This window comes from Phycisphaeraceae bacterium, from assembly GCA_020639155.1.
In the GTDB taxonomy this organism is placed as follows: domain Bacteria; phylum Planctomycetota; class Phycisphaerae; order Phycisphaerales; family UBA1924; genus JACKHF01.
Genome location: JACKHF010000001.1, coordinates 2,422,204 through 2,479,874, shown reverse-complemented (window position 1 = coordinate 2,479,874; position 57,671 = coordinate 2,422,204). Strand labels below are relative to the sequence as shown.

The following is a 57,671-nucleotide window of genomic DNA, read 5'->3' as shown; positions in this document are numbered from 1 at the left end:
GCTGTATTGGTGCGGAGCGGCTTGCTCAACCGTCACCCGCACACTATCCTAACAAAATGCAGTCAGTGGAAAGAACCAGCACCCTCAGAGCACTCGCCGATCGGCTCGACGCTCTCCAGTCGGACCATCGGTCAGGAACCCCGCGTCTGGAACCGGTGTCAACCGACTGGGCACCGATTGCTCGGCAGACATCCCACGAGTGGTTCGCTGCTGTGCCCCCGTTGGTGCTGCTCGCTGACATTGTATCACGCAGCGATGACACGAGCGCGGGCGCGGTCTACTGGATCGGACGCGCCTGCTGGGCGTATCCCTCAGCACTCCAGACCGTCAGCGAGCACTCGGCATCGCTGCTCAATCGCAGCGTGTTCGTTGACGTGCCCAAGCGCGATCGTGAAGCGAGGGTGTGGACGATCGATGTTGCGCTCCGCAATCCCGCGACGGTTGCTGTCATCGCCGACGCTCGGGGCATCGACACGTCGCAGTCGAGGCGCTTGCAACTGGCTGCCGAGGCAAGTCAGGGTGTGTCGTTGCTCTGGCGCAGTGACGACGAACTCGGCTCGCTCTCGGTGTCGCATTATCGCTGGCAGGTGCAGCCCGAGCGAACCAAAGCCCCGCATCCGCGCTGGCGCATCGACTGTCTTCGCTGCAAGGATGCGGCTGTGCTCAATCAGGGATGGCACACACGCACGTTCATAGTGGAGCAGCGCGATGGACAGGGCGCTCTCGCTGTCGCTGCCGATGTGGTCGATCGATCGCGTCAGACGCGGCAGGCGCACACGGCATGACACGCGGAGCGATACCGCGCTTGCGCTGGTCCGCACCGTTGCATCACGCGACGAGGTGGTGCGGTGCTGTCCGCGTTGCCTTCGGCTCGGTGTCAGATCGGGGATGACACTGGCGCACGCACGAGCACTGGTTGGGTCGCATCCCTTCGAACACGCCCAGCACGATCCCAAAGCAGACAGGGACGGGCTGCACAGGTTCGCCGAATGGATGAACCGATTGCTGCCATCGGTCGAGCCCGATCCAGACGAGGATGCAACAATTCCCAAGCCCGGACTGATTGCGGACATCACGGGGTGCCAGCTTCTCTACAAGGGAGAAGACAATCTGCTCCGTGCTGTGCTCGATGCTGCTCGTGGATTCGGATTGCGTGCCCGTGTCGCTGCTGCACCAACGTATGCGAGCGCTTGGGCACTTTCGAGGTTCGGCGGACAGGACATCATCCGCATCGAGGATGACATCAAGACGCACATCACATCGCTCCCATTGCGGGCGCTGCGAATCGAGGACAAGGCGATCGCGGTCCTGCGTGAGATTGGCATCACAACGATTGGTGAGCTTCTGGATGTGCCCCGATCGACGCTCCCATCGAGGTTCGGGGGATCGCTCACGCACCGCATCGACCAACTGCTCGGGCAGGCGATCGACACGATCGCACCCGTCAGGCCCGAGCAGCCGATTGTGACCAGCCGGATGTTCGATGGTCCTGTCAAGCAACTCCGCGCCATCGAGCACACAACCAGTCTGTTGCTCGACGAGCTTTGTGCGCTGCTGCTCAAACGCGAGCGCGGGATGCGCCTGCTTGCCATCACGCTCGACCGGAGCGACTGCGAGCCGTACCGGATCGAGCTTGCGCTGAGCCATCCCAACCGTACGTCATCGCACATCTGGAAGCTGCTACGCCCCAAGATCGAAAAGGCACACATGGGCTACGGCGTGGAAGCAATCACGCTCGCAGCGCACCAGACCGCACTGCTCCCGCACGCACAGATCGGGCATTCGTCACTGGGAGAGAACGCAGCACCACACATCCAGCGTGAGGCCGCACAGTGCGCCGACACACTCCGCAACCGGCTCGGCGATCGTGCTGTGCGTATTCCCGTACTTGTGCCATCGCACCTGCCCGAGCGGACTGCACGCTTTGCCGTCCTCGCATCCGAGAAGCGGTCCAAACCGATCGAACCAGACACGCGCGATCGGCCCACACTGCTATTGCAAAGCCCGCGACCTGTTGACGTGGTTGCTGTCACGCCAGATGGTCCCATCGTGATGATGACATGGAACCGCACGCAGCACATCGTGCGTGCATCCATCGGACCCGAACGACTCTCACCCGAGTGGTGGCGGACGGACCAGCTCACACGCGCCACCCGCGATTATTTCAAGGTGCAGGACAGCGACGGCTGCTGGTGGTGGCTCTACCGCGAACTTGACACACCCAACTGGTTCGTGCATGGAAGGTGGGCGTAGCCATGCCCGATGAACCGATCGGCAAGCACGTCACGCATCCGGGCAAGTCGATGATTGAGCACGTCGCGCCGGTGCAGTTTGCGCTGCACGAGTACGCCGAACTGCACGTCACAACCAACTTTACGTTCCTGACCGGCGCAAGCCACCCCGAGGAACTGGTCAATCGCGCAGCCGATCTTGGATATCGTGGTATCGCAATTACAGACCGAAACAGTCTCGCAGGCGCAGTGCGGGCGCACGTTGCAGCGAAGGACCGCGCCATGCCCATCGCTATCGGCTGCGAGCTGGTGCTCGATGCCGACGGGCAGGAACTCACAGTGCTGGTCTATCCGACCGACCGCGAGTCATACGGCAGATTGTGCCAGATGCTCACCGATGGCAAGCGACGCGCTCCAAAGGGCGAGTGCTGGCTCACGCTGTCCGATCTGGTGAAGTACCAGTCCGGACTGCTCGCTGTCATGGTGCTGCCCAAAGCCATCCCCGACGAGCACTACGTCAATGTGTGCGAGGGGCTGGCGCGGGTGTTCGATGACGACCGGCTCTCGATCGCTGCATCGTTCGGATTCGGCGTGCGCGATCGTGAGTATGCAGACCGATGCGTGCAGCTTGCACGACACATCGGCGTGCCGGTTGTTGCAACGAACACGGTGCTGTATCACGAGCAATCCCGCAAAGTGCTCTGCGATGTGCTGACGTGCATTCGTTACGGCTGCTCGCTCGATCAGGCTGGCAGGCGCATCACGCCGAACGCCGAGCAGTATCTCAAACCGCCCGACGAGATGCACCGGCTCTTTGCGCTCTATCCCGGTGCGGTTGCTCGCACCGTCGAGTTGCTGCATCGAGCATGTGGGTTCTCCCTCGACCAACTCGCGTATGAGTATCCACACGAGACATGCCCCGAGGGTGTGTCGCCGATGGACCATCTGCGACAACTGGCGCACAACGGCGCACGAGAACGCTACCCGAACGGAGTCTCCGACAAGGTGCTCGGCATGATCGAGTACGAGCTTGCGCTCATCGAGGAACTGAACTATCCGCACTACTTTCTGACCGTGCATGACATCGTGGCGTTCGCACGCTCGCGGGGCATTCTGTGCCAGGGTCGGGGTGCTGCTGCCAACTCTGCTGTGTGTTTCTGCATCGGCGTGACATCCGTCGATCCGACGCGGGTGGACATGCTCTTTGAGCGGTTCATCAGCCGCGAACGCAACGAACCGCCCGACATCGACATCGACTTCGAGCACGAGCGACGCGAGGAAGTCATCCAGTATCTCTACGAGAAGTACGGCAGGCACCGGGCTGCACTAACAGGCGTGGTCATCACCTACCGCGTGCGCAGCGCTATCCGCGACGTTGGCAAGGCACTCGGGCTCTCGCTCGATCTGGTTGACCGGCTCGCAAAGGACCACGGATGGTTCGATGTGACCATCGGCAAGCCAGATCGATGCAAGGAACTAGGCATCGACCCCAACGACCGAACCATTCGCATGCTGCTTGCGCTGGTGTCTCAGATACTCGGATTCCCGCGCCATCTGTCACAGCACGTCGGCGGGTTCGTGCTGACAGAACGTCCGCTGTCAGAGACCGTGCCCATCGAAAACGCTGCGATGGACGGCAGGACTGTCATCGAATGGGACAAGGACGACATTGACGCGCTCAACATGCTCAAAGTCGATGTGCTCGCGCTCGGGATGCTCACCTGCATTCGCAAGTGCTTTGCGTTGATCGATCAGCATCACGGGAAGCGGTACGAGATGCACACGATCCCCGCAGAAGACCCTGCTGTCTACGACATGATCTGCGATGCAGACACCATCGGCGTGTTCCAGATCGAGTCACGCGCGCAGATGACCATGCTCCCGCGCCTGCGACCCCAGTGCTACTACGACCTTGTGATCGAAGTCGCGATCGTCAGACCGGGACCAATTCAGGGCAAGATGGTCCATCCCTATCTGCGCAGGCGCAACGGCGAGGAACCCGTCGAGTACCCAAGCGAGGCAATACGCGGTGTGCTGGAGCGCACGCTCGGTGTGCCGCTATTTCAAGAGCAGGCGATGCAGCTTGTCATCACAGCGGCAGGGTTCACGCCGGGGCAGGCCGATCAGTTGCGGCGAGCGATGGCTGCATGGAAGCGCAAGGGCTCGATCGTCGAGAAGTTTGGCGAGAAGATCATCGAAGGCATGCTCGCGCGCGGATACGAACTCGACTTTGCCCAGCGATGCGTCGAGCAGATCAAGGGGTTCTCAGACTACGGCTTTCCCGAGTCGCACGCGGCGAGCTTTGCGCTGCTTGTGTATGTGTCCGCATGGCAGAAGTGCCATTATCCTGCAGCGTTCGCAACGGCTCTCATCAACAGCCTGCCGATGGGGTTCTATCAGCCAGCGCAGATTATCCAAGATGCGCAGAAGCACGGGGTCGAGGTCAGACCCATCGACGCGCAGCACAGCCAATGGGACTGCACACTCGAACCAACCGGGAACCTACACGCGCCAGCGATCAGGCTCGGCATGCGCCTTGTCAAAGGACTCCGGCAGGACCATGCGGAAAGCATTGCACGCACTGTGCATACGCACGGACGATTCGATGCTATCGACCAACTTTGGCGAAGGTGTGACGCTCCAGCGATCGCGTTCCGCAGGCTCGCGTCTGCCGATGCGTTCGGCTCGATGGGACTATCGCGCCAGCAAGCCAAGTGGATGACGTTGCAACTCAAAGACGAGTCGTTGCCGCTATTCGATGCACTCGATGCGCACACGAACGACAACGACCACGCGCTGAGGTTACCCGCGATCCATCCCCAGCGTGACGTGGCAGGCGACTATGCAGTGACCGGCCTGTCACTCAAAGCGCACCCGGTGTCGTTCATCCGTGACGCGCTGACAGAACTGAATGTGACCCCGTGCGGACATCTCGCTGACGAGACTTTGTATCCGCACGGATTTCCTGTGTCCGTTGCGGGGCTTGTGCTGGTCCGTCAGCGACCCGGCACCGCGTCGGGCATCACGTTCTTTACGATCGAGGACGAGACGGGCATCGCCAATCTGATCGTGTACCCGAGCACCTACGAACGATACCGGCGCATCGCCCATCACGAGCGAACGCTCGTTGCTCGCGGCACCGTCGAGCGAGCAGGACAGGTTGTGCATGTGAAGGTGCGGTCATTCAGCCACGCGCCAACAAGCCACGAGACGGTGCAGGTCAGGGCGAGGAACTTTCACTGAACAGTTTGCAGTAGAATCGGTGATCAATCAGCGACACACACAATGGTTCAAGCATGACCTGAACACACCGCATTCTTATCGCATCACTACCGATTTGCAATGCGTGTGGCGCTAATTACGGCGCGAATAGGTCAACATGATACCATGAACACGCCCCTGCTTACTCTGGCCAGAAGTAGTTTACCGGGGCGAACCAGTGGGACTTTGGGTTGGATTCACTTGGATCTCGAACGAGCGATAGATCGTTTTTCCACCGGCCACAAAATCCCTCTCGTGCAGCGACAGCAGAGATAACCGCGTCACGCTCGTGTTCTGAAACATCTCCACACTCAATCCCATATTGATTACAGAATGCGCTCCATGTCACGTTCGTAGCCGACAAGAGGGCCTTTGGATGTGTTTCTGTGACATTGACGGTTGAAAACGTTTTCCGAACACGGTCGACAAGCAATACGCCCTGCACGAGCACAGCTCCTCGTAACGAGTTTGGTGCCTGCACATTTCCACCGCTCAAGCCATAACGCTTTCGAAGCACCGCATCGACTCTGCGCGCACCAGACTGCGCCGTTGACCACCAGAGAGGAGCATCAACACCGATGCCGTCAATGTGACGAATACCATACGATGCGAGCGATTCAACAGCTTCGTCTACCGAACTGACACACCAAGTGCGGGGAGACTGGTTCCCAACGATGAGTGCCAGTCCGAAGGCGTTCTTTCCGCCTGGGTCCGCGCCAACCCAAACCTGTGGCGTGGCATCATTCATTCTACCCGAAACACCTTCATGACCTCATCTCCGAGATGATTGATAACCTTCACCCCGATCCGCCCGCCCTTGGGTTTCTTGAACGGCCGTGACGTATCGCTGTTGAGCGTCGCCCATGCTTCCTCGTTGATCTCAGCCTTGAGTGTTGTCTTGAGTGCTTTGTATGGATCGCTTTGCCCGAGGAAGTACGCATGTCGGACAAAGAAGCTCTCCTCGTTGTAGTCGGTATCGATGAACCAGCACGCGATACCGTCGGCACTATCGCTCAGGACTTCACCGCTTGATGGGTGAAAGACATCTACACCGTAGAGTTCTACAAACAACTGCCCCTTCGGTACAGCTGGGGCATAATCAATGAGAACATTTGCACGATCCTTTTCCCGCTCAAGGTTATAAAGCTGAGTCTTGACAGCGGTTAGGCGTTCCACTTGGTCTTCTGTTTTATCTTTTATTCTTTTGATCGACTTCACATCTGTTTCCAACATCTTAATTGTTTGCTTTATCTCTGGGAGTCTGTCTTGACGTCGTTGTACTTCTATTTCGAGTGCTTTGCTACCCCCTTCATACACACCAATATCGGGCTCCCCGAAGATGACAAACAGGTTCCCCTTGCCCGTGTTCTTAAGTTCTCCGCCCATGTGCAGTTCGGCGTTCATTCTCGCTTTGAGAACCGGAATGCGTCCGAGCTTGCTGAACTCCGTCGCGTGCGCCTCGTAGCTGAACGCGCACGCGATGAGCACATCGAACCCGGCATCTCCCGCTTCGCGCGCTGCAGCCACCAGATCCTGTCTTGATACAGTGCCAAACTCGGGACCGATCAAAATCCCAGCACGCTTCTCGGTGTCGCTGTCAGCTTCAACGTACCTTCCCTCGGCACAGATGAAATGCCCCGGCCAGGGAGTGAGCGACGAGAACAAGATTCGATCTTCCTTGTGCGCCTGCTGGACGCCGGTGCTCCGAAGGTTTTCGAGCACCATCTCAACAAAGTCCACAGCATCCTCGCTGTCACCGGGTGTGCCCGTTGGCTTCAACGGATCGATCAACTCATCATCCTCGTCCACGCCGAGTGTGCGATGCGGGCTGATGCTCTCGACCGTGAACGGCCCAGCCACGCGCACCTTCTTCTTGTCCTCGTAGGGCTTGTCGTACAGATACTCGAAGTCAGCCTTCGCTGCGATGCTCGCGTCGATCTCCTTCTGGCGCGCAATGCGCAGCTTCCAGAACTCGTCAAGGAGTGTCTTGCACGCGCCTGGCCAATCCTCCGGTTGCTCGCGCGGGATCTCCCATTCCTGCAACTCCGCCGGAACATCGGCCGTGTACTTCTGTCTCTTGCGATACTCAGCAAGCCACTTCGCGGGGATCGCCCCCGTCAGCTTCTCGCGAACAGGCTGGAGCTTCGCCTCAAACTTCTCCCAGATGACGTCGATCTCTGCGTTGTTCGCGATCGCCTTTAGCCCAATATGCGGTACACGCTCATACACAAATCCGTGCCGGACATTTCCAGCATAATGTCGTTTCGCATAGCCCTCAGGCAGATCGCTCCGGGTGACCGCGGCTTCCTTTTCGACGCCGTCCTTCGAATCAGCCAGCAGAAAGAACGGATACCGAGCGCCCATGATCCGTGCGCGAGCGAGCGCAAGCGACACGCGCGACGTGTCAATGGTGATCCACCGCCGGCCCCATTGCTCCGCCACATAGGCCGTCGTCCCGGAACCACAAGTGGGATCGAGGACGAGGTCACCAGGGTCGCTCGCCATGAGCAAGCAACGTTCGATAGCCTTGGGCGAGGTCTGAACAACATAAACTTTCTGATCAGCAAATCCACTGATTGCGAGGTCGTCCCACAGCTCGTTTATCTCATAAACCGGGAAATCCGCAAGTTTACGGAGGTATCGCGGAGTGTTGCCTACAACCAAGAACCGCCCTGCACGTGATACGCGCGGGAGGTTGTCTGGCGACGGCTTGAATGGCTTTGTGAATCGTCTTCCGGCAAACTCGAAGTTGTATGCTGGCTTCTGAGATGTAAAATTGTCGTGGTACACTACTTCTTCTGCTGGAAGCTGTGAGGCAACTGAAAAGTCGACCTCGTGAAGATTGCCTAGCTCATCAAGCTTGTATCGAAACTGTGTCGCACCCGCCTCGCCTGGAAGCTTCTTCTTAAAGAGTGGTCGGAACTTCGTCCGCGATGCGTCTTTTCCGTACCAGAGGATATAGTCTCCGACCGAAGCAAGATGCTTCGCTGAAAGCCCGCCTGTCTTCTTGAACAGGATTAACCCAAGTCGGTTGCCTGGACCAAACACCTCATCGAGCACTGCAAGCACACGATGCACATTCTCGTCGCCAATCTGGACAAAAATAGATCCAGACTCATTCAGTAAATCATGACTCACGGTCAGCCGATCGCGCAGATATGTCAGGTACGTGTGGATCCCGTCGCGCCAGGTGTCACGGAACGCCTTGACCTGCTCGGGCTCGCGCGTGATGTGGTCCTTTTTGCCATCCTTCACGTCGCGAGAAGTTGTAGACCACTGGAAGTTCGAGTTGAACTTGATGCCGTACGGCGGATCGAGGTAGATGCACTGGACCTTGCCGCGCAGTCCCTCGCGCTCTGCGAGCGATGCCATGACCTGGAGTGAGTCACCAAGAATCATGCGGTTTGTCCAGTTGGCATCGTGCTGATAGAACTCGGTCTTGGCGTTGCCCTCGGGAACGCCGTTGAAGTCGGCGAACAGGTCCATCTGCGGCTCGGCATCGCGCTCGTCTGCTTCGGTGCGACGGCGCAAATCATCGACCAGCACCTTCGGATGGACCTTCTCCTGGATGAAGAGCGGCGGCGCTTGAACGACAAGATCGGACCAGTCCTGCTCGTCCTTGCCGCGCCAGACCAGCTGCGGGTCAAGATCGCGATTGCGCCGCTCGTACGCAACGCGGATGGGCGACTGGTGCTCGGTCGTCATCACGGACTGGTACTCGGCGGTCGGAATGTTCTTCCGCGACGCGTCATCGTGGGTGATCGCCTCGACCTTCTTTGGCGCGGTCTTCTTGCGGGTCTTTGCTGTGGTCTTTTTCTTGGCCATCGTCACACGTGTTCCTCAGTCTGTGCGGCATCCCGCAGTGTCAAAACCGCAGTATCGATCATCCGGTTGAAGTGTTCCTGAACCTTCGCCTCAAAGTCTGCCTGCATCTCGTAGACATCGACGAACTCTGCAAACGCCCACCGGCCGAAGGAACGCAGGTTGTTCACGCCGGGAACCCAGTAGTCGCGCATTGTGCCTGCCTTTTCTTTCGCGTCCTCGCGCCGATATCCCTTGATCTCGACCACAAGGTGCAGGAGGTTCGGTGTGCCGTCAGCGTTCGGTTCGTGCCCGTCGTCCACCAGCACGATAAAGTCGGGACGATACTTGCGTGACTCAGAGCCATAGCGATATGGCACTTCGAGGCCAAGGTTGTGGTTCTTAACGTATGCGACGACCTTCGGGTGCGCTTCTGCGACACGGCAGAACTCAGCCTCCCAGTCACTATCAAGAATCACCCAGTTGACGTGGCATCGCTGGGCACTGGTCTCCCATCGGTCCGTCTTTGAGGTGTTGAAGTTGACCAATGCAGATGACCCTGTCGGGTTGTATGGGTCGAGAACTGCCTTGATCGGAGTATCCCCGATGTGCTGCCTGACAATACCCCTGGTGATTCGCTCGCATGCCATGTCGGCAAGTGAGAGATACATGAGCTGAGCAGGGTACGTCTGACCCTTGCACACAAGATGATTGTCGAGCCACTGCTTGGTGACTCGCTTGAGTTGCCCGAAGAGGTGGAGCTTTGGATCTTCGCCTGGGTCACGCCACTTCGTGAAGAGCAATCGCTGGGTGAGATGGAACAGCAACGTCGATCGGCGAAGATCGCCTGTGTGGACGAGCGTGAGGTCTACACCTTCGCCGATGATCCCTTCGTTTGTTGTCACGGTGGGACCAACGAGCTCTGGTGTTAGTTCAAGTGTTGAATCGCTGTCAAACTTGGCAGTGAGTCGCTCTTCGGGAAGTTCTACACGATACCCCTCAACTCGCGGGAACGTGATCTCCAGTTGGTCGCGGTCGGGTCGAATGGCTTTCACATGCACTGTCGGTCGCGGTGGCTGCGGTGGTGCGACAACCGGCTTGGCATTAAAGTCGAATGGGATGCCGAGCACATCGGCATACTCAACATTGAACCGACCTTCTTCGTTGAGTTCATACGACTGACGACGGAGCGCCCGACCAATCACCTGCTCACAAAGCAACTGCGTTTTGAACGCACGAACACCGATTACATGGGTAACCGTGTTCGCATCCCAGCCTTCTGTAAGCATCGAAACAGAAACAACACACCGAATGGACTCACCCAGTCGCCCTTGCTTGCCCACGGTGTTCATGACTTCACGGAGTAAATCTTGGTCCGTAATTTTGTCGGCTGCCTTTCGGTCTCCGGTGCGCTCCACGATCTCGCGCCGGAAACGATCAATCTCATCGCTGGCTTTATCCCTGAAGTCTTTGTCGAGTGCTTCTCCTGACTCAAGCTGTTCGCTATCGATCAGGAGCGTCCGTGGCCGAGCAAGAGGATTACCATGCTCATCGGTGTTTCGGAACAAAGGTAGTCGACCCTCGATAAGCTGTTCCGTTCCATCTTCGTTGGGTTTGACAAAGCCAGAAATGAAATCGAAAACCAGCTTGGAAATCGCTGTGTTCTGGCAAACAACAATGAAACATGGCGGCACATTGATGCCTTCCTTCTCCCACAGTTCGTAGGTCTTGGCATAGTGCCCATACAAGGCTTCGAGTGCTGTTTGTAGTTTCTCCGGGATAGCAAGTGGATCGATAAAACCACTCGACCCACGGCCTTTCTTGGGCATCTGCTTGGCGATATGTTTCCACAGTTCGCGAAATACCGGCGTGTCTTCACCCGGAATGTTGTCTGCAACCGGGACGCGAGGGAGCTTAACGATGCCGCATTCGATCGCATCCATCAGTGAGAAGTCGTTTGTCGTCCACGGAAAGAGTGTGCCTTCCGCGTATCCGGACCCTCTCAAGAAGAACGGAGTGGCCGATAGATCAACCACGCGCAGCAGGCCGAGTTTGCGGCCTACAGCTTCGAGGCCAGAAATCCATAGGCGCGCGGCTTCTCGATTCTTGTCTGCCTCCCTCTTGTCGTCGCCCTTGAGCTCGTCCTCGTCTGTATCCCCAGGTTTCTCGCGATAACAATGGTGCGCCTCGTCGTTGAGGACCACGACACCCTTCATGCCCATCAAATCAGGCATGACCCGTTGCAGCATTTGCCCTTCAGTTTCAGTTGTTAGCAGCTCTTCGCCTCGCCCCTGGAGCAGCGCTCTGCCACCGCTTGATAACTGCATCGTTTCTCGCAGCTTGAAAGCGTGGTAGTTCGTAATCACAATCTTCGCTCGATCCAGATCGGGAAGCATGTCGTTGGGCACAAGCTCGCGACTCCTGTAATAGCTATCTGGGTCGTGCGGCTGAAGGACTCTAAGTCGATCTCGAATCGTCAACCCGGGCGCCACCACGAGGAATCCTCTAGTGAACCGGTTGCTGTTCGGCCGCCTGACGGCATTGATCGTCTGCCATGCGATTATCATGGCCATGACAGTTGTCTTGCCCGCGCCGGTGGCGAGCTTCAGTGCAAGTCGCTGCAAACCAGGGTTTGCTTGTTCGCTCGCGCATTCAAAGTGATCGAGGAAGAAACGGGCTTCTTTCCCAAGATGAGGAGCAACTTCACTAAGCCAAATCAACGTCTCGACGGCTTCTACCTGACAAAAGAATGGTCGAAGTGTGCTGAACACATGATGACGCCAGTGTTGCAATAGTCTTGTGGTCTCTGGTGTCACACGCCAGTCGTTTGGATTCTTCAACTGTCGCCACGCATCGACGCGAGAACGAACGTCGTTGACGATCGACATCGTCTCGTAGCGCTGCTCATCAGAGGACACTTCAGTGGCCTCATTGAATACCAACTCCTCTTGAGCAGCATTGCCACGTCGCTTCTTCGGCTTGGGAATTGGCGTGACGAACTCGGCTCGGCGTCGCGATTCGACAATGCGATTTGTCGGTTGGCCGTTCTCATCAAGTTCCCAATGGCGCAACGGATACTCGTAAGGGGAGTTGAGAATTGGTTGGTGAAAGAACTCGGGGGGCAAGTTCGCCTTCTTCCTCTGAACACGATGAGTGTTTCGGTTATGACGAGTTTAGCTATTCAACCCGCCGTGCAGTTCTGTTCGACATCATTCGAAGGAGATAACTCGGCCACCTCCCCGTTCTCCTCAAGTTGTCCCACTCCTGCGATGACGAATACACAAGATCAGAGCAGACGCGGCATGTAAGTGGCCCGTTCCAGTGAACCGCATAGAGATCGTTCCTGCGTTTCACGCAGACGGGGCACCGAAAGAACCAGCGAATCCCGTAGATGGGCCAAGGCACGGGTTCTACTTCAATCCGCCACCGGTAGTTGGCTGGTAGGCGATCAAGTAACCATGAGGCTGCCTCATCTGTCGGTTGTAAAGAAACCGAAACATCGGACCAAAGCGCACGGAGTACATGGGGTTCGCTCTCACCGAGTTCAGCGAGCCAAGCACGCATCTCGCATATTTCAAAAACGTAAGCGCATTCGTCCACGCGCCGCATCCGCTGATACGGCCGATTGGCTCTGTTGTAGTAATCTTCGCGACTCATTCGACACCCAAATTCATCGAAATCCATGGGAAAGAAACGGTTCAACGTGCGAACAATCTGATATTGAACACTCCGGAGGACTCAATGGATCGCACACTCGCAGACGAACTGGAGAAACTGCTCCCGCTCAAAGCTATTCCACTTGATCATGCGGTCCACCTCGTCGGCTGGAGTGTACTGGAGCAACTCGACTACATGCGCTGTGTAGAAGTGCGCATCATAGCGAAGAACGATGAAAGCGTTCAACTCGATTGGTTCTCTCCAGTGTTGCAGCCATCGAAAAAAGTGACGTGGGCAACATTGGACCACGCATCTGCCTTCGAAGCCGAAAAACTCAGATTGGAGATTCGTGTCAGTGACTGGGGGCGGTCAGCACTTTCAACACACTACGCGAAGGTGAATAGCGAAGCACAGCCCGGATATGAGAGATGGGATAGCGAATCTCCTGCTCCAGTTCGTAATCTCCACGAAGCGCTAGGGCGGCTAACAAACGGGTATCGGCGCGTGATCGAACGGTGCCAAGCCGTTGAAAAACGCTTTGAGCGAGTTCGGTCAAACGCATTTGTGCCCAGCATCCCTGCTCTTTTCTTGCCCGAGCAAATCACTGAGCGACGTTCACTTGAGCTCTTCATTAACGACATGCTTGCAATCACGACTTCTAGTTCAAAGTTGGCATGTCGGGATCTGCTTCGATGCCAGTTTGAAGTTCGGCGCACAAGGCAACTAAACGATCATGCACTTGTATGTCTTCGAGCCTTCAATATCCTAATGAACGGCGAGAATCACTCTGTGTTTAACTCCGATTGGGCCTTTTCAGTATCGAGGACTTTGAACCAGTTTGGAAAGTGGTTTCACAGGGAAATGTCGAATGACCTTCCTGAAGATCACCCCGATTTCTTCTCATCTGTGTCCGATGCGTTAGCAACGGCTGAACAGCAACTTCACAAGAAAATGTCTGATCTTCTTTGCCTGAAGCATCTCGGAGCATTCGACTTGGGTAGAAAAAGTAGCCAACCAGGCCGCTCTGCTGAAGGCTTACCCAATCAACACGAGTCAAGCTCGTCAAAACCCCGAAAGAATCGGACACAGGAAGAAAAACTAGTGGATGATGTGAGAATTGCCATGCATCTTCAAGCGAACCCTGATTGCACTCGCGATGATACAGCAACTCAACTTGGTATTACTCGATACAAGGTGAGCAAGTCCTCAGCATGGGAAGAACATCAGAACCGAAAACGACTAGCAAAGGCTGCGTCGCGAGCAAGGGGTCTAGGTGGGATTGGTGATCCGCGCATCGACTATGCCTACCGACAAAGCTGATTCTGCACTCTCGCCATCTTCATAGAGCGCCGGCGCTTCTCAAAAAAAACAAAAAACTTTCCCTGTCAATTGTTCGTTCTAGAGCAAATAAAGCTGTTTCTGGCCCTCAAGATTGGCGCCGGCGCTTTTTCATTTGCGCCCAGACTGCGTGTGAGTGAGGGGACTGCGGTGTTCGACATCGGTGATCGAACAGCAGAACTCCCCATGTGGAGCACACCAGTCATGAATGAGCAAGCCAATGACCTATGGACAGTATCTCGAATCGCTGAACACCTCAGCATTGGCAGGCATCGGGTCGAGTATGTCATCAAGACCCGGCGCATCAAGCCCATTGCCATCGCTGGCCCTGCCAGAGTGTTCTCGAATGCAGAGGTCGAGCGGATTCGCTTGGTTTTGGAACACATGACCACTAGAAGAGATGGAGGTCCTCATGCCGAATGAAGTCCACAGGCAAAGCATCCCCATGCCGGCAAGCTACAAGGGCGCAATAGATCAATCGAAGAATCATACCCAGCAGTTGCTCGTCGATTCAAAGACGGCTGCAGCAATGCTGTCGATCAGCGAGAGGACTCTGTGGTCTCTCAAGGACAAGGGCATCATTCCCAGTCGCAAGATCAACTCGTTAGTTCGATTCTACATTCCAGACTTGCACGCCTGGATAGATGCAGGATGTCCACGACGCAACTACTGGCAGCAGCCATCGCAAAGAACAGGGGGTTCCATTGGCCCCCATTGATATTGTTTTAGCTCGACTCAAGGCGACCGGGTGCAAGCCGCGAAAGTGCGGCAACCAATACCAATCGCTTTGTCCAGCCCACGATGATCAGAACCCATCACTCAGTATCGGGATTGGAGCAAATGGCGAGGTTCTGCTGTGCTGCCATGCAGGTTGTGCGTTGAAGGCAGTCATTGCTAGTCTGAACTTGACGGTTCAAGCTCTCTATCCCGATTCGATACTCAATGACCCGGTTGATTCGACTCAGCACTCGCGTTCAACGAACACCAAACGCCTCAAGGCACACTCGTCGCTGGAGCTGGCGATCGAAGAACAGCGATACGCCGGGTTCCCTGTCAGCACTTGGAAGTACTTCGATGACCAGCGAACACTCGTTGGAGCCGTTGTCCGATTCGAGCATGAGTCCAGCAAGAAAACCTATAGACCGTTCTATCGAAACTCAGAGGGACTTTGGGAAACCCGAGCAATCCCTCCGAAGCGCCCTATGTATCGTCTGCCAGAGGTGCTCAATCTTGATGTTGACAAAACTGTGTATGTCTGCGAAGGAGAGAAAGCGGTTGATGCAGCGGTAAGCTGCGGACTCGAAGCCGTGACAAGTGCCGGCGGTTCAAATGCTTCCAAACACACAGACTGGTCACCTCTCAATGGTCGTGATGTCGTCGTTCTCCCAGACAATGACCCGCAGGGATCCAAGTACGCAAGGGATGTTGTAATGTATCTGAAGGGTGCAGGTGCTCGATCGGTTCGCATCCTCGATCTCAGCCAGGTATTCGGCCCTTTGGAACCACATGATGACATCGCAGACATTGCCAAGCGGATCGACAGGCAAACCGTGCGAGACACAGTTCAGTTGCATCTTGCATCTAATCCGACCGTTGGGGAGCGCATCTCTCGGTGCGAGATCAGCACGACATGTATGGATAGTGTGACACCTCGCAGCATGTCATGGCTTTGGAAGGATCGTGTGATTCTCGGCGGTGTCACATTGCTGGTGGGCAAGCCCGGGGATGGAAAGTCCTTTGCGACTGCTGACATTGCAGCTCGCGTTAGTACTGGGCGAGACTGGCCCGATGGAACTTCGTGCCCACAAGGAGACGTTGTGTTCATTCTTGGCGAAGATCCCATCGACTCTGTGCTGGTTCCCAGGCTCTCGGCACAATCGGCAGAACTGTCGCGAGTACACGTTCTAGAAGGAACTCTGGAATACACACCACAGGGCGACTCTCAAGTGTCAATGTTCTCACTTGACAGCCTAGATGCGCTAGAAGAACAACTTGACAGGCTTCCGAATGCCAAACTCGTCATCCTCGATCCGGTCGGAACATTCCTTGGAACCGAGGTCGACGCGTATCGTGACAACGAAGTCCGAAGCGTCCTCGGTCCGCTTCAAAAGCTCGCCGAGCGTCGTGAGATTGCCGTTGTCTTGGTTGCTCATCAGCGAAAGAGCATGGCAACTCATGCAGACGATCTTGTGCTGGGCTCACGAGCGTTCACCGGGCTTGCTAGGAGTGTGCTGCATCTCGTTCGAGATCACGACGACAATGAGCGAAGGCTCCTTCTTCATGGCAAGAACAACTACGCGAAATCTCAGGGCGGACTGGCATTTCGACTTGATGAAGCGGATCCACCGACGCTCATTTGGGATTCCGGATTGGTTGAAATGACGGCGAATGAGTACTTGGCATCGCGACCAGTCGATTCGGAAGAGCGAAGTGAACAAGATGCTGTAAATGAATGGCTTTGGGATCTTGTGCAGTCGGGTGTCCGGCTGCGCGACGAGGTGGGAAAACGGGCGAAGGCTGCAGGAATCACGGCTCGGCGCATCACGAAGGCCATTAAACAGTTGAGATTGGTCAACAAACCGGGCGGAGTGGGAAAGCCCTGGGTGCTCTCACTCCCAGTCGAAGAGACATGATCGTCCCAGTCTGGCCAGTCTCAACATGTATTTGAAATCATGTGAAGACTGCAGAGACTGGATTTTTCACCCATCAAGCGCGATTCGATTTGTGGTTGAGTCTGAAGCATACCCAACTAAATAGTTGCAGTAATCGAATGAATAGTGTAGAGTAGCAGAATGACCGTTTCTGAGCAACTCCGGAATGCGATCGAGAACAGTGGCCTGTCCCGTTATCGCATCAGTCAGGATACAGGTGTTCCAGCAAGTGTGCTCTCGCGGTTTGTCGCGGGTGGGCACGGAATGCGGTCTGAGAACATCGACACACTCTGCAAGTACTTCGGACTTGAACTCAAGAAACGCTCGTCGAGAAAGAGGAACTGAACATGGCAAGTCTCATCAGAGATCCCAACGGCAGAAAACGAATCCAGTTTACTGATGGAGACAAGACTCGGCGAACTATTCGCCTCGGCAAAGTTCCAGTGAAGGCAGCGGAGTCCTTCCTCATTCGCGTGGAGGAACTTATTTCCAACAATATCGTTGGAAAAGCTCCAGATGCGTCGTTGTCTTCATGGCTGGCAGAGCTACCTGACTCCAGCTATGAGATACTCGTCTCAGTTGCGCTTGTCCCACGGCGCGAAGTCTCACAATCTCTTTCACTGGGTGAGCTGTTGTCCCGATTCTTTGAGACCGTCGACGTCAAAGACTCGTCTCTTGTGCGTATGCGGCAAGTAGAGAAATCCTTGAATCAGCACTTTGGTAACGATCACATGATCGAAGATACCACACTCGCGGATGCTGAATCTTGGCGAAAATCTTTGAAAGAGCATGGGTATGCAAATGCGACCATATCTCGCTATGTGAGATATGCGCGGCAGTTCTTTCGTTGGGGAATGGATCACAGCTACACAAAAGTGAATCCGTTTACCCAGTTGAAGGCTGGTACCCAGACCAACCCTGCGAGGGGCGTGTTTATTGATCAACAGAAGATTGCGCAGGTTATTGACGTCGCCCCAGATGCTGAGTGGCAACTCCTGATTGCTTTATCGCGATATGGTGGCTTGCGCGTCCCCAGTGAAGCACTCGAACTCAGATGGGCTGACGTGGACTGGGATCGTGAACGGATTCGCGCGCGATCGCCCAAGACTGAGCATCACGAGGGGAAGGGCGACCGATTTGTCCCCATTTTCACCGAGTTACGTGGGTATCTTCTTGAGGTGTTTGAACAGGCTGACACAGGCAACGAGTTTGTGATCTCTCGATATCGCAAAGGGGCAAATCTCAACACGCATATGCGCAGACTCATTCAGCGCGCTGGGTTGGAGCCATGGCCAAGAACATGGCACAACCTGCGAGCCAGCAGGCAGTCCGAACTAGCTTCCAGATTCCCACTCCACACCGTTTGTGCTTGGATGGGCAACACAAAGGCAATAGCGGCAGGCCACTATCTGCAAACCACTGATGCAGACTGGGAGCGTGCAACCGGTCGAGACGCAAATCCAAAGCTCAATCGAGCGTCAGTGGATAAACGCGGCGCGAAAAGCGGCGCACATGGAGCGCAAAAAGCGGCGCAGCACACAGCCGCAAGCCCTTGCGATGATTCGCAACATGTTATGCAAACTGACCGTAAACAAAGAGTTATGCGAGAATATGCGAAAGCTGGCGTAGATACACAAACCGATCCAATGGGCAGAGCCGGACTTGAACCGGCGACCCTCGCATTTTCAATGCGATGCTCTACCAACTGAGCTACCTGCCCGAACTGTCTTCGACCCAGCACGTGCTGAGCCGCCCCACTCCCACTGGAACCCAGCGGGCGCGGTCTGAACAGTACCAACATCGCCCCATTGGTCAAGCGGAATGGGTCTGATCAGTCGGGGATGTCCCTTATCGGCACGGCATCCAACGCAATCCACCAATACGTCGTACTATGAAGGCGATGGTCACCCAAGCGACTCCCACAGCCAATCCTGACTCCGTTCGCACAGTCCGCACAAGCCCACTGCTGCAGGTCCAGGATCTCAAGACCCATTTTCCGGTCCGCTCGGGACTGCTCCAACGGATCACTGGGTACGTCAAAGCAGTCGATGGCGTCTCATTCCACATCAACCAGGGTGAAACGCTCGGGCTTGTTGGCGAATCTGGCTGCGGCAAGACAACGGTCGGGAGATCCATCCTCAGACTCATCCCAGCAACCGGTGGCAAAGTCACATTCGATGGCAAGAGTGTCTTTGGGGCAACTGGCATGCAGCTTCAGTCTCTTCGCAGGCAAATGCAGATCATCTTCCAGGATCCCGCAGGTTCGCTCAACCCGCGCATGCGTATCGCCTCGATCATCGGCGAACCACTGATCGTCCATAAACTGATCGAATCGCGCGATGAGTTGCGTGCGAAGGTCGAGGAGTTGCTTGTCCGCTGCGGCATGCCGAAAGCAGCAGCAGACAGATACCCGCACGAGTTCTCGGGCGGCCAGCGCCAGCGCATCGGGATCGCCCGCGCCCTCGCGCTCAACCCCAAGTTCATCGTCTGCGATGAGCCCACCAGCGCACTTGATGTGTCCATCCAGGCACAGATCATCAACCTGCTGACCGATCTGCAGCGAGACTTCGGATTGAGCTATCTCTTCATCTCACACGATATGGCAGTCGTCCAGCACACATGCCAGCGGATCGCTGTGATGTTCAAAGGGCGCATCGTCGAAGAGGGCACGCGCGAAGACATCCTCAACAATCCACAGCACAAATATACACAGTCACTGCTGTCAGCGGTACCGAACGCCGATCCACGCACTGTGAAGAAACGCGTGATCTACTCTGCGATTGAGAACTGACCGGGTTGTTCTTCTCAGTCAGCAAAGAACCCGATGTCGAACAATCCAAGCCAGAGCAAGCCGACAACACAGGCATACACGAGCAGAGTGATCACAAAGCGAAGGACTGGCTTTGGGTTCCGTTGTGTCCACCCGCCATCGCGACCGTAAAGCATCGCAGCAACCAGCCCACATTGCACAATCAAGGCTGGGAGCAGCAAGCCGATGCCCGCGAACGCTAACCAGAACACCAGCGTCATGATGTTCAGCAGAGGCACCGAGGACAGATCGTCCGGGTATGGCTTATGTCCCAGCCACAAGTATGCCCATGCCCACACGAAGAATCCGTAGACATAAACCACAACTGGCAGGCAGGCAACCAGCCACGACGCAGTGCTGAGCCATCGAAAGAACCTGTCAGATCGAACGCTCCCTTCACCGAACGGGTCAACGCTCGTGCCACACTCCGGGCAGACAGTTGCCCCATCAAGCCCCGCAAGATTGTACTGGCAGACGTGGCAGTGCATACGGAAGCGTAGGAATACCCGCAAGGCGTTGAACCAATCCCGTACAGGCGGATTCAACCAGTATCATGAGAAACGCACGTCACGTCCGCTTACAGCAAAGTCTGACCACCTTTGTTCTGCTGATGGCAGTGGTTGTTTTTCCGAGTTGCACGCTTGTGCCCAGACTCAGGACAGAGTACCAGCGCGGCGATTTTGGACCGCCACCACTGTGGGAGCATGCAGTTGATCCCAGTGGCAACTCTGTATTCACCACGCTATCAAGTGACACGAAAGTTTTCGTAAGTGGACTGAAAACGCTACTTGAGCGTTATAGCCCGGTGGAGGATCCGCTTGCCAGCTTTCACATTATCAAAGGTAATGCCGTCGTTATGTATGGCAAAGGATCACTCAATGAGACCGCCACAGTTGCCAGATTCCGTCATGGTACATGGGAAATGTCTGATATGAGTAAGATTCGATACGAAGGCACGTTGCAACTGGATCAGTCAAGCGCAGACCTGCTCGTGTACGCAATCGATGAAAAGTACACGTTTTCTAACGAGAACAAGGGGTTATCATACTGGGTATGGACAAACACGAATGATCCCAAGCGTGCCGCACTCCCGGATAGACTGGCAACGCTGACCTCCTCCGGTGCTGGTACGTGGCTGGGGTATAACAACGGGCAGTTACTCTTTGGAACCATCGCTGCAAATGGGGAACTTGTTCCAGATTCGCTAGTGCTGCCGAAGCATGGGTCGTGGGGCCCAGATGTTATTAATGAAGCAGTGTGGCTCGATCGCGACTCGGTGCTTGTTCACGGCAATACCGTCGTAACAAGAACTGGTGATGAAATCACACTACCAATGTCACTCGCGACACAACCGCATCACCCTAGTCCACAACCTTGCCAACACATGCGAAGAGTCGTACTCATGAAGCGATCAAACGGAACAAAGTGCCTCCTTGTTTGGAAGCCAAACGCTGAATATGAAACCTTTGCTGTAGACTCCATGACTTGGGGTGTCTCTCCAGGTGGCCGCATTATTAGTACGTGGCAAAGCGCGAGTTTTCTTTCTGCAAATCTTGGGCATCCAGGGTACCAACGACTCATTTCGCTCGAAGGAGAATCTGACAAACCCCTGCTTGTTTCAAACTGGGAGATGTACACGTGGGCTGTCGAGTGGGACAACTGAGGTCTACTCCGAAAACATCGCTTCAACGAATGTCTCGGGATCGAACACTTCCATGTCGTCGGGTGTTTCGCCGGTGCCGACGAACTTGACGGGGATGTCCGTCGCATGCTTGATCGCAACTACAACGCCGCCCTTGGCTGTGCCGTCGAGCTTTGCAAGCACAATACCGGTCACGCCAGCAGATTCGAGAAATGACTCAGCCTGACGCAGCGCGTTCTGCCCCGCTGTCGCGTCAAGCACCAGCAGCACCTCGTGCGGCGCACCGTCGATCTTCTTCCCAAGCACATTTCGTACCTTGGTCAGCTGACGCATGAGAGGGTCCTGCGTCTGCAAGCGGCCAGCCGTGTCAACGATGAGATAATCAACCTCACGCGCGATCGCTGCCTGAACACCATCAAACGCGACCGCTGCAGGATCACCGCCCTGCTGACCCTTGACCACATCAACGCCGAGTCGCTCCGCCCAGATCTCAAGCTGTCGCACTGCACCCGCGCGGAACGTATCGCACGCTGCGAGCAGCACCGTGTTTCCCTCGTCACGCAGACGCTTGCAGAGCTTTGCAATACTCGTTGTCTTACCAGCACCATTGACGCCGGTCACGAGCACAACGGTGGGTCCATTTGCAATCTTTGCAATCGATCGATCGCGCTCAGGCCACATCGCTGCGATCTCGCGCTTGAGATATTCAACGGCATCCTCACCCTTTGCGAGTTGCTTTGCTTTGACCGCTTCGCGCAGTCCATCGATCAGCTTTGTTGTTGCCTCGCGCCCAACATCAGCTTTCAGCAGCAGCGTCTCGATCTCATCAATCAGCGCAGCATCGAGTGTTCGACCGGCGACAAGCGAACGCAGACCGCTCACGAACGTTGTCCGCGTCTTGCTCAAACCCGACTTGAGCTTCCCCAGTGCCGATCCGATCAAACCCACAACCACTTCCTTTCAGCCTGAGACGCTCGATTCAGATGCAGGCAATCGTCCGAGATCCCTCGCAACCTTGTCAAGCAGCGCGTTGACAAACGCAGGCGACCGTTCCGTGCCAAATGTGCGCGACATCTCGACAAGTTCATTGATGACGACCGGTGCCGGCGACTTTGCCTGCGAGAGCTCATATACCCCAAGACGCAGGATCGCACGATCCACCGCTGCCTGCCGCGGCGCGGGCCAGTCTGGCGCGAGCGCCCCGGTGATTCGATCAGAACGCTCACGCGCATCAAACGCGCCGCAAGCCTGCTCAATCGCACGATTCACCACACGATCAGGAAACTCGTCAGGAAACTCCATCGCGTCGTGCGGCAGCAGCACATCCGATGGAAACACGTCACCCGCTTCTTTCGCGGGATGCTTCGCAGCATCACGCAACGCAGTGTCATCAATGTCAGGCTGCGCATCGAGCAGGAACAACAGCCGCATCGCGACATACCTGACCCATTGTGTTTGTGTTGTCTCCTCGCTCACGCAACTCCCTTGTCTGGTGCATCAAAGTGTCTTGTCGAACATTGCTTGTACCGTCGATCGCTGCTCACCTCTGTCGATAGCTCGCATCGTCGCGATCGTATCGAGCAGCGCAGCCATCGACTCTGCTCCCTTGTTTCCCTTCGAGCCGCCTGCACGATCCTTGGCCTGCTGACTGTCGAGCACAGTGAGCACACCGAACGCGATCGGCACGCCCGTCTGAAGCTGGGAATGGAGCAACCCCTGTGCGATCGCATCAGCAATGTGTCGATCGTGCCAAGTATCACCCCGAACAATGCACCCGAGGGCGAGCACACCATCGACCCGTTCGCTCATCGCCAGCCGATCAGAAAGCATCGGAAGCTCGTACGCTCCCGGCGCGTCGTACACCTCGATCGAATCGCGCTTAACACCCCTGCTCTCGGCCTCACCAATCGCCGCAGCCAGCATCGCGCCCGTAATCGTGTGGTTGTACCGGCTGACGATAATGCCAACGCGTATCGGATTGCCGTCAGAATGTTGCTGCTGTTGCATCATCAAGGTCGATCGTAGACCGAAACACCAACAGGTCACAAACACCGTGATTGACCATTTGCGTATTTGACCAGTTTGCCAGCTCACAGCATCTACCCTTGTGGATGGCTTCCTCCTTCGCCACCATGACCCGCCGAACGCTGCTCCGCCTGAGCCCGGCCCTGCATATCGCGCGGGTCACATGGGCGTTCTCAGCCGTCGCCAACGCATGGCTAGTCGTGCTGTGGACAAGGGCTGTCCCACAGGAGCCGGCCTCAACTGCACTGGGAGAGCAGCATCTCTCCGTGCTGCTCCTTGCGAGCGCCGGGCTCTCACTCGGATTGTTCTGCTTCGGCACAGCGATCAACGACATTGTTGATGCACGCCGAGACAGGTTTCTGCATCCACAGCGTCCCATCGCCTCGGGCAGCGCCACATCCAATCTCGGGCTCGCGATTCTGACACTCTCACTGCTCGTCGCGATTCTCTCTTCACTCGTCTTTGGTCCAGCGTCGGTTGTGCTCACCGCGTTGATCGCTGCGGGCATCCTGCTGTTCAACCTCACACTGCGATTTATCCCCGCTTTGGGTCTGCTCACGCTTGCGTTGATCCACGCTGTCCACATGCTTGTCCCAAATATGAAACTCGTCTTTGTGTGGCCGCTCCTGCTTGTGTTTACCCACGTGACCGCAGTCGCATGGATCCAGCATCTGGTCGCAAACAAACTCCCATCGATCAGCAAGCGTGCCATGGCGTTCACCGTGCTCGGATGGACGATCGTCGGTATCGGAATTGTTGGTCTGTTTACCTATCGCGCAGAGGAACTCGCCAACGACACGTTCTTTCTTCCTGCGTGGGTGAATCCACTTGCGATCGTCTTCCCCATGCTGCTTGCAGCTGCGTTTCCGATCTTTGTTATCCGCAAGATCAAGCAGCATGGATACACCAAGCGTGCCGCCGAAAAGATCGGCCGGTACGGATCGATCTGGATGTCACTCTACGGCTGCGCGTGCCTGCTCGGACAGGGCGCGTACAAGCCCGCGCTCATTCTTGGAAGTCTCACGCTCGCGGGGCTCATGGGCATGACCGTGCTGCGTGAGCTCTACGGGTTTCTCGAACAGCCCGTCGGTTTCAGACGGTAGTTACGGCTTCTTCGCAACAACATGAAAAACGTGCCAGTGGACGGGCTGGCCGAGCACATCCTCGCCGTCCTTTTCCGCTTCGTCGTAAAGCTCTATGTCGAGTCCCTCCAGCAGCACATCGACCTCTCGCTTCGTGTGATGTGTGCGTCCATCAATGCTCGCCCACGAGTGCCGATCACCAAAGAACTGCCCAGCAAACCGCCCGCCCGGCATGATCGCATGGCGAATCCGTTCCCAGAGCCCATCAAAGTGTGCTGGTTCACAGAACGGCAGACAAAAACTCGCGTTAATCAGCAATGCTTGACTCGGCTGATACGTTTCCATCGCGGACTGCTCGAACGTGAATCTATCAGTATCAACACCACACGCCCGTCTCATCTCGTCAAGATGGTCCATCGCTTCTGGATGCCCGTCGATCGCGTGTACACGCCAGCCGCGTCGCAGCATCTCCGCGCTGTCGCGGCCTTCACCCGCAGCAATATCAATAGCGAGCCGCTGATCGATCGGTGTGCGTTCTGCATCAAACCGATCAAGCGCAAAGAGCAGCGTATCTCTCGGTGGCTTGCCCTTGACAGCTGCGAAGTACGCAGGCCAGTCGCGCTGGCTGGCTGCGGTCACAGCGTCCTTCGGCTGTGTGTTGGTTGATCCGTTCTGCTGCTGATCGTCCGAGTCCGTCATACGCTCATGGTATGGACCGCACGCTGCGAGGCTTTGTCGAAAAACTGGATCGATCGGGCGAACTCGTGCGCATCAAAGCCGAGGTTGACCCAGTTCTGGAAATCAGCGCGATCGCGGATCGCATCTCAAAGCAGCCTGCGCCGTCACTGCCCGCGTCCTCCACGCAGCGTATCGATCCGAACCATGCCCATCTCGGCGGCCCTGCTCTGCTTTTCGAGAATGTGAAAGGATCCAGTTGGCCCGTCCTCATCAACGCACTCGGGTCATATCGTCGCGTCGAGATGGCGATGCAGTGCGAAGCAGACGGCATCGAGTCCATCGCGCACACCATCGGCTCGCTTGTCAAGCCGCAACTCCCCCGCTCATTCGGTGAAGCGATCGAAAAACTGAAGCAGTTCGCGCCGCTCGCGAAGATCGGGCCGAAGACACAGTCGCGCGGCATTTGCAACGAGGTTGTGCTTACTGGATCACAGATCGATCTGACACAACTCCCATTCATCAGATGCTGGCCGCTTGATGGTGACTTTGTTGCGTTCGGGTATCCAGCGGATGTGAACGCACACATCCCCGAACTCTCAACCGGGGATGCATGGAACGAGCGGTTCCGCGGCAGGTATATCACGTTTGCGGGCATCCACACCATCCATGCTGATGATCGCGATGATCCCAAGCCGGCATCGCACAACATCGGGATGTATCGTGTGCAACTGCTCTCACCGCGCCACATGGCGATGCACTGGCACGTCCATCACGACGGCGCTGCGCACTGGCGTTCGTGGAAGAAACTCGGCAAGCCAATGCCCGTCGCGATTGCGCTCGGCGGCGAACCGATCCTGCCGTATGCTGCGACCGCGCCGCTCCCACCCGGGATCAGTGAGTTATTGATGGCTGGGTTCCTCAATCGCAAGGGCATTCCGCTGGTCAGCTGCAAGACCGTGCCATTGCGAGTTCCAGCGAACGCGGAGATCATCATCGAAGGCATTGTGTCGCACGAGGCTGGCCCCATCGGCTGGGATCCGAACACCACAGACGAACCCTTTGGAAACGGCGCTGTCTTTGAGGGGCCGTTCGGCGATCACACCGGGTTCTACTCGATGCCCGACAGGTACCCTGTCCTCACCGTCACTGCGATCACACATCGAAAGAACCCGATCTATCCCACCACGGTTGTCGGCATGCCGCCGCAGGAAGACTACTTCCTCGGCAAAGCCACGGAACGTCTGTTCCTGCCACTGCTGAAAGTAATTGTTCCGGACATCGAGGACTACGACCTGCCGATGTTCGGGGCGTTCCACAACTGTGTGTTCGTGAAGATCAAGAAGCAGTACGCATTCCACGCCCGACGAGTCATGCATGCAATCTGGGGTGCCGGGCAGATGGCATGGACAAAGTCCATCTTCGTTGTTGACGAGGATGTTGATGTCCACGATCATATCGCTGTGCTGAAAGCGTGCGCTGCGAACTGCCATCCAGTTGCAGACATTGAGACCGTTGTCGGCCCTGTTGACATTCTCGATCATGCAGCACCCGTTATTGGTGCGGGCACAAAGATCGGATTTGACTGCACCCATCCGTGGCAGGATGAACGAGCACTCTCCGGCATATCAAGCCCTCACACGCCACGGATCTTTGCAGCAGGCGATCAGCGAGAACATTCGCTTCACACCATCACGCAGATGCAGGGTGTTTCCAGCGCCTCATCGCCGGAATCACTCCATGGCTGGCTCTTTATTTCGACATCTCAGGCCAGTGCAGATGAGATTCGCAATGTTGCGCACCGCGTCACCGACCCGTCACTCTGGGGCAACCACCCGCCAGCATTCGCTGTCATTGTCAGCGATGCAGGGATCTGCAAAGACACCGACCGGGCTTTGTTTGAATGGGTCGCAAACTCCGACATGCAGCGGGACCGCATCATCACACATCACGATACATCAGAGCACAGCTGTGTTGTGTTCGACGCGACACGAAAGTCCGAGGGCACACGGAATGGATTGCCCGTTCGTCATTGGCCAACACAGGTTTGCTTTGACAAGGCAACACACGAGTTGCTTGATCGGAGATGGTCAGAATATGGGCTGAATCAATAAATCTTGCGTTATCCACCCAGTGCATATGAGTTCGCGTTCAGCCATTCATCAAGTGCCATCACGAACTTCTCCTGAAACTTCCGTGCGTTCGCATCAACCGATGACTCATCGTTCATAATCAGACTGAAGTAAACCTTCTTGCCCGATGTGCGATGCTCAATCACACCAGAAATCGAACGCACGCCAGTGAGGTATCCTGTCTTGGCATGAAGGATATTCTCAAGCGTGTTCGATTCTCTGAACCGCTCCCGCAGGGTGCCATTGCCCGGCTCGGCAAGCGACTCCACCCACGTATCGCCAATCACAGGATCATTCGCAACCGCCCGCGTCCAGTTCGCGAGCAGTTCCGGCGTCACACGATTCTCTCTGCTCATGCCGGAACCATCAACAGCCCGAAGCATGCCAACCGAGCGTGCATCAAGCAGATCGCCAACGACCATCCGCAGCGTTGCCGTGCCGTTCTCCCACGATCCCGGCTCGAGCGTGACATCATGCCCCATGCGTTTAAGCAGCGACTCGGCATACATGTTCTCTGAGTTGGTGTTGCAGCGTTCCAGCACAACCTGCATCGGCGTGCGAACAACAACAATCTCACGCGCAACATCCAGCGCCGGATCAATCTTGTCGTTCTGTTCCGCGCGACGCACAAACTCATGGGCAAAGGTCACCCCCTTCGTGCCGCCGATTTCAACGCCGCGACGCGCAAGCGCAACAGCCAGTGACATGCCGAACTGCATACCCGGATCATGCACTGTGACGGACACTGGCGAGTGCATCGGCTTTGAGATACGACCGCTCACCTTGATTGTGTTTGTCATCGGCTGGCGTGTCATCCAGATCGATTCGGCACGACCGCGAACTGTGGTCGGCATGAGTTCGACACTTGGCTGAAGAACAATGTCCGGGTATTCCGGGTCCGTCTCAACACGAACACCGTTTCCGTTTGGTCGTGCAAAGACATTGAGCACGTTCGCATGAAAGTTGAGCCCGGATATCTCGGCACAATAACTTTCGTTCAACTGATCGTCCGGCCAGGTCGGATGTGCTGCCGAAGCTTCAAAGATCCGATCGTCAACTACAATGCCCTGTATAGTTGAGAGCCCATTGTCTGTAATAACCTCGGCAAGCCGATCAATGAACTGCGTGCATGACATCGATGGCATCATGTCAGCAAGCAGCTCCGGATCGGCAAGTGCTGGATCACCAGCACCCCTGATCACAAGCTCATCGCCAGCAAGAAGAAATCGCGTCCGAAACATGAAATCAGTCCCAAGCACATGCAGCGCCGCACCACTTGTCAGCAGTTTCATGTTCGATGCAGGAATAAACTGGTCACGCGCATTCAGAGCGAACAAGGTTCGGCCTGAATCACCATCGATCACACACATGCCGACCTTTGCCTGTCCCAGTGGGGTCGTGCTCATCGCATCAAGGATCATGCGTTCCATGTCTTGGCCGAACACTGGCATCGCGCTACACGCAACAAGTGCCAGTGCGCACATCCACGAAGCAGTTCGGTCCATGCTGCGTTGATATGAAACCAAACGGACATTGTGTCGCATCGTTGGAAATCCCCTTTCAGACAATATCACATCGGCTGATTCTGAACCAAAATCGGCAGAAACAGACGAACTTCATCACATGCCCTGTTGTATGCGATAGAACCCTCAGGGTCGAAACCTGGAGGTCAAAAGGACCTGTTGTCGAATACGGGTACCAGCAAGAAACTCAGCACATCAGTTGTACAGCCCGTGCGAGTTTGCACACGCGGTCAACAGTGTGTGCCGAGTCAAGAACCCACTGACTCCAGAGCGTTCGACCGGTCAGCCGATGCGATTCGGGCTCAGACCCCACGAGCAGCGTCTCAATATCAAGCCAGTCCACCGGATCAAACGCGGTACTGTTGAGACGAACACTCACCATCGGCTCTGGACTTCGAGCCACCAAAAACCACTCAACAGGGCGGTCGCCTGTCTTGCGTGCGAAGACGAGTGTCCACCCCCATGTCCGTCCTTCCCAAGACACAAACTCTCGAATGCCCATCGTCTGGCGAAGAAACTCGACAATGTCCTTCAGAAAAACTGAATCTGTCGGATCAACAGCCCCAAGCAGATCCTGACTGCCTGGCGTGGTATACCGATCAAGTCGTGGGTTCATTGAGACAAACGATGACGTATGCATGAGCGCAGCCCCGACATACCATACCCATCACTTCGCGATATTATTGCATCACAACGTCTGGAGCCCAAATGGCTGATTCCATGGCAGATCCACGGTCTGAGAACCAACACACAGCAGCAGACCAATCAGATTCCGTCGCCGGCAAGCGTGTGCTGATTGTGGACGACCACGCCCAGAATCGTGAACTCTTGCAAGCCTACCTTGACGACCTTGACTGCGAACTCTTCACTGCTGCTGACGGAGCACAAGCCATTGAACGAGCCAGGGAACTCGAACCCGACATTATCCTGATGGACATCATGATGCCGAAGGTCAGCGGCTATCAGGCTTGCGAGAAAATTAAGACGGACCCAGCCCTCAGAGACATCCCAATCATCATGGTGACCGCGCTGAGCGAGGTCGGGGATGTCGAACGCGCTGTTGAGGCTGGGGCTGACGATTTCCTGACAAAGCCGGTTAATCGGCTCGAACTCGTCACACGTGTGCGATCGCTCCTGCGGGTGCGAATGCTCAAGAAGGATCTCGACCGCACCATGAGCGAGCTTCGACAGATCAAGGGAAAAAACCGGCCTCACGAATAGGAGCACTGGTGGCACGTGTACATCGCACCTTTTTCCTTCTGACGCTCGCGGCGATCCTTTTGAACTCGCTAGGCTGCGCATCCTCAAATCATGCAGTCCAGTCAAAGCTGCAACCAGTCACATTTGGTGAAGAACAAACAGCACTGTTTCCTATCCGCTCGACACTAAAGTTCGCCCCCAGCGAAACAGACAACGCAGAAGCAGGCAGTGCAGAGTACGGCACGATGACCGTCCGCGATCATGAGATCGGCGTGCGTCGTCTGGATGGCATGATCGCTGTCGACTCGAATCTGAACCACTCGTTTGATGACGAAGCAAGCATCCCTGCGAGTGGCAAGCCAACCACACATACGGTCCGGTTCGACAACGAAACTGTAGAAATCGTTATAAACGCAAAGCCAACAGGCCGAGCCGAGTATGCTGTGTGCGAGCTCTGGCAGACACCACTTCGCTACGGCAATGAATCCATCACGATTGGCGTGCTCCGGCTTGGAACCGGCATGGCATTCATTGATACCGATGCTGATGGCACCTTTGAAACATACTGGGATAAGAAAACGCCCAAAGCTCTTGGCGGCAGGTTTTGGACGCTCGACCTTGACTACACAGCCCGACGCGCATCGCTCATGCCCTCCGAGCAGGAACCGGTCGAAGCCGGCTATCAATCACCATCCATACAAGCAACCCGACTCGATTCTGATCAACAAGTGATCGTGCCTCACCAGAACAAGGTCACGCTGCTGTTGTTCTGCCACAAGGATTGCTACGGCTGCAGAGTTTCAGCAGATACGTTTGAGACCCTGTCATCACGTTTCGCGCAGAACGATCAGGTTCGACTTGTCAGCGTGAATCGATCGGACGAAGAGGCTGCTGGTTGCAAAGCGATCGTCTGTCCCAACTTTGAGCATGTCGTCTCTGCACAATCGTGGGATCAGTTTGGTGTCACACCAACCCCAACATTCATTCTCGTTGATGCAGATGGCACGATCCGATACAGAAGCTCCGGCGCACACAATGGGCTTGCATCAGAGTTGTCGCAGAAAATTCATACCGCCCTGCAAGACTAGGCGGCTGCATACCGAACCCAGATACACACAGCAACCCCGGATGGAACACATCCGGGGTTGCTGTGTGTATCTACGAAGCTGCTATTAACGGTAAAGTTCGACGATGAGGTTCGTGTTCACATCGAACGGCACCTGGTCCGATGCCGGATTCGCAACGACCTTCGCGGTCAGTTCGGAAGGATTGAAATCGACCCAGCCCGGCACCTCGTGCCCTGCAAGCGAATCCATGTTCTCCTTGCACAGCTTGTGGATCTTGTCCTTGAACGTGATGACATCACCCGGGCGAACACGGAATGATGGCGCACTCGTCTTCTGGCCGTTCACACGAACGCCACCGTGCGCAACCATCTGACGTGCCTGCCAGATTGTGCGGGCAACACCCGCGCGACGCAGCACATTGTCAAGACGACGCTCAAGCAGCGTGAGCAGCACCTGTCCGGTATTGCCCGGCTGACGCGCAGCTTCATCGAGTGTCAGGCGGAACTGCTTCTCCTGTACGCCGTAGTAGTAACGCAGCTTCTGCTTCTCAACGAGACGGATGCCGTAGTCACGAAGTCGGCGACCACGATACCCGTGCATCCCGGGGGGGACGCGGACGCGATCATTCGCGGTGTGCTTGGGCACATCAGAGATAGCAACGCCGACGCGGCGGGACAAACGAACCTTGGGACCGGTATATCGAGCCATGAAATCTTCCTTCCGTCGATGCAAAGCAATGAATATCGCTCTGCAGTGCTGTGTGAACCAGCAACCGTGCCGAGATGGGCCAGACGAGGCTTGTCGCACGATCCGGGCATGATGTCTGCCTGCGGGCACAATCCCACAGACAAGGGCCAGTATTGAAGGTGCCAACCCGCCCGATGTCCAGTACGCCGGCTTCTCGGCAATATGCTCCATTCCAGCCAGAACCTGCCCACCTTCCCATACTTCGCTCTGTTGCTGCGGTCGATTGATCACTTTCCAGCCTGCTGCTCCTAACCTTGTCTGATGCCCCACACATCTGCCTCGGCGGGACCATCCGAAGCACACTCGCTGGCTTTGCCGGTGCTGCAATCTGCGCCAACCCGCGGATGCGATGACATACACAAGATCAACGAGAAAAAGGAAAAGTGTGGTGTTTTCGCGATCTGGGGCAGTAAGGACGCGGTTCGACTGACGTACACATCCCTATACGCTCTCCAGCATCGAGGCCAGGAATCCGCTGGTATCGCGACATCCGATGGGCAGTCTCTGAAAGCCCATGCTGGAATGGGACTTGTCCCGGAAGTCTTCAACCACGACGCGATTGAGCGTCTCGAACGTCGCAACCCTGCGGCTGCGATCGGCCACGTCCGGTACTCGACCACGGGCAACTCTGTCCTCGCCAACTGCCAGCCGATGGTTCAGCGCCTGGCTGGCACTGAGGTCGCCATCGCCCACAATGGGAACCTCATCAACGGCATCGCCTGGCGCCACAAGTTCGAGCAAAAAGGCCACATCTTTACCACTGAGTCAGACACGGAATCCATCTTCCATCTGCTCGCTGCTCCCGAAGCCCAAGACTCTCCCGATCCCACTGCATGGGCGCTTCGCAGATGCGAGGGCGCATTCAGCCTTGCCATGCTGTGGCCCGATCGCATTGAGGTCGCGCGAGATCCATGGGGCTGGCGACCATTGGTGCTCGGCCTGCTCCCATCCGGCAGGCATGTGGTCTCGTCCGAAACTGTCGCGTTTGATGTCATTGGTGCGAAGCTTGTCCGCGAGATCGAGCCGGGAGAGATTGTCACACTCTCAGCGAAGGGAATCTCCTCGCGCAGGTTCGCAGATCCTGCAAAGCGGCTCGCCCAGTGCGTCTTTGAGCACGTCTACTTTGCGAATCCCGCCTCCAACCTGTTCGGCCAGAACGTCCAACTCGCGCGCGAGGCGATGGGTGCAGCACTCGCACACGAAGCGCCGGTTGAAGCGGACTGTGTCATGCCGATGCCGGACTCCGGCCGCAGCGCAGCACATGGATACGCACAAGCAAGCGGTCTCCCCTACCGCGAGGGCATCGTGCCGAACCGATATGTCGGGCGCACATTCATCAAGCCAACGCAGGCAGAACGCACCACTGCAGTGCGCCTGAAGCTCAACATCATCCCTGAGGTTGTTGCGGGCAAACGCCTGATCGTTGTTGACGACTCCGTCGTCCGCGGAACAACCACGCGCGTGAAGATGGACCAGCTCCGCGCAGCGGGTGCCAAAGAGATCCACCTTCGCATCTCGTGCCCGCCAATCCGACATCCGTGTTTCTTTGGCGTGGACTTCGCATCTCGCGAGCAACTCATCGCGAACGACAGAACCGTTGAAGAAATCCGAGAGTTTCTCGGCATTGACTCACTGCACTATCTCTCGCTGGACGGGCTGCTCGGCGTGATGCAGCGCGCCCCGGAATCGTACTGCACCGCGTGCTACACGGGTGATTACCGCCTTGATGTCGAGCATCCAGTCACCGACGAGTTTGCTGAACAGAAGCAGTTGCGAATGTTCGCCCACAGCACATCGCAGGCAACAGCTGACGCATGACCAGCGCGTCGAACAAACACACGCTGACACTCGCGCACTCACCCGACGCCGACGACATGGTCATGTGGTGGCCGATCACCGGCGCGCGCGATCCAAGCGGCATGCCAGTCGATGACTTGCCAACAGAACCACTCATCACCTCGGATCGTTTCACGTTCTCTCCCATCCCTGCAGATGTGCAGACACTGAACGAGCTTGCACTGAAAGCAGCAACGTCTTCTGATCACATCGGGTACGACATCACCGCAATCTCCGCTGCGGTCTATCCGCATATCGCGAACACGTACCAGATCACGCGCGGCGGCAGTTCATTCGGCGAGGGGTACGGCCCGAAGGTTGTTGTGCTCGCGGAGAGCAATATCTCATCGATCGACGCACTCATTACAAAGAAAAACCTCAGGATCGTGGTCCCCGGCCTGAACACGACCGCGTTCATGCTGCTGTCGATGATTGTGCCCGAGTTCACACCTGTCCCGATGCCGTTCGATCGCGTGATTGACACCGTGAAGGAAGGCAATGCCGACGCGGGGCTGCTCATCCATGAGGCACAACTGACCTTCGCCTCGCTCGGGCTGCGTTCACTCCTCGACCTTGGCATCTGGTGGCACGAGCACGAGCAACTCCCGCTTCCGCTCGGATTGAACGTGCTGCGCCGCGATCTCGACGAACGCTTCGGCTCGGAATCGTGCGCAGAAGTGGCATCGTTGCTCTCGCAATCGATCTCGCATGCAATCGAGCAAAGAGATATGTCGAAGCGCTATCTGCTCGCGCATTCCGAGTCACGTCCCGAATGGCGCGACGACGCATTGCTCGAAAAGTACCTCTCGATGTATGTATCGCCGCTCACCGCGGACATGGGCGATATCGGCATCGCTGCACTCGAGCGACTCTATTCCATGGGGCGCAGCGCAGGCGTTGTTCCGAGTGATGTCACAATTGACCCGATCTGAGATCACGTTTGATTATGCAACCAGCACAAGATCCGCATACCGCTGCGAGATCGGCTCGCCCAGCAGCATCGCCAGCTTCTCGCGCAATGTGTTGATCTGCTGATGGCAGTGCCTCGCGTTCAGTTCACGCGAAACCAGTGTCTCAAACTCAATAAACGTGCCAATGTCCTCGATATCGTCGATGTGGATCTTCACGTTGCCGAGCATGTAGATGCTGCGCCGCTTCATCACACGAGCAAGCACGGGCAAAGGCTGCACGCCATACCGCTGCTTCGCGGCTTCCTTCGAGTAGATCGTGAACGTGCACAGCTTCGGACCAGCGATCGCCTTGCGTTCATAGAACACAAAGTCAACCGGCTCGTCCTGCGCCTCACGCTTTTTCAGCGTCCCCGAGGGGATGTTGAAGTAGGTATCAACAACATCGAGTGAAATGATTCTGGTTGCGCCGATCTTCCGAAGGATCGACGTAGCAAAGTGCGCATCACGCAGTTCGGCTCGATATTCAACACTGACCACGCGACCCCTCCTGGTCTTTGCCCGTCTTTGATTGATAACGCCCAGCACAAGCGCGCCGGGTTGCGTGCAGTTTGCACGCGCATCGGATGGGGTGCCACTTCTATCAAATACGCACACGCTCAACGGGCGTCACAGCAGGAACAGACGGTCAATCAAGCAGATTTCCAAGGGTTTCTATGAGCGTCTTCTCGTCCCATATCTCGATACCAAGCTGCTCAGCCTTGGCGAGTTTGGATCCCGCACCTGGGCCTGCGATCACAAGGTCCGTCTTCTTTGAGACCGATCCGGATGTCTTCGCACCAAGCCCGCGAAGCTTCTCTGAGAGCGCATCACGATCCCAGCGTTCCATCGTTCCCGTCAGCACAACGGTCTTGCCAGCCACGGGCGAATCAACCTCAGCTTGCGATGTAGCTTCCACGTAGTCTCTGCTCGACAGATCGACACCAGCCTCTGCCAGCGCTCTGAACGCCTCTCGCGCAGCATCGGAATGCAGATACGCGTGCACGATTGGTGCTGTCAGCTTGCCAAGCCCCGTCTCGGGCCTGTCCTTCGGATCATCGGTGAGACCGAACGCTTCAGCTTCTGACTTTGACGTGATCGACTTTGGTCGCAGTTGCCATTCTTCAGCAGCCAGCAGCGCATCAAGATCGGGGAACATACGCGCAAGCTGGCGCGCGGTCGCTTCACCAACATGACGTATGCCCATGCCCGACAGCACACGCGCAAGCCCGCGCGACTTTGCATCCTCGATCCCCTTGATGAGCTTCTCGACCTTCTGCTCACCCATCCCGTCGAGCAACAGCAGCGCATCACGATGCTCGTGCAGATGGAAGATATCAGCAAAGTGCCGAAGCGGAATCGGCGAATCAGATTGTGCTGTCGACAGAATCAGATCGATGGTTTTCTCACCGAGCCCATCGATGTCCATCTGCTTGCGTCCGACGAACCACACCAACTTCTCGCGCAGCTGCGCGGGGCACTCGGGGTTCACGCAACTCCGCGATGTTTCGACCTCCGGCGTATCAACCGCCTCAGCTGGCTCAACCTCAACCACACCATCACACACAGGGCATCGTTCGGGCGGAACGACTTTTCGCGCGCCCTTCTTCCGCTTGTCCTTGTCCACCTCAACCACATACGGGATGATCTCGCCAGCCTTCTCGATCACAACTGTGTCGCCGAGCCGGATGTCCTTGGATCGCACAATCCCGTAGTTGTGCAGGCTTGCGTGCTGCACCACCGTGCCCGCGAGCAGCACCGGCTCCATCACCGCGCGGGGAGTGATTCGCCCTGTCTTTCCGACCTGATGCTGCACTTCCAGAAGCACTGTTGTTGTGCGCTCGGCAGGATACTTGTACGCGATCGCCCAGCGCGGGCTCTTGCTCGTCACGCCGAGTTCGTCCTGCAGCGCAAACGAGTCAACGCGGATCACCATCCCATCCGTGGCGTAGGGCCAGTTACCTCGCATCGTGTCGAACGACTCGATGTGCTCAACGACCGCATCAATGGTCTGTGAAACACGAAGCTGCGGACTCGTGGGCACGCTGAGCTTCCCAATTTTCTCTACAAACTCGGAATGCGACTCGGCAAAGTCCTCATCTGAAACCTCACCAGCACCGTGCGCAATAAACCCGAGCGCACGACTCGCTGCAACATTTGGATCGCGATTCTTGAGTGTACCCGCTGTCGCGTTGCGAGGATTCATCAGCAGTTCGAGCCCATCCTTCTCCCGCTGCGCGTTGACCTCGTTGAACGACTTCCACGGCCAGTACACCTCGCCGCGCACCTCCAGCACGTCCGGCGCACTTCCATTGAGTTGCAACGGCACACTTCTGATTGTGCGAACAGCATGGATCACATTGTCGCCGCTGACCCCATCACCGCGCGTGAGCGCTTGAACGAGCCTGCCCTTCTCGTATCGCAGGGACAGAGCAACGCCATCGATCTTGGGCTCGCTGACGAATGCTGTTCTGTCTGCATCAAACAGCCCCCCACCGATGCTCCCCTTGCTCACACGCGCAGCCCACGCCCGCACATCCTCAACAGAGTAACTGTTGTCGATGCTCATCATCGGGCGAGCATGTTTGACCGTCTCGAACCCGTCAATAGGCTCGCCCCCCACACGCTGGGTCGGGCTGGTGTCATCGTGCAACTCAAGGTGGTCCTTTTCGAGTGTCGCAAGTTCTGCAAGCAGCCGATCGAACTCCACATCGCTCATCACAGGGTTGGCATCAACGTAGTATGCGCGGTTCGCATCGCGCAGCACTGAACGAAGCTCGTGGATCCGGGCAATATCCGCAGAAGGTTTGACAGCTTTACTCATTGCTGCATCGTAGAACAACTGCCAACCCTATCCCGTACAAACACGAAGCAGGATTCGCCCGTTTTTATACAAACCTACGATTCGTGTCTAGACTTCCTGCTCATCAATGCGGAACCGAACCCGCACATCCACCAACCCCCGGACACACGGTCAATGCTCAAACTGATCAGAAAGTACAAGACATTCCTCCTCGTGGTCTTCGGCATCGGTCTGATGCTTATCTACCTGCTCCCACAGGGACTAGCACGGGCTGGAGGCGGTCGCGGAAGCAAGGGACCAGCGATCGGCACGCTTGATGGCAAAGCCATTCACCGAAACGTGCTCGACCGAGCCCATGCAGAGTTGCAACTGGTCAAAAATCTCATCGGGTCTGGATTCATGACCCGGGAAATGAACATGCTCGCAACGATGTGGGATCTGGATCCCTCAGATGCCGAGCACTGGATGCTGCTGACCCAGGCCGCTGAAAAGGGTGGCTTTGTGGGTGAGACGGGGGACGGCCGAAACTTCATCGACAGCATGCTTGTTGCGATGAACAGACCAACCACCGACATCGACAGGACAAACCTCATCCGACAGTTCGCCAGCACGCTCAACATGCGCACCGAGAAGGACGTGCTCGAGTCCATCGCAGACATCAACGGCGTCATTCGCATGTTCGGCTCATACGCAAGCACGGTCCGTGTTTCAGCTCCAGCTGTGACACTCGATGCAAAGGAATCACAGGACCGCGCAACCGTCACCGCCGTGTACATACCAGGCGCTGCCGCAATCGATCCCACAACGTGGAAACCGACCGAAGAGGAACTCCAGGCGCACTTTGAGAAGTTCCGAAACACCAAACCCACGGAAGGCGAGTTCGGAATCGGGTACCTGCTCCCAAACCGGATCAAGCTGGAGATTCTTGAAGTCAATGCACAAGCAATCCGTGACGGCATCGTTCCCGATCGCATCGAGGTACGAAAGGAATACGACAAAAACCGCTCCATGTATACCGGTGACTTCGAAACCCACCGTACAGAAATTGAAATCAAGCTGAAAGACAAGGTATACGACGATGTTGTCGCGACAATCCGTCGCGCTGTGCGTGCAGAATCGTATAACTCGATTGACGCGCTCAAGAAGAGCGCCGACGGCTACCGGATTCTCCCGGACGACTGGGCAGAACACATGCCAAGTCTCAGCGCCATGACTGGCGCCATCGTACAGCAGGTAAAGGATGAACTGAACATCTATATTCCTGAGCCCGTCGTGACGACGACACCAACGCTCATGACGCTGAACGACATTGCGCAGGACACGACACTGCAGAGCGTCACAACGATGTACTCAGGCAGGGAGATTCCTCTCGCGTCGGTGCTTTTCAACGCGAAAGAGTTCGATCCTCCAACAGATATCGGTGTGCAGGCGGGCATTCCGCTCATTGACTTTGAGGGGCGTCGCGGCAACGGCGACATGCTCATTGTCACTATTCTTGATGCAGTAGAGGAGTCACCAGCAACAACACTGGAAGAAGTGCGAACAAAGGTTGAGAACGATCTTCGCTCGGTCTCCGGCTACGAAATCCTCAAGTCAAGCATTGATGATATCAAGCAGCAGGCACTGTCCGGTGGCCTGACATCCCTGACTGAGTCATATCCGTCAGCAGACTTCCCGGTCGTTATCGTGAACGATGCTGTTGTAACGCGCACAAGCGTCACCGGCACGGAGAGCCGTCTTCGCGATGAAGTCTTTGCCGAAGCTGTCATTGATCTCGCTGCAACAGTTGACCCGCTGAAACTGATCGAGGAAGTGCCAGTTGAAGAACGCACACTCGCCGTAGCTATCCCCAAACAACTTGGCGTTGGTGCTGCCCGAATCCAGTCGATCACACCACTTACAAACGAGCGGTTGCGTCTCGCATCATGGAACACCATGACAAAGCTCAGAATCGAAGGGCTCGGATTTGACGGCACCGATCCAGACGCGCCATCCAAGTCAGGGTTTGCATATGACGCACTCGCGCAACGTCTGAACTGGCAGCCAAAGCCGGGTATCTCACGTCGAAATCAGGACGAGTCTGACGACCAGAGCTGAACTTCGGTGATTGAGATGTCAGCCCACGTCAGACGCGCGCAGTCTTCCATTTACCACTCATAAATCGAGTCGTGAAAAACACGCTGCGCAATGCAAGTTCAGACATGAGCGCCACCCAAACCATCATCAAACTGGGTGTATCGCGAAATGGGTTTTCTATCACATAGTCAAATCCAAATCTGTCGAGCTTGAAGTCAACGCCGGAAAGCAGATATACCAGCGGCACGCGTGCTGCGTACGTCATGATCCATGTGATAAGCATCGCCGCACGCACATCGCCCGCTCCACGAAGCACCTGACGCATCACAAGTGAGAGCGCAAAGGGAATCTGTCCGAGCGCAAAGACAACGACCAGGGGCGGCACCACCTTGATGTGTTCTGGCACCTGGGTAAACACAGACACAATAGCGACGGGTGCGCAAAAGAACACAACACCAAGAAAGCCCATCACACCCACAGCAAGGGCCGCGCACCGCACTGCTGCCAGCTGCGCCATTGCGGCACTACCCGCGCCAAGATACTGCCCAACAAGTGCAGACGCAGCAATCCCCATCGCAAATCCCGGCATGAAGCTGAGCGCCTCGATCCGGATTGCCACCATATGCGCACCGACCGCACCAGCCACACCATTCGCACCGTGAGCAAGATCAGAAACCATCATCACAACGATGAAGTTGCCGATCCACATGCCCATTGCCTCAATAAACCCGGGCCAGCCAAGCCTGAAAAGACGAACAAGCATGACACGATGCGGTCGAAGCCTTCGAACACGAAGTGTCACACCGGATTTGCCAACCAGCAAAAGCCCAACCATCAGCCCCGCACCAATGACAGATGCCCCGAAAGTTCCCCACGCGACCCCCGCTACTCCCATATCAAACGGAAATGGGTTCTCTATGAGCACCTTAGAGACAATCTGGTCGCCCTCGCGCACCGCATGCTTGAGATCAACACCGGAAAGAATCCATGACAACACAACATTAATGAGATTCACAACAGCCATGATGATCAGCGGGCGCTTTGAATCACCAGCACCTCGCACACACGCCATCCCTCCAAACAACAAACCAAGCAGTGGCATCGCAAGGCAGATAATGCGCAAATACGTGACAAACATGGCCCGCGCGGGAGGTTCAAAGTCGAAGAATCGTGCGCACCATGGTGCGCCGACAGCAAATGCAACACATACAACGCTGGTGCATGCCACAACCATCAGCAGTGTTTGTGCCACAGTGCGATCTGCAACAGCCTGTCTGCCCTTGCCAATGGATCGACTGACAAGCGCCGTCGCCCCCATTGCGACCGACATGTTCACCAATCCCATCAGCCACATGATGTATGACGCCGCACCAATGGCATCCGACGCATGACGTCCAGCATCGGGGTTTGTTGCGCTGACAACTCCTGCTGCGAGCACCGTGTCAGTAATGCCGACCATAGAGTTCAAAAACGACTCTATGACGTAAGGCCAGCACAACACCCAGATAGCCGACCACATAGACAGACCTGCAAGCTTGCCCGACTTCAAGCGCCCGTCAGCGGTTAATCCCTTTGCACCTGAGTGATCAGAAGGCGCAGTGAAAATCCGTCTGATCCTCGGTGCAAAGCCAACCGCAATATTGAACGCGGGGTCCGGTGAAGCAAGCTCCGGTACATCAGCCAGGAGTTGATCGTTGGATTCCTCGATGACACTGTTCTCGTCATCCAGTTCCGCCACACTCGCACTCTCTTCACGATCCGGCACAGGTCACCGTCCTTGGCTTTTTGGTCAACCGTCACCAGTATCGCAGACGAGCAATCCAAGCCCCAGCCCCCAAGGCTGTCAAACACCCACCGTGTCCAAACACGATTTCTGTGCAAGAATAGATGCACACCAACGGTGGTTCGTCACAAACACGTCCACACACAGGAGCATTCCATGCCCGCCACACCATCGACAATGATCGCACTTGGCACAGCCATGCCCTCGTTCGATCTTCCTGTTACGAATGCAGGACCATACGAGCGAGTTGCCTCAGCCGACCTCGCTGAGAATCCTGTGCTGGTCATGTTCATCTGCAATCACTGCCCGTTCGTTAAGCACATCTGTCACGAACTGGCCAAACTCGGGAACGAGTATGCCGCGTCTGCACTGCAGATCATCGCAATCAACTCGAACGATATCACGACACATCCTGACGATGCACCGGACAAAATGGCACAGGAAGCTGCGAGCGCGGGCTACACGTTCCCTTATGCGTTTGATGAGTCTCAGCAGATCGCCCACGCGTTTGGAGCCGCCTGCACACCAGACTTCTTTCTCTACGATGCAAATCATTCGCTGGCATATCGAGGCCAACTCGATGGCTCACGCCCGAACAACGGCATTCCTGTCACAGGCGAGGATCTTCGAGCAGCCATCAATGCCGTTCTCGCTGGCAAAGCAGCAGCAGCAGCACAAATTCCCAGTATTGGCTGCAACATCAAGTGGAAGCCCGGCAACGAGCCAGACTAAGTTGAAACTACATTACGATTAAGCGAGAACTCTCAAGCTGCTCATGCATCACATTGCGTGCTGGAGCGCACTCTGCGTGTGCAAAGTGAACACACCAACGCATAACAACGTCCCATAAGACGAGTTGGTGTTCCGTTTGTACACGCGCGGATGTTGTCAACATCCAACTATGGTCTTGACAAAAGGTCCGACATCTGGTAGTAGATAGAGTTTGCCCAGCAGCTGAGTCACCCTGGATCCGGCTTGGCGCGAGGGCTTCCGGGGGTCTTTGAGTTGAATACAAATGCGAAGAATGTGAGTGATGCCGAACTTGATGTGCTGAAAGCGCTCTGGGATCGAGAAGAAGGCACAGTCCGAGAACTGGTTTCCGATCTGCACGGCATCGGCAGAGATTGGGCATACACAACTGTCCAGACACTGCTGAGAAGGCTGGTGGAGAAGGGATATGTCAAAGCAAACCAGAACACATATGCCCATGTCTTCACACCCCAGATCAGCCGCGACGAACTCGTACATGAGCGTCTGAGCGATCTGGCAACCCGTGTGTGTGACGGCTCTCGAACAGCACTGATCATGAGTCTCTACGACGGGCATAAGGCAACCGCGGATGAGATCAGCCATCTCAAAGCATTGCTCGCGTCACTCGAAAAACAGGCACGCACCGACTGAGCTTGCTTGTCAGCGATGAAGACACAGCAGAGGACAAACTGGGAAGGCGTCAACACGGAAGAATCAGAGGGTTTGCGCAATGCTGGGCTGGATTGTTGAAAACACACTGCTTGCACTCGTACTTGTTGGTGTGTGTATTGCTGCTGGCAGGCTGGTCCGCTCGCGTCCCGCAGTACTCCACGTACTTTGGTTGCTGGTGATGGTCCGTCTCGTGCTTCCGCCTATCACAGTTGATGGCTGGCCTCCAAAACCGATCCGCGCCATTGCGAACCAAACCTACGACGCTGTCTCCGCTGGCAGCGACCAGTTGCTCGCGTTTCTTGTAAACGAACCCGCAGAGTTTGCGTTTTTTACACCGAAACAACATCAAACACCAGGCACAGTACTCCGACTTCCTGATCAAAGGGTTCAAGTTGAGTTGCTCTATGACGGCACTCCTGTCGCTGCGTCCAGTGAAGACACTCCCTATATCTTCCTTGAGGGTGAACAGAATGAATCCATAGTCGTCGATATAGACACAGACAATGTTGTGCATTCTGCTGCACAACCGGCAACACCAAGCTTCTTCTCGCGTATTCAAACAACACTGAGATCAATCCCGGTTACCTTCCTGCTGGTAACTGCCTGGATTCTTGGCGCTCTCGTTATCATCACACGCCAACTCCATTCTGCAAGAGCATGGTGCAAACATACCCGAACTAGTGTATCAACAACCTCTGTACCTCCACACCTGCGCGCACTTGCAAACGATATTGCCCGCTCGATGGGCATGCCGGAACCACGCCTGAAAGTCTGTGACACTATCGTGTCACCAATGGTGGTCGCGTTTGGCCGCGCCACTATCTACTGGCCAAGCATGCTAACGGACACACATGCCGTCAGGGATCATCGTGCTGCGCTCGCGCACGAACTTGCTCATCTCAAGCGTCGCGACCACTGGGTCGCATGGTTTGAGATCATTGCATTGTCGCTCTGCTGGTGGCATCCGTTGATGTGGTACGCTCGATCACAAATGCGCAAGCACGCTGAGCTCTCGTGCGATGCATGGGCAGTCTGGGTTGCACCTGCCGAACGTGGCAACTACGCAAGATCACTGCTCAGTTCTGTTGAGCGTTCTTCCGCATGTGTTCCAGCAATTGCGCTGGGACTATCCGATTGCAACCGACGGATGCTTGAGCGAAGGCTCCGCCAGATTATGGTTGAGAGAACCATTCGCAGCATCGGCCCAGTTGCAGCGTTGACAGCCGCAGTTGTTTTTGCCCCGCTGCTCCCCAGCCTTGCTGGCATGCCCTCTGCTTCACTGTTCTTCTCACCAAATCCGACACCAATTGCAACATACGATGCTGAAATCGCACAGGTTGTGCAGCGTGTGCGTGAACTCAAGCGCGCCGACAGCTACTACCAGGTCGGCAAGTGGAATCGTGCCGCCGAACTCTACCAGTCGTACCTCGACATGGTGAGCGCCGATGAGTCAGTGTCAAAGGAAGTGGTTGGAAAAGCCCAGAATCGTCTCGGCAATGCGCTGCTGTACTCCGGCCAGCCAGATCTCGCACGCGAGTGGTACGAAGCCCATCTGACAGCTGGCTATGCTCAGGAGCTTGCGCACTTCGGAATTGCATGCTGCGAGAGCAGTGTCGGTCACGCCGACGCAGCTGTAAAACGATTGCAATCTGCGATCATGTGTGGATTCCGCGATGTGGACAGATTCCGCACCGAACCATCACTTGCAAGCATCAGATATTCTCCGTCGTTCCAGATGGTCATGAGCAGCGTGTCCTCGCTCCACGACGGACTTGACGAGATCGAACGGTTCAAGCGAGAAGGCAACTTCCCTGCAGTTGGCGGGCTGTACAAGTCACTCACTGAAACAGCCCCCAACCATGGCGAACTCTGGAACGCATGGGCAACATTCCAGTTGGAGTTCAGAAACACGGAAGGCGCGCTCGAAAACTTCCAGCGCCAACTCAGTCTCGAATACAAGAAAGACGAAGCCCTCTATGGAATGGCTCACGCATTTGCTATCGCTGGCGACCTTGAATCCGCTGTAGACCACCTGCATCAGGCCATTGATGCAGGGTTTACGAACTACAGGCAGATCGTCACAAATCCAGACTTTGCCGAACTGAATGACAACGCCTCGTTCCAGCAGCTTGTCGAGCCCTTGCGCATACTTGCCAATCTTCGTGAGCATGCCAAGGAGGCCGTCATTGCAATGGAGTACGACGATGCTGTTGTAGTCCTGAATCAAATTCTGAGCGCCCAGCCACATACCACCTGGCCGCATGGCTGGGCAAACAACATGCTTGGAACAATCTACCTGAGCAAGGATAAGCCGGACACCGCCATCACGTTCCTGCTCAATCAGATCGAACTTGGATATGCGCAACATAACGCGACATACAACCTTGCATGTGCCTACGCCGCAAAGAAGGACATGGAACGCGCACTTTCGTACCTTGACGCGTCCGTTGATCTCGGATTCACCGACGTCGAACACATGTTGTCAGATGATGATCTCACGTATCTCAGATCAGATGCTCGCTTCCACCTTATCGCGCAGAAAATCACCGATCTCGAAGCGCTCAAACTGTTCGGTTCGGTGGACTGGGACGATCTGGAATCGAACGCACGCGAACGCCTCGATATTAACGCACGTGATGGACGTGCATGGCTGATGCTCGGGTGGTCGCAACTTCGCCACAGGAAACTGGAAGACGCGATCACATCATTCCAGAAGCAGTCAGAACTTGGGTTTGCGCCCAACATTGCTGTGTACAACATCGCCTGTGCCCACGCGCTCGCAGGTCGGGTGGATGAGGCCTTCCCATACCTTGAGCAAGCAATCGACTCAGGCATGATGGACTACAAAACATTTTCAACAGATGCCGATCTGTGGTCGTTGCGGGCCGATCCCAGATTCGAGAAACTGCTTGAGAAGTGCCGCAAAGCAAACGGTGGCGATGTTCCACGGATTCAGGTCCGCAACGCCGATTCACCATCACTCGCACATCGTTGGAGTCTGTCGAACTTGATTCTCTAAGACTTCCTCTCAACTCCCTTCCATTCTCCGATCAACCGCCAGACCATGTCAGGACACGGCAGAAGCCCGATCCGTTATGCCCTGCTACCATCCCCTTCACGCCTGTCGATTCCTGGGCAGGCTGATGAGGGGGTCTTGTTCCGGGATTCCGGCTGCCTTTTTGGATCAGAAGGAGTGTGTATGGTTCTGCTGCATCGCCGTGTTGGTCGTATCGGTGTGCTGATTGCTTCACTCACAGCAACAGTGATCTGCACATCTGGAGCACTTGCTCAGAGCGCAATCACGCAAGTCAACGCACTCTACAGCACAATAACCGAAGCGAACCGAAGCGATACGGTCCTGCTCCCAGCGATTGCAAAGATGACACCCCCGCCGGCAGGTGCCTTCACAGACCAGATCGGTGCAAGCATTATCAACGAGCAGTCGTCCTCATGGCCCGCGCTGACAGCGTGGGCCGGTGAGCCTGAGCAGATTGCAGCACTCGAAGCGCTTCGCAATGCAACAACAGAAAAAGCGAGAGGTGTGTCACGAGCATTCGGTCTTCGATACGGTGCAAGCGAAACATCACCCGAAAACGTCTCTAGCGGTCTCTTTGTGGAACTCGGTGACCCACCTCTGCTCGGTCGCGCAGATTTCCTTTACCTGAATGGAATCTCAAAGCTGAGAGATCTGACAAACATCGAAGCGACGCGCCTTCTCGTCGAGGGTGAACCCGCAAAGTCACTGGATCTCATGCTGAATCTCGCCTCGCTCGGGCGCCAGTTGATGGATCGCGAGTTTCCAGCGGAAGCCGCATACGGCTACCAACTCTCCATCGATGCAATCAGGCGCATGCGAGACATCGTCTACGTTGACTTTGTCAGCGGCCAACCAAAGCTCTCGCCCGTTGATCTTGTCAAAGTGATACGCACACTCGAACCAAAGAGCGACTTCATGCGGTTTGACAGACTCGGTTTCCCCCGAGGACCTGAATACGCATCAAAGCAGATCATCGACCAGACATTTGGTCCAAACCCAGGGGACAAGCCAACTGAAGCGTTCGCCACGATGGTGGCACAACTCTCGACAGGCGGACACCCACTCCGAATGTTCGGTGAAGTCGCACACGCACGTGCAGCCGCACAGAGCCACGCTGATCGCTACGACTCGGATGACTACGCCAAGCGCGCACAGGACGATTTCTCGCTTCGCTGGAGACTAAGCAATAACGATGCCCAGTTGCTTCAGGCACTGTTTGTGGATTCAATCGATCCAACCCGATTTGCCGTCGTGAGACTCGTCTACAACGAGCACGCACGGAAACTTCGCGAACTCCGGCAGATGCTCGAAACCGAACTTGTCGGGACACAGATTGCCCTCGGTATTGTCAGCTTCCACCTCCAGAACAACTCCTATCCAAGATCGCTCGCTGCAATACGTCCCAAATATGTCCAAGAAATTGCGAACGATCCGTTCAGCCGCGAAGCAAGCACCGGGGCACAACCGTGGTTCGGATACTTTGTACCAAAGCTCATCAACGTGCGTGATCTGGGAGTGCGAGAAGAAGCCCAACCCCACACCATCAATGTTGTCATGCAGTCACAACAGAACTTCTCACTCCTGATCGATTCTGATCAGTTCGTGCTGTATTCCACCGGCCCCGACGGAAAGCTTGATCGCGCTCACAATGTCCGTGAAGATGCGACAGAAAACTTCCCCGGTGACTATCTCGTCTGGCCTTCGGTGACATCGTTGTACAGGCGTCACTTGCAGGAATCTGGTCTCATCAAATAAGCGTCCACATCAAGAGGAAAACCCTGATTGTGGGTTGCCATTGCGCGATGTCTGATACGGGCAGGAGGCTGCATTGTCACAAAGCAACGTTCATAAGGTTGTCATCATTGGCTCAGGGCCTGCAGGCTGGACCGCTGCAATTTACGCAGCGCGAGCACAGCTTGAGCCCGTTGTCTACACCGGTATCCCCAAGTCAACACCCGCGTTAATGATGCCGGGGGGGCAGTTGATGCTCACTACAGATGTCGAGAACTACCCAGGCTTTCCCGATGGCGTTGCTGGTCCTGAGATGATGGCAATGTTCCAGTCTCAGGCAGAACGCTTCGGCACAAAGGTGTTCCAAGACGATATCGTCACCTGCGATTTTTCGCAGCGTCCGTTCAAACTCACACTTGCACAGGGTGGCGAGATATTTGCACACTCCGTCATTGTCGCAACTGGCGCAACAGCAAACTGGCTCGGTCTTGAAAACGAGATGCGTTTGGCACAATCCGGCGGCGGCGTCTCCGCGTGTGCTGTGTGCGATGGAGCCATGCCGATGTTCCGCAACCAGCCGCTCGCTGTCATCGGCGGTGGCGATACCGCAATGGAAGAGGCAACGTATCTCACCAAGTTTGCTTCCACTGTCTACGTCATCCATCGCCGCGATGAGCTTCGAGCATCGAAGGTCATGCAGAAGCGCTTCATGGAAAAACCGAACGCGGAAGTCATCTGGAACAAGGTGGTTGTCGATGTACTGGGCGACAAGAAGATAGAGGCTGTCAGTCTCAAGGACACAAAGACCGGTGAACTGTCGACGCTGAATGTCAGTGGTCTCTTTGTTGCGATCGGACATACGCCAACCACAGCGTTCCTGAAGGAGTCTGGTCTTGACTTTGACGAGACAGGATACATCGTCCTGAAATCTCGCTCAAGCAAGACAAACATTGAAGGCGTGTTCGCTGCAGGAGATGTCGCTGATTCAAAGTATCGTCAGGCAGTCACCGCCGCCGGCATGGGATGCCAGGCAGCAATCGATGCCGAACACTGGCTCGCAGCTCAGAATCTCGCCTGAACTCTCGAATCCAGCACGCGGTGATCACGCGGGGCTCGGAAGTATCCCGTTTCCAGCATCGGCTTCCGGTTCCGCTTCGGTTGACGGCGTCGGCTTTGATGGTGTGTTTGCCTTGTTTGTGTCTGCACGCAGCAGATCGCTGATTGTTGGCTTGTCGAGTTCCTCGCCACGCATCAGTCGATGTACCTCATCAGCAGACAACGTTTCGTACCGCAAAAGCGCCTGAGCAACACGCTCTACCTTCTGCCAGTTGTCAGTGATCAGGCGCTCTGCATCTGCATAGGCCTCGTCGACGATGCGGCGAACTTCCTCATCGATAATCCGCGCGGTCTCATCTGAATACTCACGCTCGGGAAGGAATGATTCACGAGAATCGGATCCTGCATAGCGCACAAATCCGAGTCGCTCGCTCATGCCCCATTCAAGAATCATGGTCCGTGCGATACCGGTCACCTGCTGGATATCCATTGAGGCGCCACTGGATACGTCATGCATCGCCCGCTGCTCAGCAATACGACCGCCGCACAGCACGCGCATCGTGGAACGCAGCCATTTCAGACTGAATCCCATCCGATCGCGTTCGGGCAGGCTGAAGGTCGCACCTCCAGCGTCGCCGCGAGGAATGATCGTGACTTTGTGCAGCGGATCGCCATCGGGCAGCAGGCATTGCAGCACCGCGTGTCCAGCTTCGTGGTACGCAACGAGCTTGTTCTCATCCTTCTCACGCACACGACTCTTCTTGGCACGACCAAACCGAACTTTGTCGCGAGCTTCCTCAAGATCCTCGTGCTCGATAAACTCCTTGTCGCTCATTGTGGCAATGATCGCAGCTTCATTGATAATTGCGGCTAGATCTGCACCAGAGAACATCGGTGTGCCACGGGCAATCTTTTCAAGATCCACGTCGGGCCCAAGCTTCACTTTCTTCGTGTGAACCCGCAGAATCTCAAGTCTGCCCTTCACGTCCGGCAGCGACACCGAGATCTGACGATCGAATCGTCCGGGGCGCACAAGCGCCGGATCGAGCACATCAGGCCTGTTTGTCGCAGCGATCACAATCACACCGTCTGCGGGCTGGAACCCATCCATCTCAACGAGAATCGCGTTGAGCGTCTGCTCGCGCTCGTCGTGACCGCCCATGGAATACCCGCTCCCGCGGCGACGGCCAACGGCGTCAATCTCGTCAAGGAACACAATGCACGGCGCACTTTCCTTGGCCTGACGGAAAAGATCACGCACACGCGATGCACCAACACCAACAAACATTTCTACAAAGTCGGAGCCGGAGATCGTAAAGAACGGCACATCCGCCTCACCTGCAATTGCTTTCGCAAGCAATGTCTTGCCACATCCTGGGGGCCCGGAGAGCAGCACACCGCGCGGAATACGCCCGCCGAGTTTGGTGAACTTCTTCGGTCTGCGGAGAAACTCGATAATCTCAGCAACTTCTTCTTCAGCTTCATCCACACCAGCAACATCCTTGAATGTCACGCCAGTCATTTCCTTGCTCATGACACGGTGCCGGCTCTTACCGAAGTTACCCAGCATGCCGCCGCCCATGGATGCACTGCGCAGACCGCGTGTCACCATCCAGAAGATCAGCAGAAGGAACACGATCGGGAACAGCCACGGGAGAACGTTCGTCCATGCCGACGGCGGTTTGGTTTTGTATTGCTGGTTTGTCACTTCCGAGACAAACTTTACAATCTCTTCCTGTGAAGCCGCGTTGATCGGAATATATACCTTGGCAGCATCGCCATCAGGCCCACTCTTGCGGATCGCAACCACCATGTCGGGCTTGATGATGACTGAGTCTGATTCAATTTGTCGACTCTCCCACAGCGTCCTGAACTCTGCGGGTGAGATCTCCTTGCCTGTACGCGCACTTGAAAGCACAACAAACACACCAAGGATCAGGACAAGCAGCACAACAAGGCCGAACATGCCGCGACTTGGTGGCGCGGTTGTCGCCCGCTGCCCGCTCTCCTTTGTCCCTCGAGACTCTGCATTCTTGCGAGAATCCACAGGTGCTTCAGCATCCGGCTTGGCTTCAGACGATTTCATGCGCGGTTGTGTCATGCGCGAATCAACTCCCTCGGTCACTTCAATACAAACAATGCTGTGAAGCACAAAGTTCTGATGCTCAGGGCACCGGTTTGGGGACTTGCCCACTCCGGACACGCCAGCACCGGTCTGGTCATCGGACCAGCAAGCACCCCCGCTGCAACCTCAACACAACAGGTTGTTGGGTTATGCCCATCACACTTGCATTGCGAACTACATGCCATATCGTCAAGCGTATGCATGCAGACAGGATCGCCCACAAATGCCCGATTCTGGCCCCTCACGACCGTTCTACGTCACCAATCGGCTCGAAGTTCCCCGACAATCGCTGATGCGAGTTCCTGCACTGCTCCAAGCCTGCCAATATCGATTCGCTCACCGACACGCCGCGATGGAATAAACGTTTCCGCGGCAATAAAGGAGCGTCTGGACACGCGCACTTGACCAGATCGCTGGTCACGCCACGTAAACTCCGTAACCAGGCGGACTGCCATCTCCTGCACCATGCCAGTCTCGCGGCCAGTGGTCAGTGGCACAAGATCCTCACGAGTAATCACACCCTGAAGCACAGTATCAGCGGTTTCGGGAGAGGCAATTCGCCATGGCGTACGGAGTTGTATCTCCTTGTTCAATGCGTCAGCAAGCATCACTTCAGTGCCACGAGAGAACGTCTGATTCTCAAAGAGTTCAACAGCAACTGTTTGGACATCGGTCGCATGAGCCGAGCCTGGTTCGTATCCGAACGGCCGGTTGATATTGGTGCAACCCAAAGAAGCACACACGACAAGCACACCGATGCACACGTGTCCGCACAATCCAAAGAAACTGCGACGCATCAGGAACCTCCAGGAGTCGCAGGTGGTGTTGCATTGCCAGCATCACCAGACGATGAAGACGCTGGCTGGGTCTCCTGCTGTTCAGAACCCGATTCACCCGAGTCGTTATGCGTTTCAACGGGTGCGGGCTGAGAAGTCTCAGAGGCCTTGCCAACCGACCATCCATTCTTCTCTAATAGAGAGTAAGCCTCCTGAGCCGAAAGCGTGCCGGGATACTGCCTGACAACCCGCCGGAGCATGAGTCTCGCAGCAGGCTTGTCATTCTGCGAAAGATACCACTTCGCTGTATACAACTTTTCTGATGCAAGAGATTCATCAATACGAGCAATCCGCGCGTCATTCAGGCCCGCCTGCTCAGCATCGTTCGGATATTCCTCCTGAAAGACCTGAATGAGCTCTCTCGCTTCGCGAAGCCCAGAGGCGTCATAGGCTGGCCCTTTATAACTCGCTGCATTGGCATCCACCTGCCGACGCATCGCAAGATTGCGATCCTGACTCCGCGGAAACAGTCGCAGGAAGACGCGGTACGTCTCGGTCACCATATCAAGCTCACGCTGCCTGAAGTAATAGTCGCCGAGCTCAAGCAGCGCCCGCTCCTGCATCGTGCTTCCCGGCATGCGCTCGGCAATCTGAAACAGCAAGCGTTCACCATCACGAGTCGCGGAAAAAACCCGAAGACCAAGCCACCTGCGTTTCATCCCATGCAGATACTGCGATGCGATCTCAAACTCACGCTCAAGCACCGTCACAAACTCATCAGATGCGATAAAGTTTCGCGCGACTGTTTCGTAGTCAAACAACGCACGATACTCCGCGCCTGTCGCTGCCTTGGCATCGCCTCGCAGCCGATACGCGGTGGGCAGATACGGCGAAGCGCCAAACTTGTTCTTACTGATCCAGCTGTTCAATACACGCAACGCGACGGATGGATTTCCCTCAGCGAGAAGGTGCTCAGCATTGGCAATCACTGCCTCATCCGTGCCCTCCACAGGCGCCTGCGACTCCTGCCAGGCGCCGTCTGAATCAAGGGTAAACTCGGTCTGCTGTGCCCGAACCAGCACAGAGCATCCCAGAACGGCAAGCAGGAGCGAAACGATCACTGGGCTTATCGGGCGGATTCGATACGTCTGCATTCTGGAAGTCTAGGTGGAAACACGACACAGAGTTGTCAGGATTGCAACCGCTCAGACGACTGACAGCGTATAGAAAAAAGACGACGCCGCCTGGTGCAGCGGCGCCGTCGTGGCGTTGCGGTTGAATCACGAAGATCCAACTCGCGGGCGGAAGCTTGTGCTGCAGATCTTCTCCCGGATCTGCGGTGCAAGAACCCGCCTTCTTGTTCTGCTGCGCTTGAAACTCAAGCTGCAGGTACGTCCAGAAACCAACAAGGCGGGAAGCGAGTTTATCGTCTCCGACGGCTGGCGAGCAACCCAAACCCACCCATCAGGATTCCCACACCCGGCGATGGGACCAGTGTGTATTCAAACTCGTACTCAGCAATGAGCATGTTCGTCCCAAGACCTGCAAGAATTAGAGCATGGTTGATATCGGTGCCATTCCAGCCTGACGAGAACAATGAAGTAAGGTCATGAACGTCAAATGACTGCCCGCCATTACTGCTCGTAAAAACCGTCACTGTCACAAGATTCAGGTCCTGCAGATACTGTGTAAAGTTGACAGGATCAGTCGCTCCAACGCGCCAGTTGAGGTAGTTTGCTGGCAAACCGTTCACCGTAGTGCCAGCAGGGAGCATGTCTGAGTTGTCGCTTGATTGCCAGATAACCTGCACTGTGTTGGTCGTGGTACCGACAAACTCGTCCCATTGTGCATGGATCTCGCCAGTTCCCTTGGAGTTATCACCAAGACTGGTAGCTCCAGCCCCCCTCGTGACAAGCACATCGCCACCAGTGTTAATAAACGATGTATTTGAAGATGAGGCGTACGCGTACAGGCCCAGCGACAAGGTATCGTTCGCGAGCACAGCGCCATTCCCGCTGTCTCCAGTCGAAACAAACCCTGTGGCACCGTAGCCAATAGGTCGGACAATCTCGGATCGATACACGTCAGCGCCCGCAACTCCAGCACATGCTGCAATAGCAATGGCACAAACACCGCGCAATAGATAATCTCTCACAACAAACCCCCTCTGCCAGCGATTACAAAATGCCAGCACAAGAAAATGTTGGCCTACCTACGACCTCATGCCGAGCTTTCGCCCGATGCAGATAGAACCGTTAAAACCAATCTACACCGACTTTTCCGTACGACCAGCAAAACCGGCACAAAGAGCCAGATTTGCAGAAATACTGGCCATATTGTATGTTATAGGACGATTTGATGCGCGTTATAGACGGGTTCCAGCCCAAAACCGTTGCAATCTGTCGTGATCCTGGACGATTCGGCTCGCATTCCAAGGCCCCGCAGACGCCATTTGCAGGCATGCCTCAGCAATCGGTGGCGTGATCTCCACTACTATCAACCCGCCCTGAACGAGGTGCTGTTCCGCACCCTCGATTACTGATCCAACACACTGCATCCCATTAGTCCCGCCTCGAAGCGCGATGGTCGGCTCATAGTCCTTCACGCGCGGTGCAACATGCTCCCATTCTGTATCCGTGATGTACGGCGGATTGCTCACCAGCACATCGAACAATGGTGTGCCCTCGGGCAGCGCCCTGTATAGATCACCCTGCAGCAATGTGACACGATCTCCAGCACCACACCGCTCAACATTCTCTCTGGCGAGCGAGAGCGCATCGGCATCAATATCGGTCGCAATGATCTGCACATCCGGACACTGCTTTGCTATTGCAATCGCGATACAGCCTGATCCAGTACACATATCAAGCACACGAGCCTGACGATCGAGTTCCAACGTGCGAATGTGATTGATCGCAATATCAACCAGTTGCTCAGTGCAAGGCCTCGGAATGAGCGCACGCTTGTCAACCTTCAGATCAACACCATAGAACGGCCAATGACCGACAAGGTACTGCACCGGTTCGTGCTTGAGTGCGCGTGCCACGAGTTCCCGAAGCTGCCCGCGTTCCTGCTCGTTTGCCGGCCGATCCTGATCCATCATCAGACGCAACCGATCGCACTTGAGCACATGACACAGCAGCGTCTCTGCACACAACCGCGCCGGCTCCACACCAGCCTTCTGGAATGCGCTGATCATCCACGACTGCAACTCGCGGCTGGTCCAGACCTTGGAAGCAGATGGTGTGGTCACGCATGCTCCATTGCGGCTTTGGCCTGCGCTACATCAGCGTCTTCAAGAGCAAACCATCCGTGCCCGTCATCATGTACGCGCACACACGGCTGACCGGGTTCGTGGTCGAGCACCAGCACCCAGTTGTGCTTTGCTGCCTCAGCGAGCAGCCACGACTTTGAGATCATGCTCGTGTACGGTTCAACGTCATACGCAAGGCTGTACGCTGCACCGCAATGCCAGCGCGTCGGCATCACATCAGGCGTAAAAACAATCGTGTTCCCAGCATCATCATCAAAGAGCACAGCCTGCTGACCCCACGTGTGTCCTGGTGTCTGGAGCACTCGCACCCCAGGCAGAACTTCTGTTGTCCGATGCATTGCGGAAAGTCGTGGCTTCATGTCACGATCGATCGGAAGGCCCGCCGGAAACGGCCTGTGCGAGTCATGCAGGACCACCTGCGTCTCGATCGGCTCTAGATGATCGCGGTAATACGTCCGCGTCATCACGCTTCGGTTCGCGATTGCATCATCCCACTCGCGTTGCTGCGTATGCACACGCGCATTCGGAAATGATCGCTTCACGTTGATCTCGGCTCCATCAGACCCCGGCCCAACCCAGTCCGGCGACTCGTTATCTTTGCACAATCGTGTCAAACCGCCAGCATGATCAAAGTGCAGATGCGACACGACGACATCCGTGATGGACTCGCACGCCACACCGATCTCCGCGAGCGCATCACCCACCCACCGGTCCTGCAATGCGAAGATCTTCCGCATCTTCGCGTCGAGTTTGTTTCCTGTACCCGTCTCGATGAGTACGCGATGCGTATTCCCATCGGCATCCGTGTTTTCCGCGTAGATGCAGTTGTGCTGAAGTTGCACGCGATGCCGATCATCGATTGGGACCGACTTCTCCCACACAACGCGCGGGATCAGCCCCATCATCGAACCCGCATCGAGACTGAATCGTCCCGCGCGAAGAAGCTGCCATCTGAAACCTGTCATGGGCAAGTCTACGGCGAGCAATCACGCGTTGACAGATGCGGATTCTGTCACCACTCGATCCGGACGGTGTGTCCGTTCGATCCATCCGCCGCCGAGCACCCGATCATGCGGGAACGCTTCGCCATCGCCATACACGACCATCGCCTGCCCCGGCGCCACTGCGGTGCGAGGGTCATCAAAGACGACGCTGAACCGCCCGGTTCTGCCAGAATGAGTTTCCCGGCTGCCGGTATCAAGCAATCGCAACGTTGCCCGTGCCACCTCACCATGCGCCCGGTACTGCACTGTCACAGGAGCGCCATCCCGCATGCAATCAGTATCGACGAGCCAGTTCGCTTCACCCACATCGCACGCGCCGATGACAAGGTCTGTCTTGTCTCCAACGGTGATGGTGTTGCTTGCAGGATTCTTGTCAACGACATAGGTCGGCTTGCCGAACGCCATCCCCAGCTTGCGACGCTGCCCGATGGTAAACCGGTGATGCCCCGCGTGCGTCCCGATCTCGTTGCCATCGATATCGAGGATCGTCCCCTCGTGTGCGAGTTCCGGAACCCTGCGCTCAACAAGATTGGCGTAGTTGTTATCCGGAACAAAGCAGATCTCCTGCGAGTCGGGCTTATCAAAAACCGGCAGGTTCAGTTCGTGCGCACGCTGACGTATCATCGGCTTTTCGAACTGCCCCACCGGCAGCATCATCCGCTGCAGGCGCGCTCGATCGATCCCGAACAACACATAGCTCTGGTCCTTTGCGACATCAGCACCGCGCTTGAGCACCGGCTCACCGTCAATGTGTGCTAGCTGCGCGTAGTGTCCGGTCGCGACAAAGTCCGCGCCGATCATGTCTGCGTACTCGAACAGACGACCGAACTTGATCCAGTCGTTGCATCGCACACACGGGTTCGGTGTCTTCCCGTGCGCATACTCATCCGTAAAGTAGTCGATGATCCTGCCGAACTCTTTCGTGAAGTTGCAGACATACAGCGAGATACCGAGCTCCGCAGCAACAACGCGTGCGTCGTTGGCATCGCCCACCGAGCAGCATCCCTGATGATGCACCTTTGTCTGGACCTTCAGCGCTCGATCACCGGTCGGCTTGATCCGACACACCGCGCCCTGCTCTTCGAGATCATCACCAACCGATCCGAGGCGCATAAAGACACCAACAACCTCATATCCCTGCTCTTTCAGCAGTGCAGCAGCAACCGACGAATCAACACCGCCGGACATCGCAACAAGCACCTTGCCCTTTGCGTGTTTCGACGAATCAGTATGGATGGAAGGTGTCTGCACAGTCAATCAAAACCGGCGTGTGCGCAAAGGCAAGTAATCACACCGCTGAAACGAGTGATTTCCTGCGTTCTCGGGCATCAATCAATGATGTCGTAGGTTTCACCATCATCCGACTGCTCGATCCGATGCTCTCCCTTGAGCGGCTTGGGAGGTGGTCTTTGTGTTGTTTGCTGCTCCTGCTTTGGGTTCACCATTGGGGTGTGGCTGGTGCTGCTCGAACCAGCCGGTTTGATGTCGGCCTGATGTTCCCCATGCGCAAATCTGCTGTGGCTCTCGTACTCAGCGGCCCTTGCTGCTGCTGGCACATCATCTAGTGTGAGCGCATCGGAGACCAGTGCCTCGGCTGCCCGCTTTGCAGCTCGCTCGCGGAACTCCTCCTCACGATACCTGGTGTGGTTCTGATTTCGAATTGCCCATGCCACATCTGCGCGAACATCAAACACATGTTTCGCCAGCAGCAGCTGCATGACGAACACACCAAACGTCAGCCCATAAAAGATAAAAAGTCCTCCGCACATGATCAGGAAGGTGGTTGGGAAAAACCCCAGCACCACCAAACCAACGAGCGCTGCCGGCATGCCCCAGCCGATCGCCCACAGACGCTCGGCTAGATGATCATCGTTTGCTGCACGTGCAATGAGCGAGAGTTGCCAGCACGTTGGAATCAACCCAAAGACCGCGACAACACGAAGTCCAATCGCTACTCCCA

43 protein-coding genes, 1 tRNA gene and 1 pseudogene (1 of these 45 running past the window's edge) are annotated in these 57,671 nt (G+C 56.0%); 22 read left to right on the top strand and 23 right to left on the bottom strand.

The genetic code is table 11. From position 1 onward, the window contains the following. The first annotated feature begins 56 nt into the window (after window positions 1-56). Genes H6815_10445 through H6815_10435 form a run of 3 tightly spaced genes read left to right on the top strand, consistent with a single transcriptional unit; the run spans window position 57 to window position 5,474 of the window. Window positions 57-785 (top strand): hypothetical protein, encoded by a 729-nt coding sequence (locus H6815_10445; protein MCB9860857.1) that lies wholly within the window; start codon window positions 57-59, stop codon window positions 783-785. Beyond that, window positions 709-2,253, top strand: a complete 1,545-nt coding sequence (locus H6815_10440) for a DNA polymerase Y family protein (protein MCB9860856.1) — start codon at window positions 709-711, stop codon at window positions 2,251-2,253. The genes H6815_10445 and H6815_10440 overlap by 77 nt, the downstream gene beginning before the upstream one ends. Window positions 2,254-2,255: 2 nt before the next feature. Then, a complete protein-coding gene (locus H6815_10435) occupies window positions 2,256-5,474 on the top strand; it encodes an error-prone DNA polymerase (protein ID MCB9860855.1) in 3,219 nt (1,072 codons plus the stop codon). Between the two features lie 160 nt (window positions 5,475-5,634). On the opposite strand, the gene H6815_10430 is transcribed toward H6815_10435, so the two are convergent. The 3 genes from H6815_10430 to H6815_10420 are packed head-to-tail and all read right to left on the bottom strand — an operon-like array spanning window position 5,635 to window position 12,418. Then, on the bottom strand, window positions 5,635-6,240 hold the full coding sequence (locus tag H6815_10430) for a DUF429 domain-containing protein (GenBank protein ID MCB9860854.1): 606 nt from the start codon (window positions 6,238-6,240) through the stop codon (window positions 5,635-5,637). Beyond that, window positions 6,237-9,317 carry a site-specific DNA-methyltransferase gene (locus H6815_10425; protein MCB9860853.1) on the bottom strand — a complete coding sequence of 1,027 codons (3,081 nt, stop codon included), beginning with the start codon at window positions 9,315-9,317 and terminating at the stop codon, window positions 6,237-6,239. Before H6815_10425 ends, H6815_10430 begins: the two co-directional genes overlap by 4 nt. Before the next feature lie 2 nt (window positions 9,318-9,319). Further along, window positions 9,320-12,418: a DEAD/DEAH box helicase family protein gene (locus H6815_10420; protein MCB9860852.1), complete on the bottom strand. Its 3,099-nt coding sequence runs from the start codon at window positions 12,416-12,418 to the stop codon at window positions 9,320-9,322. 616 nt (window positions 12,419-13,034) lie between these two features. On the opposite strand from H6815_10420, the gene H6815_10415 reads away from it, so the two are divergent. The 5 genes and pseudogenes from H6815_10415 to H6815_10395 all read left to right on the top strand — a co-directional run bounded on the left by H6815_10415 (window position 13,035) and on the right by H6815_10395 (window position 18,354). Then, the gene (locus H6815_10415; protein ID MCB9860851.1) at window positions 13,035-14,270 is read left to right on the top strand and encodes a hypothetical protein; all 1,236 of its coding nucleotides are present in this window, start codon (window positions 13,035-13,037) and stop codon (window positions 14,268-14,270) included. 430 nt (window positions 14,271-14,700) lie between these two features. After that, window positions 14,701-15,006, top strand: coding sequence for a helix-turn-helix domain-containing protein (locus H6815_10410; protein MCB9860850.1), 306 nt, complete (start codon window positions 14,701-14,703; stop codon window positions 15,004-15,006). A 187-nt stretch (window positions 15,007-15,193) separates the two neighbouring features. Continuing rightward, window positions 15,194-16,921: an AAA family ATPase gene (locus H6815_10405; GenBank protein MCB9860849.1), complete on the top strand. Its 1,728-nt coding sequence runs from the start codon at window positions 15,194-15,196 to the stop codon at window positions 16,919-16,921. Window positions 16,922-17,080: 159 nt separating this feature from the next. After that, complete coding sequence (locus H6815_10400; GenBank protein ID MCB9860848.1) at window positions 17,081-17,284, top strand: helix-turn-helix transcriptional regulator; 204 nt, start codon at window positions 17,081-17,083, stop codon at window positions 17,282-17,284. Between the two features lie 2 nt (window positions 17,285-17,286). Continuing rightward, window positions 17,287-18,354 (top strand): annotated as a pseudogene (locus H6815_10395) (site-specific integrase). Window positions 18,355-18,586: 232 nt separating this feature from the next. On the opposite strand, the gene H6815_10390 reads toward H6815_10395, so the two are convergent. Continuing rightward, a tRNA-Phe gene (locus tag H6815_10390) sits at window positions 18,587-18,659 on the bottom strand. Between the two features lie 180 nt (window positions 18,660-18,839). On the opposite strand from H6815_10390, the gene H6815_10385 reads away from it, so the two are divergent. Next, window positions 18,840-19,730: an ABC transporter ATP-binding protein gene (locus H6815_10385; protein ID MCB9860847.1), complete on the top strand. Its 891-nt coding sequence runs from the start codon at window positions 18,840-18,842 to the stop codon at window positions 19,728-19,730. A gap of 14 nt (window positions 19,731-19,744) precedes the next feature. Here the strand turns inward: H6815_10385 and H6815_10380 are convergent, their stop codons facing one another. Then, complete coding sequence (locus H6815_10380; protein MCB9860846.1) at window positions 19,745-20,236, bottom strand: hypothetical protein; 492 nt, start codon at window positions 20,234-20,236, stop codon at window positions 19,745-19,747. A gap of 443 nt (window positions 20,237-20,679) precedes the next feature. On the opposite strand from H6815_10380, the gene H6815_10375 reads away from it, so the two are divergent. After that, entirely contained in the window at window positions 20,680-21,411 is a 732-nt protein-coding gene (locus tag H6815_10375) for a hypothetical protein (protein ID MCB9860845.1), read from the top strand. Window positions 21,412-21,414: 3 nt separating this feature from the next. Here H6815_10375 and ftsY read toward each other — a convergent pair whose 3' ends face one another. From ftsY to H6815_10360, 3 genes are read right to left on the bottom strand one after another with little or no spacing between them, the layout of a single operon-like run. Next, window positions 21,415-22,329: a signal recognition particle-docking protein FtsY gene (ftsY, locus tag H6815_10370; GenBank protein MCB9860844.1), complete on the bottom strand. Its 915-nt coding sequence runs from the start codon at window positions 22,327-22,329 to the stop codon at window positions 21,415-21,417. Between the two features lie 21 nt (window positions 22,330-22,350). Beyond that, a complete protein-coding gene (locus H6815_10365) occupies window positions 22,351-22,866 on the bottom strand; it encodes a transcription antitermination protein NusB (GenBank protein MCB9860843.1) in 516 nt (171 codons plus the stop codon). A 21-nt stretch (window positions 22,867-22,887) separates the two neighbouring features. Further along, window positions 22,888-23,400 (bottom strand): 6,7-dimethyl-8-ribityllumazine synthase, encoded by a 513-nt coding sequence (locus H6815_10360; GenBank protein ID MCB9860842.1) that lies wholly within the window; start codon window positions 23,398-23,400, stop codon window positions 22,888-22,890. A 101-nt stretch (window positions 23,401-23,501) separates the two neighbouring features. Between H6815_10360 and H6815_10355 the strand changes: the two genes are divergently transcribed. Then, window positions 23,502-24,518, top strand: coding sequence for a hypothetical protein (locus H6815_10355; GenBank protein MCB9860841.1), 1,017 nt, complete (start codon window positions 23,502-23,504; stop codon window positions 24,516-24,518). Here the strand turns inward: H6815_10355 and H6815_10350 are convergent, their stop codons facing one another. Then, window positions 24,519-25,196 carry a class I SAM-dependent methyltransferase gene (locus tag H6815_10350; protein ID MCB9860840.1) on the bottom strand — a complete coding sequence of 226 codons (678 nt, stop codon included), beginning with the start codon at window positions 25,194-25,196 and terminating at the stop codon, window positions 24,519-24,521. It lies immediately after the preceding gene. Between the two features lie 11 nt (window positions 25,197-25,207). On the opposite strand from H6815_10350, the gene H6815_10345 reads away from it, so the two are divergent. Then, entirely contained in the window at window positions 25,208-27,286 is a 2,079-nt protein-coding gene (locus H6815_10345) for a UbiD family decarboxylase (protein MCB9860839.1), read from the top strand. A gap of 8 nt (window positions 27,287-27,294) precedes the next feature. Here the strand turns inward: H6815_10345 and dacB are convergent, their stop codons facing one another. Next, a complete protein-coding gene (gene dacB, locus H6815_10340) occupies window positions 27,295-28,809 on the bottom strand; it encodes a D-alanyl-D-alanine carboxypeptidase/D-alanyl-D-alanine-endopeptidase (GenBank protein MCB9860838.1) in 1,515 nt (504 codons plus the stop codon). A gap of 205 nt (window positions 28,810-29,014) precedes the next feature. Next, window positions 29,015-29,467: a hypothetical protein gene (locus H6815_10335; GenBank protein MCB9860837.1), complete on the bottom strand. Its 453-nt coding sequence runs from the start codon at window positions 29,465-29,467 to the stop codon at window positions 29,015-29,017. Window positions 29,468-29,547: 80 nt separating this feature from the next. Between H6815_10335 and H6815_10330 the strand changes: the two genes are divergently transcribed. Both H6815_10330 and H6815_10325 read left to right on the top strand, forming a co-directional pair. Beyond that, complete coding sequence (locus H6815_10330; protein MCB9860836.1) at window positions 29,548-30,048, top strand: response regulator; 501 nt, start codon at window positions 29,548-29,550, stop codon at window positions 30,046-30,048. Window positions 30,049-30,056: 8 nt separating this feature from the next. Next, window positions 30,057-31,115: a hypothetical protein gene (locus H6815_10325; GenBank protein ID MCB9860835.1), complete on the top strand. Its 1,059-nt coding sequence runs from the start codon at window positions 30,057-30,059 to the stop codon at window positions 31,113-31,115. 84 nt (window positions 31,116-31,199) lie between these two features. On the opposite strand, the gene rpsD is transcribed toward H6815_10325, so the two are convergent. Beyond that, window positions 31,200-31,802, bottom strand: coding sequence for a 30S ribosomal protein S4 (rpsD, locus tag H6815_10320; protein ID MCB9860834.1), 603 nt, complete (start codon window positions 31,800-31,802; stop codon window positions 31,200-31,202). A 300-nt stretch (window positions 31,803-32,102) separates the two neighbouring features. Between rpsD and H6815_10315 the strand changes: the two genes are divergently transcribed. Continuing rightward, window positions 32,103-33,659 carry an amidophosphoribosyltransferase gene (locus tag H6815_10315; protein MCB9860833.1) on the top strand — a complete coding sequence of 519 codons (1,557 nt, stop codon included), beginning with the start codon at window positions 32,103-32,105 and terminating at the stop codon, window positions 33,657-33,659. After that, entirely contained in the window at window positions 33,656-34,609 is a 954-nt protein-coding gene (locus tag H6815_10310) for a hypothetical protein (protein MCB9860832.1), read from the top strand. The genes H6815_10315 and H6815_10310 overlap by 4 nt, the downstream gene beginning before the upstream one ends. A 12-nt stretch (window positions 34,610-34,621) precedes the next feature. Here H6815_10310 and H6815_10305 read toward each other — a convergent pair whose 3' ends face one another. After that, complete coding sequence (locus tag H6815_10305; protein MCB9860831.1) at window positions 34,622-35,125, bottom strand: CYTH domain-containing protein; 504 nt, start codon at window positions 35,123-35,125, stop codon at window positions 34,622-34,624. A gap of 148 nt (window positions 35,126-35,273) precedes the next feature. Then, window positions 35,274-37,448: an NAD-dependent DNA ligase LigA gene (gene ligA, locus H6815_10300; GenBank protein ID MCB9860830.1), complete on the bottom strand. Its 2,175-nt coding sequence runs from the start codon at window positions 37,446-37,448 to the stop codon at window positions 35,274-35,276. A gap of 153 nt (window positions 37,449-37,601) precedes the next feature. On the opposite strand from ligA, the gene H6815_10295 reads away from it, so the two are divergent. After that, window positions 37,602-39,524, top strand: a complete 1,923-nt coding sequence (locus H6815_10295) for a hypothetical protein (protein ID MCB9860829.1) — start codon at window positions 37,602-37,604, stop codon at window positions 39,522-39,524. A gap of 28 nt (window positions 39,525-39,552) precedes the next feature. On the opposite strand, the gene H6815_10290 is transcribed toward H6815_10295, so the two are convergent. Continuing rightward, entirely contained in the window at window positions 39,553-41,268 is a 1,716-nt protein-coding gene (locus tag H6815_10290) for an MATE family efflux transporter (protein ID MCB9860828.1), read from the bottom strand. Between the two features lie 174 nt (window positions 41,269-41,442). Between H6815_10290 and H6815_10285 the strand changes: the two genes are divergently transcribed. The 5 genes from H6815_10285 to trxB all read left to right on the top strand — a co-directional run bounded on the left by H6815_10285 (window position 41,443) and on the right by trxB (window position 48,554). Beyond that, a complete protein-coding gene (locus tag H6815_10285) occupies window positions 41,443-42,018 on the top strand; it encodes a thioredoxin family protein (protein MCB9860827.1) in 576 nt (191 codons plus the stop codon). A 243-nt stretch (window positions 42,019-42,261) separates the two neighbouring features. Continuing rightward, a complete protein-coding gene (locus H6815_10280) occupies window positions 42,262-42,687 on the top strand; it encodes a BlaI/MecI/CopY family transcriptional regulator (protein ID MCB9860826.1) in 426 nt (141 codons plus the stop codon). Between the two features lie 79 nt (window positions 42,688-42,766). Further along, window positions 42,767-45,727, top strand: a complete 2,961-nt coding sequence (locus tag H6815_10275) for a tetratricopeptide repeat protein (GenBank protein MCB9860825.1) — start codon at window positions 42,767-42,769, stop codon at window positions 45,725-45,727. 180 nt (window positions 45,728-45,907) lie between these two features. Continuing rightward, a complete protein-coding gene (locus H6815_10270) occupies window positions 45,908-47,500 on the top strand; it encodes a hypothetical protein (protein MCB9860824.1) in 1,593 nt (530 codons plus the stop codon). Window positions 47,501-47,573: 73 nt separating this feature from the next. Further along, a complete protein-coding gene (gene trxB, locus H6815_10265) occupies window positions 47,574-48,554 on the top strand; it encodes a thioredoxin-disulfide reductase (protein MCB9860823.1) in 981 nt (326 codons plus the stop codon). Between the two features lie 24 nt (window positions 48,555-48,578). On the opposite strand, the gene hflB is transcribed toward trxB, so the two are convergent. From hflB to H6815_10225, 8 genes are all read right to left on the bottom strand, one after another. Next, window positions 48,579-50,498 carry an ATP-dependent zinc metalloprotease FtsH gene (hflB, locus tag H6815_10260; protein MCB9860822.1) on the bottom strand — a complete coding sequence of 640 codons (1,920 nt, stop codon included), beginning with the start codon at window positions 50,496-50,498 and terminating at the stop codon, window positions 48,579-48,581. Window positions 50,499-50,914: 416 nt separating this feature from the next. Then, the gene (locus tag H6815_10255; protein ID MCB9860821.1) at window positions 50,915-51,454 is read right to left on the bottom strand and encodes a hypothetical protein; all 540 of its coding nucleotides are present in this window, start codon (window positions 51,452-51,454) and stop codon (window positions 50,915-50,917) included. Continuing rightward, entirely contained in the window at window positions 51,454-52,587 is a 1,134-nt protein-coding gene (bamD, locus tag H6815_10250) for an outer membrane protein assembly factor BamD (GenBank protein ID MCB9860820.1), read from the bottom strand. The genes H6815_10255 and bamD overlap by 1 nt, the downstream gene beginning before the upstream one ends. A 269-nt stretch (window positions 52,588-52,856) precedes the next feature. After that, window positions 52,857-53,588 (bottom strand): hypothetical protein, encoded by a 732-nt coding sequence (locus H6815_10245; GenBank protein MCB9860819.1) that lies wholly within the window; start codon window positions 53,586-53,588, stop codon window positions 52,857-52,859. Window positions 53,589-53,798: 210 nt separating this feature from the next. Continuing rightward, window positions 53,799-54,686, bottom strand: a complete 888-nt coding sequence (gene prmC / locus H6815_10240) for a peptide chain release factor N(5)-glutamine methyltransferase (protein MCB9860818.1) — start codon at window positions 54,684-54,686, stop codon at window positions 53,799-53,801. Beyond that, window positions 54,683-55,672 carry an MBL fold metallo-hydrolase gene (locus H6815_10235; protein ID MCB9860817.1) on the bottom strand — a complete coding sequence of 330 codons (990 nt, stop codon included), beginning with the start codon at window positions 55,670-55,672 and terminating at the stop codon, window positions 54,683-54,685. The genes prmC and H6815_10235 overlap by 4 nt, the downstream gene beginning before the upstream one ends. A 21-nt stretch (window positions 55,673-55,693) precedes the next feature. Next, the gene (gene mnmA / locus H6815_10230) at window positions 55,694-56,899 is read right to left on the bottom strand and encodes a tRNA 2-thiouridine(34) synthase MnmA (protein ID MCB9860816.1); all 1,206 of its coding nucleotides are present in this window, start codon (window positions 56,897-56,899) and stop codon (window positions 55,694-55,696) included. Between the two features lie 140 nt (window positions 56,900-57,039). Beyond that, on the bottom strand, window positions 57,040-57,671 hold the 3' portion of the coding sequence (locus tag H6815_10225; protein MCB9860815.1) for a hypothetical protein. It continues 571 nt past the right edge of the window; 632 of the gene's 1,203 nt are visible here — the last part of the coding sequence; its start codon lies beyond the right edge, outside the window — the gene reads right to left on this strand; it ends in the stop codon at window positions 57,040-57,042.

Bases quoted from the DNA above. Each gene is read 5' to 3' on its own strand.
- H6815_10445 (MCB9860857.1), top strand. From the start codon at position 57: ATGCAGTCAGTGGAAAGAACCAGCACCCTCAGAGCACTCGCCGATCGG.
- H6815_10440 (MCB9860856.1), top strand. From the start codon at position 709: ATGGACAGGGCGCTCTCGCTGTCGCTGCCGATGTGGTCGATCGATCGC.
- H6815_10435 (MCB9860855.1), top strand. From the start codon at position 2,256: ATGCCCGATGAACCGATCGGCAAGCACGTCACGCATCCGGGCAAGTCG.
- H6815_10430 (MCB9860854.1), bottom strand. From the start codon at position 6,240: ATGAATGATGCCACGCCACAGGTTTGGGTTGGCGCGGACCCAGGCGGA.
- H6815_10425 (MCB9860853.1), bottom strand. From the start codon at position 9,317: ATGGCCAAGAAAAAGACCACAGCAAAGACCCGCAAGAAGACCGCGCCA.
- H6815_10415 (MCB9860851.1), top strand. From the start codon at position 13,035: ATGGATCGCACACTCGCAGACGAACTGGAGAAACTGCTCCCGCTCAAA.
- H6815_10410 (MCB9860850.1), top strand. From the start codon at position 14,701: ATGCCGAATGAAGTCCACAGGCAAAGCATCCCCATGCCGGCAAGCTAC.
- H6815_10400 (MCB9860848.1), top strand. From the start codon at position 17,081: ATGACCGTTTCTGAGCAACTCCGGAATGCGATCGAGAACAGTGGCCTG.
- H6815_10385 (MCB9860847.1), top strand. From the start codon at position 18,840: ATGGTCACCCAAGCGACTCCCACAGCCAATCCTGACTCCGTTCGCACA.
- H6815_10380 (MCB9860846.1), bottom strand. From the start codon at position 20,236: ATGCACTGCCACGTCTGCCAGTACAATCTTGCGGGGCTTGATGGGGCA.
- H6815_10375 (MCB9860845.1), top strand. From the start codon at position 20,680: ATGAGTAAGATTCGATACGAAGGCACGTTGCAACTGGATCAGTCAAGC.
- H6815_10360 (MCB9860842.1), bottom strand. From the start codon at position 23,400: ATGATGCAACAGCAGCAACATTCTGACGGCAATCCGATACGCGTTGGC.
- H6815_10355 (MCB9860841.1), top strand. From the start codon at position 23,502: ATGGCTTCCTCCTTCGCCACCATGACCCGCCGAACGCTGCTCCGCCTG.
- H6815_10350 (MCB9860840.1), bottom strand. From the start codon at position 25,196: ATGACGGACTCGGACGATCAGCAGCAGAACGGATCAACCAACACACAG.
- H6815_10345 (MCB9860839.1), top strand. From the start codon at position 25,208: ATGGACCGCACGCTGCGAGGCTTTGTCGAAAAACTGGATCGATCGGGC.
- dacB (MCB9860838.1), bottom strand. From the start codon at position 28,809: ATGGACCGAACTGCTTCGTGGATGTGCGCACTGGCACTTGTTGCGTGT.
- H6815_10335 (MCB9860837.1), bottom strand. From the start codon at position 29,467: ATGCATACGTCATCGTTTGTCTCAATGAACCCACGACTTGATCGGTAT.
- H6815_10330 (MCB9860836.1), top strand. From the start codon at position 29,548: ATGGCAGATCCACGGTCTGAGAACCAACACACAGCAGCAGACCAATCA.
- rpsD (MCB9860834.1), bottom strand. From the start codon at position 31,802: ATGGCTCGATATACCGGTCCCAAGGTTCGTTTGTCCCGCCGCGTCGGC.
- H6815_10315 (MCB9860833.1), top strand. From the start codon at position 32,103: ATGCCCCACACATCTGCCTCGGCGGGACCATCCGAAGCACACTCGCTG.
- H6815_10310 (MCB9860832.1), top strand. From the start codon at position 33,656: ATGACCAGCGCGTCGAACAAACACACGCTGACACTCGCGCACTCACCC.
- ligA (MCB9860830.1), bottom strand. From the start codon at position 37,448: ATGAGTAAAGCTGTCAAACCTTCTGCGGATATTGCCCGGATCCACGAG.
- H6815_10295 (MCB9860829.1), top strand. From the start codon at position 37,602: ATGCTCAAACTGATCAGAAAGTACAAGACATTCCTCCTCGTGGTCTTC.
- H6815_10285 (MCB9860827.1), top strand. From the start codon at position 41,443: ATGCCCGCCACACCATCGACAATGATCGCACTTGGCACAGCCATGCCC.
- H6815_10275 (MCB9860825.1), top strand. From the start codon at position 42,767: ATGCTGGGCTGGATTGTTGAAAACACACTGCTTGCACTCGTACTTGTT.
- H6815_10270 (MCB9860824.1), top strand. From the start codon at position 45,908: ATGGTTCTGCTGCATCGCCGTGTTGGTCGTATCGGTGTGCTGATTGCT.
- hflB (MCB9860822.1), bottom strand. From the start codon at position 50,498: ATGTTCGGCCTTGTTGTGCTGCTTGTCCTGATCCTTGGTGTGTTTGTT.
- H6815_10255 (MCB9860821.1), bottom strand. From the start codon at position 51,454: ATGCGTCGCAGTTTCTTTGGATTGTGCGGACACGTGTGCATCGGTGTG.
- bamD (MCB9860820.1), bottom strand. From the start codon at position 52,587: ATGCAGACGTATCGAATCCGCCCGATAAGCCCAGTGATCGTTTCGCTC.
- H6815_10235 (MCB9860817.1), bottom strand. From the start codon at position 55,672: ATGACAGGTTTCAGATGGCAGCTTCTTCGCGCGGGACGATTCAGTCTC.
- mnmA (MCB9860816.1), bottom strand. From the start codon at position 56,899: ATGTCCGGCGGTGTTGATTCGTCGGTTGCTGCTGCACTGCTGAAAGAG.